At 72.2% G+C, this 41,682-nt stretch carries 34 protein-coding genes; 15 read left to right on the top strand and 19 right to left on the bottom strand.

Annotated features, from left to right (window positions below):
• Nucleotides 1-107 precede the first annotated feature (107 nt).
• From ACWDX6_RS27315 to ACWDX6_RS27235, 17 genes are all read right to left on the bottom strand, one after another.
• Nucleotides 108-323 carry a hypothetical protein gene (locus ACWDX6_RS27315; protein ID WP_451487545.1) on the bottom strand — a complete coding sequence of 72 codons (216 nt, stop codon included), beginning with the start codon at nt 321-323 and terminating at the stop codon, nt 108-110.
• A complete protein-coding gene (locus tag ACWDX6_RS27310) occupies nt 323-1,630 on the bottom strand; it encodes a cation:proton antiporter (RefSeq protein WP_451487544.1) in 1,308 nt (435 codons plus the stop codon). Before ACWDX6_RS27310 ends, ACWDX6_RS27315 begins: the two co-directional genes overlap by 1 nt.
• Nucleotides 1,631-1,660: 30 nt before the next feature.
• Complete coding sequence (gntD, locus tag ACWDX6_RS27305; protein WP_451487543.1) at nt 1,661-2,683, bottom strand: guanitoxin biosynthesis L-enduracididine beta-hydroxylase GntD; 1,023 nt, start codon at nt 2,681-2,683, stop codon at nt 1,661-1,663.
• Between the two features lie 82 nt (nt 2,684-2,765).
• Nucleotides 2,766-2,948 (bottom strand): hypothetical protein, encoded by a 183-nt coding sequence (locus ACWDX6_RS27300; protein WP_451487542.1) that lies wholly within the window; start codon nt 2,946-2,948, stop codon nt 2,766-2,768.
• Nucleotides 2,949-3,160: 212 nt separating this feature from the next.
• Nucleotides 3,161-4,273, bottom strand: a complete 1,113-nt coding sequence (rsgA, locus tag ACWDX6_RS27295; protein WP_451487541.1) for a ribosome small subunit-dependent GTPase A — start codon at nt 4,271-4,273, stop codon at nt 3,161-3,163.
• Nucleotides 4,270-5,031, bottom strand: coding sequence for a 4'-phosphopantetheinyl transferase family protein (locus tag ACWDX6_RS27290; RefSeq protein ID WP_451487540.1), 762 nt, complete (start codon nt 5,029-5,031; stop codon nt 4,270-4,272). Before ACWDX6_RS27290 ends, rsgA begins: the two co-directional genes overlap by 4 nt.
• On the bottom strand, nt 5,031-5,669 hold the full coding sequence (locus ACWDX6_RS27285) for a hypothetical protein (RefSeq protein ID WP_451487539.1): 639 nt from the start codon (nt 5,667-5,669) through the stop codon (nt 5,031-5,033). Before ACWDX6_RS27285 ends, ACWDX6_RS27290 begins: the two co-directional genes overlap by 1 nt.
• Nucleotides 5,670-5,676: 7 nt before the next feature.
• On the bottom strand, nt 5,677-6,936 hold the full coding sequence (locus ACWDX6_RS27280) for an MFS transporter (RefSeq protein ID WP_451487538.1): 1,260 nt from the start codon (nt 6,934-6,936) through the stop codon (nt 5,677-5,679).
• On the bottom strand, nt 6,933-15,200 hold the full coding sequence (locus ACWDX6_RS27275) for an amino acid adenylation domain-containing protein (protein ID WP_451487537.1): 8,268 nt from the start codon (nt 15,198-15,200) through the stop codon (nt 6,933-6,935). Before ACWDX6_RS27275 ends, ACWDX6_RS27280 begins: the two co-directional genes overlap by 4 nt.
• Nucleotides 15,197-15,421: an MbtH family protein gene (locus tag ACWDX6_RS27270; RefSeq protein ID WP_451487536.1), complete on the bottom strand. Its 225-nt coding sequence runs from the start codon at nt 15,419-15,421 to the stop codon at nt 15,197-15,199. Before ACWDX6_RS27270 ends, ACWDX6_RS27275 begins: the two co-directional genes overlap by 4 nt.
• A 5-nt stretch (nt 15,422-15,426) precedes the next feature.
• Nucleotides 15,427-16,506: a thioesterase domain-containing protein gene (locus ACWDX6_RS27265; protein WP_451487535.1), complete on the bottom strand. Its 1,080-nt coding sequence runs from the start codon at nt 16,504-16,506 to the stop codon at nt 15,427-15,429.
• A gap of 54 nt (nt 16,507-16,560) precedes the next feature.
• Nucleotides 16,561-17,319, bottom strand: a complete 759-nt coding sequence (locus ACWDX6_RS27260; protein WP_451487534.1) for an SDR family oxidoreductase — start codon at nt 17,317-17,319, stop codon at nt 16,561-16,563.
• On the bottom strand, nt 17,316-18,485 hold the full coding sequence (locus tag ACWDX6_RS27255) for an alpha/beta fold hydrolase (RefSeq protein WP_451487533.1): 1,170 nt from the start codon (nt 18,483-18,485) through the stop codon (nt 17,316-17,318). Before ACWDX6_RS27255 ends, ACWDX6_RS27260 begins: the two co-directional genes overlap by 4 nt.
• A gap of 1 nt (nt 18,486) precedes the next feature.
• Nucleotides 18,487-19,428, bottom strand: coding sequence for a chlorinating enzyme (locus ACWDX6_RS27250; protein ID WP_451487532.1), 942 nt, complete (start codon nt 19,426-19,428; stop codon nt 18,487-18,489).
• Nucleotides 19,429-19,439: 11 nt separating this feature from the next.
• Nucleotides 19,440-21,290 (bottom strand): amino acid adenylation domain-containing protein, encoded by a 1,851-nt coding sequence (locus ACWDX6_RS27245; RefSeq protein ID WP_451487531.1) that lies wholly within the window; start codon nt 21,288-21,290, stop codon nt 19,440-19,442.
• Between the two features lie 274 nt (nt 21,291-21,564).
• A complete protein-coding gene (locus tag ACWDX6_RS27240; RefSeq protein WP_451487530.1) occupies nt 21,565-21,894 on the bottom strand; it encodes a hypothetical protein in 330 nt (109 codons plus the stop codon).
• Between the two features lie 120 nt (nt 21,895-22,014).
• Nucleotides 22,015-23,052 carry a helix-turn-helix transcriptional regulator gene (locus ACWDX6_RS27235; protein WP_451487529.1) on the bottom strand — a complete coding sequence of 346 codons (1,038 nt, stop codon included), beginning with the start codon at nt 23,050-23,052 and terminating at the stop codon, nt 22,015-22,017.
• A gap of 566 nt (nt 23,053-23,618) precedes the next feature.
• Between ACWDX6_RS27235 and ACWDX6_RS27230 the strand changes: the two genes are divergently transcribed.
• The 15 genes from ACWDX6_RS27230 (at nt 23,619) to ACWDX6_RS27160 (ending at nt 40,005) form a co-directional block, all read left to right on the top strand.
• The gene (locus tag ACWDX6_RS27230; protein ID WP_451487528.1) at nt 23,619-24,689 is read left to right on the top strand and encodes a lytic transglycosylase domain-containing protein; all 1,071 of its coding nucleotides are present in this window, start codon (nt 23,619-23,621) and stop codon (nt 24,687-24,689) included.
• A 100-nt stretch (nt 24,690-24,789) separates the two neighbouring features.
• The gene (locus tag ACWDX6_RS27225) at nt 24,790-25,845 is read left to right on the top strand and encodes a sigma-70 family RNA polymerase sigma factor (protein ID WP_451487527.1); all 1,056 of its coding nucleotides are present in this window, start codon (nt 24,790-24,792) and stop codon (nt 25,843-25,845) included.
• 85 nt (nt 25,846-25,930) lie between these two features.
• On the top strand, nt 25,931-26,881 hold the full coding sequence (locus ACWDX6_RS27220; protein WP_451487526.1) for an ABC transporter ATP-binding protein: 951 nt from the start codon (nt 25,931-25,933) through the stop codon (nt 26,879-26,881).
• The gene (locus tag ACWDX6_RS27215; RefSeq protein ID WP_356888410.1) at nt 26,878-27,648 is read left to right on the top strand and encodes an MlaE family ABC transporter permease; all 771 of its coding nucleotides are present in this window, start codon (nt 26,878-26,880) and stop codon (nt 27,646-27,648) included. Before ACWDX6_RS27220 ends, ACWDX6_RS27215 begins: the two co-directional genes overlap by 4 nt.
• Nucleotides 27,649-27,650: 2 nt before the next feature.
• Nucleotides 27,651-28,484 (top strand): MlaE family ABC transporter permease, encoded by an 834-nt coding sequence (locus tag ACWDX6_RS27210; RefSeq protein ID WP_451487525.1) that lies wholly within the window; start codon nt 27,651-27,653, stop codon nt 28,482-28,484.
• Nucleotides 28,485-28,488: 4 nt separating this feature from the next.
• Nucleotides 28,489-29,733: an MCE family protein gene (locus ACWDX6_RS27205; RefSeq protein ID WP_451487524.1), complete on the top strand. Its 1,245-nt coding sequence runs from the start codon at nt 28,489-28,491 to the stop codon at nt 29,731-29,733.
• Entirely contained in the window at nt 29,730-30,770 is a 1,041-nt protein-coding gene (locus ACWDX6_RS27200) for an MCE family protein (RefSeq protein ID WP_451487523.1), read from the top strand. The genes ACWDX6_RS27205 and ACWDX6_RS27200 overlap by 4 nt, the downstream gene beginning before the upstream one ends.
• Entirely contained in the window at nt 30,767-31,750 is a 984-nt protein-coding gene (locus ACWDX6_RS27195) for an MCE family protein (RefSeq protein WP_451487522.1), read from the top strand. The genes ACWDX6_RS27200 and ACWDX6_RS27195 overlap by 4 nt, the downstream gene beginning before the upstream one ends.
• Before the next feature lie 11 nt (nt 31,751-31,761).
• Nucleotides 31,762-32,934, top strand: a complete 1,173-nt coding sequence (locus ACWDX6_RS27190) for an MCE family protein (RefSeq protein ID WP_451487547.1) — start codon at nt 31,762-31,764, stop codon at nt 32,932-32,934.
• On the top strand, nt 32,931-34,247 hold the full coding sequence (locus tag ACWDX6_RS27185) for an MCE family protein (RefSeq protein ID WP_451487521.1): 1,317 nt from the start codon (nt 32,931-32,933) through the stop codon (nt 34,245-34,247). The genes ACWDX6_RS27190 and ACWDX6_RS27185 overlap by 4 nt, the downstream gene beginning before the upstream one ends.
• Nucleotides 34,244-35,512 carry an MCE family protein gene (locus ACWDX6_RS27180; RefSeq protein WP_451487520.1) on the top strand — a complete coding sequence of 423 codons (1,269 nt, stop codon included), beginning with the start codon at nt 34,244-34,246 and terminating at the stop codon, nt 35,510-35,512. Before ACWDX6_RS27185 ends, ACWDX6_RS27180 begins: the two co-directional genes overlap by 4 nt.
• Complete coding sequence (locus ACWDX6_RS27175) at nt 35,509-36,030, top strand: hypothetical protein (RefSeq protein ID WP_451487519.1); 522 nt, start codon at nt 35,509-35,511, stop codon at nt 36,028-36,030. Before ACWDX6_RS27180 ends, ACWDX6_RS27175 begins: the two co-directional genes overlap by 4 nt.
• Nucleotides 36,031-36,076: 46 nt before the next feature.
• Nucleotides 36,077-36,838 (top strand): hypothetical protein, encoded by a 762-nt coding sequence (locus ACWDX6_RS27170; protein WP_451487518.1) that lies wholly within the window; start codon nt 36,077-36,079, stop codon nt 36,836-36,838.
• Between the two features lie 164 nt (nt 36,839-37,002).
• On the top strand, nt 37,003-37,851 hold the full coding sequence (locus ACWDX6_RS27165) for an AfsR/SARP family transcriptional regulator (RefSeq protein ID WP_451487517.1): 849 nt from the start codon (nt 37,003-37,005) through the stop codon (nt 37,849-37,851).
• A gap of 180 nt (nt 37,852-38,031) precedes the next feature.
• Nucleotides 38,032-40,005: a helix-turn-helix domain-containing protein gene (locus ACWDX6_RS27160; protein ID WP_451487516.1), complete on the top strand. Its 1,974-nt coding sequence runs from the start codon at nt 38,032-38,034 to the stop codon at nt 40,003-40,005.
• Here the strand turns inward: ACWDX6_RS27160 and ACWDX6_RS27155 are convergent.
• Nucleotides 39,966-41,159, bottom strand: coding sequence for an IS701 family transposase (locus ACWDX6_RS27155; protein ID WP_451487546.1), 1,194 nt, complete (start codon nt 41,157-41,159; stop codon nt 39,966-39,968). The genes ACWDX6_RS27160 and ACWDX6_RS27155 overlap by 40 nt on opposite strands.
• 181 nt (nt 41,160-41,340) lie before the next feature.
• Nucleotides 41,341-41,682: chorismate synthase (locus tag ACWDX6_RS27150; RefSeq protein ID WP_451487515.1), on the bottom strand; the 342-nt coding region annotated here is incomplete at its 5' end.

Here is a 41,682-nt window from a genome sequence, read left to right as displayed (position 1 = left end):
AGTTGGCGACCGACGACAACGCGGCGTGGGGGCCCCTCCCGTGCCCGAAGGGCTACGGGGGAGCGGTGCCAGGGCACGCGAGCCCGGCATGATCCAAACGAAAGACCCTAGAGCGACGCCCTGGCGATGCGGGTGACCCAGCGGGCCAGCACCTCCTGCGCGTCGCCGGTCCCGAGTTCGTCGAGGAAGCGCAGGATCTGGGCGTCGCCGCGTACGACGGCGACGATCCGGCAGGCCCGGGTGATCACGACGGTGCCGTTGGCGCGGTGCTCGTAGCCGAAGTGCCGGGAGCGGGGCCGGGTCTGGGAGACGGACGTGTGCATCAGTTGACTCCGATCGCTTGCTTACGGCTGCCGGTCGTCGGTTCCGGCGGCTCCGGCACCGTCAGGGGCGCCGCGTCCCCCACGCCGAGCAGGCGCAGCAGGGGTCCGGCCATCGCGGTCGTGACCAGCGCCATGAGCACCATCATGGTGAACAGGTCCGGTCCGATCAGGCCGAGTTCGCGGCCGATGCCGAGGATCACGATCTCGGTGAGCCCCCGGGTGTTCATGAGCGTCCCGAACGCCCCCGCGTCGCGCCAGCTCATCCCCGACAGACGGGCCGGGATCGCCGCGCCGGCGAACTTGCCGACCACCGCCGCCGCCAGGACGACCAGCAGGGTCAGGAGACCGGACGCGCCCAGTCCGCCGATGTCGACGGAGAGGCCGGTGATGACGAAGAAGACCGGGAGCAGCAGGGAGGAGGTCTTCTCCAGCGGGGCGGCCAGCTGCTGGTGCAGGCGCGGCTCGGTCGTACGCGGCATGACGAGGCCGAAGGCGAAGGCCCCGAAGATGGCGTGGATGCCGATCCAGGAGGTGGCGTACGAGGAGAGCAGCACACCGGCCACGATCAGGACGAGCCGTACGCCCGTCCCCTGCGGTCCGCCGGCGGCCGAGCGCAGCGCACGGTGCAGCAGCGGCCGTACGACGAGGAGCATCACCGCGGCGTAGACGGCGGTCAGGGCGATCACGGTGAAGAAGCCCCCGGTGCCGCCGGAGCCCGCCAGGGCGACCACCAGGACCAGGACGCACCAGGCGACGACGTCGCCGGCGGCCGCGCAGGCCATCGCCATCGCGCCGATGCGGGTGTGGCCGAGCCGGCGGTCCCGGATGATGCGGGCGAGCACCGGGAACGCGGTGATCGAGAAGGCGGTCGCCATGTAGAGGACGAACATGTCGGCGCCGACGCCGTCGGGGGCCATGGAGCCGTACAACAGTGCCGCCGCGCCCGCGCCCACCACGAACGGCACGGCCATCGCCAGGAACGCCGTCGATCCGACGGATCCGGTCCGGCCGCGCAGCCGGCCGAGGTCCAGCTCCCAGCCGGCCAGGAACATGAAGAGCGCCAGGCCCACCTGGGCGAGCGCCGACAGGGCGGGCCTCGCCTCGGGTGGGAAGATCAGCGCGGGCAGATCGCCGGGCAGCAGCCCGAGCAGGCTGGGCCCGAGCATCAGCCCGGCCGCGATCTCCGCGACGACGGGCGGCTGGTGGAGCCGCCGGCCGAGTGCGACCATCGCGGCTCCCACGACCAGCACGATCGCGACGTCCGCCAGGACGATCGCGTCCAGCGGAACACTTGACGACGCTGCCATCGCGTCTTCCCTCCCCTCGAGCGACAGGTGCTAGATCAGGACGCGGCCGGCGGCCGTGTCGCGGGTCTCGCGTGACTTGCGCAGGTCGCGGGTGATGATCGCCTTCTGCAGCCAGCGGTCGGTGCCGTCGTACCGGGCGGTGAACGCCTTGCGGCCGTGGACGGCGAGGTAGTTGTCGACGACGAGCAGGGAGCCGGCCTCGACGACGATGTCGCGGGTCACCGCCTCCAGTTCCCGCACCAGCTCCTTGAGCGCCTGCTCGGCGGCGGCGTCGCCGTCGACACAGCGCATGAAGAAGGGGTCGATCCGCAGGTACGGCGAGTCGGAGGCGCCGAAGAGGACGGCCACCGGTTCGGGGGTCTCGCGCATGGCCCGCATGCGCAGCAGGCCGGGGTGGTCGGGCTGCTGGGCGGCCAGCTGCCGCAGGTGTTCGTCGTCGGGAAGAATGTAGAACCGCGGTTCGGAAAGGATCTTGCGGGTCTCGTCGCCGAGATCGACATCGCGTATGGAGGCGACGGTCGTCGGAACGCGATCGTGGTTTCGGATTCCGAACAGGGCCAGATAATCGCAGCGATAGGGGTGGAAGCCGTCCTCGGTGTGCCATTCGAGCAGGACGTCACTGCCGTGACCGCTCTGCTCGTTCTCCTCGCCGGCGATCGGAAGCACGTTCTGGATCATTCTTCCGGATTGCAGCGTGGGCCAGCTGAACACTTCCCCGAGGCATGTGCCGATCAGGGAGAGGAACACCTCCTCGCGCCGGGTCCGCCCTGAGGCGGCCGCTTCCGCCCAGTTCCGCGGGGTGGGGCCGACCGCCGTGTCGTCGACGGTGAACCCCTGGATCTTGAAAGCCGCGGCCGGGTCCTCGCGCCGGAAGTCCGCCAGGAACCTGCGCAGTCCGAGGGGAAGCCGTGCGGCGAGCTCCCACGCCCGGTCGTGGAAGAGCGGGTCGCCCGGGTCGCCGTCGCCCTCCTTCAACTCGGTGATCAAAGCGTCGAGTTGAGTGACTTCGTCGGTGGACAAGTCGTAGTGGAGCACGCCTTGGTCAATGGTCACGGAATTCGCCCTCTCTGGCGTGGGTGGTGTCGGAGCCGCGGGCCGGGGGGTGGTTCCCCCACGCCCGGGGGCGTCGGGGAGGTCAGTCCCAGCCCCAGCTGTCGCCGGCGTCGCCGTTCGTACCGGTGGCGGCGGTGGTGGTGCCGGCCTGCGCCGCGGAGGTCACCGGGTGGGAGTCGACCGCCTGCGCGGTGGCCGCCCCCAGGACCGTGGTCGTCACAGCCGCAGCGCACGAGATCAGGTAGACGAAAGCCTTGCGTCGCATTTTCCCCGTCCGATTCCTTCGAAGTGGCGAGAGGAAATTCCTCTTCCCCCGGGCGGGCCGGTGAGCTCGCCATTTTCGTGGCTCTCATTCACCGGCCGCCGCTGAGTAATTTGCCAGGGGCCGAACGGGCCCTACAAGGATTTCCACTGGCACCAAGGTGCAGTGGCTGCAAGTGGCCACGGGCCGCTTGCGCGGTGGTGACCGGGCCACCGTCAGAACGCCTTGCGGTGTTTCCCGCCCCGCTTGCGCTCGTACATCTCCCGGCCCGCCGCCTCCCGGCGGCGCCATTCACGGGCCAGTTCGGCCCGCAGCCGGGCGTCGGTGCGCGAGGCGATCCAGGCGCTCTCCCGCAGCAGCTTGCGGTAGCTCTCGAACCGCCGGTGCGACAGCGTGCCGTCCTCGACCGCGGCGAGCACGGCGCAGTCGGGCTCGGCGTGGTGCTCGCAGTCGTGGAAACGGCAGTGCGCGGCCAGCTCCTCGATCTCCGCGAAGACCTGGGAGAGCCCTTCGTTGGCCTCCCACAGGCCCACGCCGCGCAGCCCGGGGGTGTCGATGAGGACCCCGCCGCGGGGCAGGGCCAGCAGTTCGCGGGCGGTGGTGGTGTGCCGGCCCTTGCCGTCGCTGCCCCGGACCGGGCCCGAGGCCTGCTCCTCCTCCCCCAGCAGCGCGTTGACCAGCGTGGACTTGCCGACGCCGGACTGCCCGAGCAGGGCGGAGGTGCGGCCGGCCAGCTCGTCGGCGAGGGCGTCGAGGCCTTCGCCGCTGACCGAGCTGACGGGGAAGACGCCGGCGCCCGGGCCCGCGCGCTCCACGTCGGAGACGAGATGGGTGATGTCGGGGACCAGGTCCGTCTTGGTCAGGGCGACCACCGGCTGGGCGCCGCTGGACCAGGCCAGGGAGAGGAACCGCTCCAGGCGGCCGAGGTCCAGTTCGACGGCGAGCGAGACCGCGATCACGGCGAGGTCGATGTTGGCGGCGAGGACCTGGCCCTCGGAGCGGGCGGAGGAGGTCGAGCGGGTGAAACGGGTACGGCGGGGCAGCAGCGCCCGTACGACGGGACCGGTCGGCGGTGCCGTGTCGACGGCGGCCCAGTCACCCGTACAGACGCCGGTCACGGGGTCGGTGTCGGCGCGCAGCGTACGGACCCCGGTGGCGGCTCGGGTGCCGGTGGTGCCGTCGGTGGCGGCGACGAGTTCGCAGCGGCCGCGGTCGACCCGCACCACCCGGCCGGGCACGAGGCCCGCTTCGGCGTACGGGGCGAACGCGTCCGCCCAGTCGGTGTCCCACCCGTAGGCGGTGAGCGGTGAAGTGGCTGCGCTTGTCACGGAGTTCCCCTCGATCGGGCCAGCGGCTGTCCGGCCCTGATCCGCCGGGCAGCCCCCAGGTCGGGGCCATTGTCGGCGCCGGAGGCGGCGCCTGGGACGCGGCTCACCGTCGTCGCGGTGAGCAGCAGCCCGCCCCTGACCAGAAACCGCCCTTCGAATCCGCGCAGTCCCACGCCGTCGACCAGCGGCCCGTCCACGAGGAGCCGGGCCGTGAACGTGGCCGTGCGCGGCTGGAAGGTGACGGTGGCCTCCGTGAAGTCGAGCCAGCGCCCGGTCAGCGGCGACCAGGCCTTGTAGACGCTCTCCTTGGCGCTGAACAGCGCGCGGTCCCAGTGGACTTCGGGCCGCAGCGCCGCCAGCTCGGCCAGGTGGGCGCGTTCTTCGGCGCCCGTGACCATGTGCAGGACCCCGGTGTGGTCGAGCGGGTCGTGCGGTTCGGCGTCGAAGCCCAGCGCCGCGACGTCCTCGGCGCGCGCCACGGCGGCGGCGCGGTAGCCGACGCAGTGCGTGATGCTGCCGACGATCCCGGCCGGCCAGACGGGGGCGCGGGAGCTGTCGTACGGGATGGCCACCCGCGGCTCCCCGAGCCGGCCGAGGGCCCGGCGGGCGCACGCCCGCGCCGTGGTGAACTCCCGGCGCCGCGCGGGCACGGCGTGGGCCAGCAGATGCTCCTCCCCCGGGAAGGGGACGGGCTCCCCGGCCGGGTCGCCGAACGCCTCCGCGGTGGCGACCGGCCGGGGCAGCAGCTCCTCGATCACTAGCCGGCCCTCTTCACCGGGACCGCCTCGTCGGCTCCGGCCTCCCACCACGCGATGTGCCGGTCGATCGGCGAGATCGGCATGACGGACTTGAACATGTCGTTCTCGACGTTGGCGAGCCGGGCGTCGTACGGCCTGCCCACCGTCGTGAACGCCTGGTGGATGCGGTCCCTGCGCTTGTCGATGGCGGGCGCGTGCCGCTCGAAGGTGGAGGCCGGCTGGAGCAGGAAGTACGTGTGCGGGCTGCCGTGGTTGAAGCGCGGCGAGTGCTCGGGGTAGCAGGGTGCGAAGGAGACGACGAAGAAGCGCTCGCCCTCGATCATGGCGTACCAGGTCTCGTCGGGATCCGGGGAGTCCTGGAGGTAGACGCTCGGGTACATCGCGCAGAGCGTCTCGAAGAACCGCTTGGTCAGCCGGGTCAGTGAGTCCAGGGTGGCGCCCAGGGCGGTGTCCTCGAAGGTGATCACCATGCCGTCGAGCTCCTCGGCCCGGGCGGTGCGGAAGAAGTCGGCGAGGGCGGTGCGGTGGGTGGGCAGCTCGCGCTCCACGTCGCCGGTGGCGATGGTGAGGGGCGGGCCCATCTTCGACGGCCTCGCGAACGGGCACAGGGTGTTCTTGACGATCTGGTCGAAGCTCATGGTCACCTCACGGGTTCACTTTCTGGGCGTCGGAGTCGACGGGGGCGGCGGCCGGGGGCACGGGGGCCCGGCAGCCGAGGACGTAGAACCACCAGCCGGCGACGACGAGGGCGACGAGCGCGGCGAACATCGCGGTGGGCGAGGCGTGCACCAGCAGGAAGCCGCAGATGATGGGGCCGATCGCCACGCCGATGTGGACGAGGTTCTGGGCGCCGAAGTAGCTGCCGCGCAGGTTGTCCGGGGCGATCGCGTCGATGAACATGTACTCGGCCGGCACGACGATCACCTCGCCGATGGTGAAGACGACGATCGCGGCGACGATGATCCAGGCGTTGGTCGACAGGGCCATGCCGATCAGGCCGAGCACGAACGCGCCGGTGCCCCAGGTCAGCCAGCGCAGCAGCGTCTTCTCCTTCAGTTTGCTGCCGATCACGTACTGGGTGGAGATGACGACGATCGCGTTGGCGGCCGAGATGTAGGCGACCAGTTGGTAGGCGGTGTCGCGGGACTCGACCAGGACCAGGTACTGGGACATGTACGTCAGCAGCGGGCCGTAGACGACGATGCTGAGGATGCCGCCCAGGGTGAAGAGCCCGAGCCGGCGGTCGGCCCGCATCACCCGCAGGACCTCGCGGAAGTTCATCGACTCGTCGTCGGCCGCGGCGGTCTCGTCCTGGGGGGCGGTGGTGCCGGTGAACAGCTTGCGGTAGATCACCAGCGGCAGCAGGGCGGCGAAGATGACACCGGAGGCGAGCAGGAACGGCCCGCCCGTCCCCGCCTGCACCGTCCACACGCCGAGGAACGGGCCGACGGCGGCGCCGATGTTCTGCAGCGAGTAGCGCAGCGAGAAGACCTTCGCCCGGTTCTCCGAGGGCAGCAGGTCGGCGAGGAGCGCGTTGGCGGTGACGCTCATCGACGAGGAGGCGGTGTTGGCGACGAGCAGGATGCCGACGACCAGGAACGGGGAGCCGACCATCGGCAGCGCGGCGTAGAGGACGGTGAGGATGATGTCCAGGACGATCATGAAGTGGACCTTCACGAACCGGTCGGCGAGATAGCCGCCGTAGACGCTCACCAGGGTGCCGACGAGCAGGCACACGCCGAGGACGTAGCCGATGGTGGCGCCGTTCATGCCCAGCGCGTCGTGCAGGTAGATCGGCAGGTAGGCCAGGATGCCGAAGAAGCTGATCGAGCGCGCCATCGCGCAGAGCAGCAGGATGCGTACGGCGACGGGCAGTTCGCGGACGAGCGTCAGGAGGTCCTTCATGCCCTGCCCTCCGCCGCGATCGCTTCGATGATGTCGATGAGGGATTCCTTGAGGGTGTCGATCCGCCGGTGGTCGAACAGATCGGGGTGGTGGCCGAAGAGGATCTCCAGCCGTTCTCCGGGGATGACCGTGACGCCGAGCGGATAGTGGGAGACGCCCTTGGCGCCCTGGGTCCGCTCGGTGACGCGCGGCCCGTCGGGGCCGGCGGACGGATCGGTCTGGTCAGGGTAGTTCTGGAAGACGTAGTACGAGTCGAACAGCTCGCCCGCGCCCACGAGCCGCTGGATCTCGGTCAGGCCGAGATGGCGGTGCGGGAACACGTCCAGCTGGGCGGACTGCACGCGGCCGAGGGTCGCGCCGAGCGGCTCGCCGGGCTCCGTGCGCACCCGCAGGGGGACGGTGTTGATGAGGAGGCCGACGACGGACTCGATGCCGTCGATCTCGGCGGGCCGTTCCGAGACGGTGGTGCCGAAGACGACGTCCGTGCTGCCGGTGAGCCTGCCGAGCTGGAGGCCCCAGGCGGCCTGCATGGCGGTGTTCAGGGTGATGCCGAGGCGGGCGCACGCCCGCTCCAGGTCCCGGGTGAGCTCCGCGGGCAGGACGGTGGAGGTGGTGGCGGGCAGGACGTGGGAGGCGAGGGAGGGGTGTCCCACCCGGGTGGGTGCCTCGACGCCGGCGAGGTACTCCCGCCACGCCTCGACCGCGCCCTCCCGGTCCTGCCGCGCCAGCCAGTCCAGGTAGTCCCGGAAGGGGGTGACCGGCGGGAGCGCGGCGCCCGCGTACAGGTCGAACAGGTCCTGCCAGACGACCTGCATGGACCAGCCGTCGAGGAGGATGTGGTGGTCCGCCACGAGGAGCTGGTGCCGGGTGCCGGAGAACCGCAGCAGGGAGAAGCGGAGCATCGGGCCGTGCGCCAGGTCGAAGCGGAGGGCCGCGTCCTCGGCGGCGATCCGGTCGGCCGCCGCGTCCTGCTCGGCGGGGGCGAGGCCGGTCAGGTCGTGGACCCGCCACGGCACCTCGACGGAGTCCCGCACCACCTGGACCGGGGTCTCCAGGCCGCGGACCGCGAAGCTCGCCCGCAGGTTGTCGTGGCGCATGAGGAGCCCGTGCGCGGCCCGCCGCAGCCGGTCGGCGTCCAGCGGTCCCTCCAGGTCGAACAGGGTCTGTCCCTGGTAGGGATCGTCGTCCTGCTCCGGGTCGGCGGCGCCGGCGTGCAGCAGCAGGCCCTGCTGGAGCGGGGCGAGCGGCAGCACGTCCCGCAGGCCCGGGTAGGTGCGCTCCAGTTCGGTGAGGGTGGACTGCTTGAGGGGGAGCAGGCTCACGTCGGAGGGGGTGAGCCCGCCGAGCCCGGGGTGGGCGGTGAGCCCGGCCAGCGCGGTCAGGAGCTCGGTCCACCGGTCGGCGAGCGCGGTGACGTCCGGCTCGGTGAAGAGCGCCGTGTCCCACCGCCAGACGGTGTCGGCCCCGCCGTCGTCCCGCGGCCGTACGTCGACCAGCAGCGGGTACGGTCCGGGGTCGCCCGCGACGTCGTGGCGGAAGCAGACCCGGGAGGGGGCGAACGCCGCGAGCTGCTCGCGTACCTCCGCGCTCCCGCGCCACAGTTCGGCGTAGCCTCGGCCGTCGTCCGGCAGCGACCGGATCTGCTCCTTGACCCGCTTCAGGGCGCGGGCCAGGCCGCGCGGGTCCGACAGGCTCCGGTCGAGGTGGGCCAGGCCGGGGGTGAGCCGGACCGGGACCGCTTCCGGGACCGCCGCCGTCGCCAGGTCGACGCGGAGCGCGGACTGGGCGGCGGGGACGCGCCGTCCGCGCCACTCGATGAGGGCGGGGGCGAGCGCGGCGAGCGCGATGTGCGCGGGGTCCGCGTGGAACATCCGGGGCAGGGCGGTCAGCAGCGCCTCGGCGAGGCCACCGGTCAGTGTCCGGTGGAACTCGGCCCGCTCACCGCCCGGTTCGCCGTAGGAGGGGTCGGGCGTCTCCAGCGTCTTCAGCCAGTACGGCAGCTCGCCCGCCGCCACGGCCGCGGGGTCGGCCGTCTCGGCCTGCTGGGCGGCGCGGGCGATCAGCGCCTCGACGGTCTGGTACTGGAACACGTCCCGGGGGGTGATCACGAACCCCTCGGCGCGGGCGCGGCTGACCAGTTGGATGGAGCGGATGGAGTCGCCGCCGAGGTCGAAGAACTGGTCGTCGACGCCCACGGTGTCCAGGCCGAGCACCTCGGCGAAGAGCCGGGCGAGGGTGATCTCCCGCTCGGTGCGCGGCGGCCGTACGGCACGGGCGGTGAAGTCCGGGGCCGGCAGCCTGCGGGTGTCGAGCTTGCCGTTGGGGGTGAGCGGCAGCTTGTCGAGCAGGACGACGGCCGCGGGCACCATGTGCTCGGGCAGCTGCCTGGCCGCCTGGCGGCGGACCTCCACGGCCAGTTTCCGGCCGTGGTCCTCGGCGCGCGGGTCGTTGCCGTGCTCGTACAGGGACTGGCCGGGGGCCGCCTTGTGGACGAACAAATCGGTGAGCAGCGGGCGCTGGGCCGCCGCGTCGAGCAGGACCGCGTCGAAGCGGTCGCCCTCCGAGGCGTCGGTCCAGGTCAGTGCGGCGCGGTAGCCGAGCTCCTCGGCCAGCGCGTGCACCGCCTCGGGGTCGGTGCCGGGGCGCTGCCGGGTGTCGAGCCGGAGGTCCCGCAGCCGGGCGGCCGATTCCGTACGGAGCAGATGCGCGGCCTCGACCTCGGCGGCGACCCGGTGGTTGGGGATGCCGGTGACGCGGAGCGTCGCGGGTCGGGTGGCGGCGAGGTGCTCGCGGACGGCGTCCAGACCGGTGGCGTCCTGCCAGACGATCTCGGCCGCGTCCCGTACGGAGAACGGCTCGGCGCCCCGCTTGTGCAGGACGACCTCGTAGCGGAAGTCGGTCAGTTCGTTGCGGTGGTGGCCGCGCTTGAGCTGGATGTCGACGCCCGCCACGTCCACGATCTCCTCGCCGACGCGGCTGAAGAAGGCGGGGTCGAGGAGGAGTTCGCTCTCCAGCTCCACGGTGTGGGCGATCAGGTCCCGTACGGCCGTGACCGGCTCGTCCGCGTGGGCGCCGCCGTGCAGGGCGGTCGCGGTGAGGAAGGGGTGCAGGAGCCGCAGATGGCGGATGTCGCCGAGGAAGACCCGGCCGCCGGGCTCCAGGAGCTCCATGGCCTGCCGCAGGACGTCGATCAGATAGTGGACGCTGGGGAAGTACTGGGCGACCGAGTTGATGACGACGGTGTCGAAGCGGCGGCCGGCCAGGTCACCGATCTCGTGGGCGGCGAGGCTGCGCAGCAGGACCCGGTCGCGCAGCTCCTCGGACGCCTCCACCCGGGAGCCGAGCGTCTGGATGAGGGAGGGCGAGAAGTCGACGCCCGCGTACGTCTCGACGTGCGGGGCCACCTGCCACAGGATGAGGCCGGAGCCGACGCCGACCTCCAGGACGTTGCGCGGCCCCAGGTCGAGGATGCGCGCGACGGTGGCGGCCTGCCACTCGCGCATCTCCTCCAGCGGGATCGGCCGGTTGTCGTAGCTGCTGTTCCAGCCGGTGAAGTCCTGCTCGACGCCCAGGTCCTCCTGCTCGCTGTAACCCTCCTCGTGGATCTCCTGCCACTTGTCGACGTGCGCGATGTCGTCGGCGAGGTCGCGTGCGGCCGCGTCGGCGGCCCTGGGGACGACGTAGCCGATGAGCTGCTGGTGTCCGGGGGTGTCCTCCCGGACGACGACGGCGGACTGGGCGACGCCCTCGTGGGTGTCGAGGACCGCCTCGATCTCGCCGAGCTCGATCCGCATGCCGCGGATCTTGACCTGGTCGTCGGCGCGGCCGACGAAGTCCACCACGCCCTCACCGGAGGGGAGCGTGCGCCACTTCGCCAGGTCGCCGGTGCGGTACATCCGCGAGCCGGGCGGACCGTACGGGCAGGCGACGAACCGTTCGGCGGTGAGGCCCGGCCGGTTGAGGTAGCCGCGCGCCAGGCCGTGGCCCGCGATGTACAGCTCGCCGGTGACGCCGGGGGCGACCGGCCGCAGCGCGGCGTCCAGGACGTAGACGCGGGTGTTGGGCAGCGGGCGGCCCACGGGCACCGAGCCGGCCTCGAACTCCGGGCCGGCGCTGCCGCACTCCCAGTACAGGGTGTCGACGGTCGCCTCGGTCGGACCGTACGCGTTGATCATCGTCCGGCCGCGCGACCAGGTCGCGGCGAGCCCCGGCGGGCACGCCTCTCCGGCGACCATCAGATGCGGTACGTCCGCGAGGGCGTCCTCGGCCATGGAGCCGAGGATCGTCGGCGAGAAGGTGATGTGGGTCGGCCGGAAGCGGGCGGTCAGGGCGCGCTGGCGGTCGGGGGAGAGCAGCTCCTCGGGGGAGGTGAGGATGACGGCCGCGCCCGACAGCAGGGTGCAGCACATCTCGCAGAACGTCGGGTCGAAGTTGATCGAGGAGAACTGCAGGAAGCGGGAGTTCTCGTCGAGTCCGAACCGGTCGATGTAGCCGCGGGCCAGGTTGGGGATGCCGCGGTGGGTGACGGCGACGCCCTTGGGCCGGCCGGTGGAGCCGGAGGTGTAGATGACGTACGCCAGGTCCTCCGGCCGCAGCGGGGCCCGCCGGTCGGCGTCGGTGGGGGCGTGGCCGGGCATGCCGGCCAGCTCGGCGCGCGCCTCGGGGTCGCCGAGGTCGAGCCGGAGCACGTCCCGCGCCTCGGCGGGCAGCTTGGCGAGGACGTCGGCGGTGGTGAGGAGCGCCTTGGGGCGGGTGTCCTCGACCATGAAGGCGAGCCGGTCGGGCGGGTAGTCCGGGTCGAGCGGCAGATAGACGCCGCCGGCCTTGAGGATGCCGAGCAGGCAGCCGAGCAGGTCGGGCGAGCGGCGCAGGGAGAGGCCGACGACGTCGTCGCGGCCGACCCCGCGGGCGATCAGCCAGTGGGCGACCTGGTTGGCGCGCCGGTCGAGCTCGGCGTAGCTGAGTTCGGTGTCCTCGTGGACGAGGGCGAGCGCGTCCGGGGTGCGGGCGGCCTGGGCCTCGAAGAGCGCGGGGAAGGTGTCGTCGGGCAGGTCGAGCGCGGTCGCGTTCCAGGTGTCGAGGAGCGCGGTGCGCTCGCTCTCGTCGAGGAGGTCGATGGTCTCCAGGCGGCGGGTGGGGTCGGTGACGACGGCGTCGAGGACGCGCAGCAGGTAGCCGGCGAACCGTTCGACGGTCTCCCGGTCGAAGAGGTCGGTGGCGTACTCGATCTCGCCGCGCAGGCCGCCCGGCCGGCCGTCGGCGTCGAAGCGCTCGGTCAGCTCGATCGTCAGGTCGAACTTCGAGGTCTGCGTGGGCACGGTCTCGTGGACGGCGGTGAGCCCGTCGAGCCGCCATTCGGGCTCGACGTTGTTCTGGAGCACCAGCATCACCTGGAAGAGCGGGTGGTGGCTGGTGGTGCGGGCCGGGTTGAGCACCTCGACGAGGTACTCGAACGGCAGGTCCTGGTGTTCGTAGGCGGCGAGGTTGGACTCCGCGACGCGGGCGAGGAGTTCGGTGAAGGCGGGGTCGCCGGAGGTGTCGGTGCGCAGCACGAGCGTGTTGACGAAGAAGCCGACGAGCTCGTCGAGGGCGCTGTCGGCGCGGCCGGCGAGCGGGGAGCCGAGCGGGATGTCGGTGCCGGCGCCGAGCTTGGTCAGCAGGGTCGCGGCGGCGGCCTGCAGGACCATGAAGAGGCTGGCCCGCTCCCGCTGGGCGAGGCTCTGCAGCTTCTCGGTGAGAGCGGCGTCGACGTCGAAGCGGACGACGTCGCCCCGGAAGGTGGCGAGGGCCGGGCGCGGCCGGTCGGTGGGCAGGTCGAGCAGTTCGGGGGCGCCCGCGAGCCGTTCGCGCCAGTAGGCGAGCCGGCGGGACATGGTGGAGTCCGGGTCGTCCGTGGAGCCGAGCAGCTCGCGCTGCCACAGGGTGTAGTCGACGTACTGCACGCCGAGCGCGGGGGCCTGCGGCTCCGTGCCGGAGCGGTGGGCGGTGTAGGCGTCGCACAGGTCCTTCACCAGCGGGGCGAGGGACCAGCCGTCGCTGGCGATGTGGTGGATGCACAGCAGCAGGACGTGGTCGTGCGGTCCGGTGCGGAACAGGTCGACGCGGACCGGGATCTCGGCGGCCAGGTCGAAGAGGTGCCCGGCGGCCCGGTCGACCGCGCCGCGCAGGTCGTCCTCGGCGACGTCGTGGAGGGTGACGTCGACCCGGGCCTCGGCGGCGGGCACGACGATCTGCTCGGCGCCGTCCGGGCCCTCGGCGAAGTACGTCCGCAGGCTCTCGTGCCGTACGAGGAGGTGGTCGACGGCCGCCCGCAGCGCGTCGAGGTCGAGCTCGCCGGTCAGGCGGACGGCGATGGGCAGGTTGTAGGTGGTGCTCGGGCCCTCCAGGCGGTGCAGGAACCACAGCCGCTGCTGGGCGTACGACACCGGGACGCGCTCCCCGCGCTCCCTGGGGCGGGGAGCGGGGCGGGCGGGGGTGCCCGCGTCGAGGTGCGGCGCGAGGGCGGCGGGGGTGCGGTCCTCGAAGACGGCGCGCAGGGGGAGTTCGACGGAGAGGGCGGCGCGGACGCGGGCGACGAGCCGGGTGGCGAGCAGGGAGTTGCCGCCGAGGTCGAAGAAGCTGTCGTCGGCGCCGACGCGGTCGACCCGCAGGACCTCGCGGAAGAGGCCGGCGAGGGCGCGTTCGCCGGCGCCGGTGGGCTCGCGGTAGGCGGTGGAGCGCGTGAACTCCAGGGCGGGCAGGGCCTTGCGGTCGACCTTGCCGGCCGGGGTGAGCGGGAAGCGGTCGAGGACGGCGATCCCGGCGGGGACCATGTGCGCGGGCAGCCAGGCGGTGAGCGCGGCGCGCAGCGCGGCCGGCTCGGGGGTGTGGCCGGGCGCGGGCACGACATAGCCGGCGAGGTGGCGGCCGCCGGGGGCGTCGGGGGTGTCCTCGCGGACGACGACCCGGGCCTGGGCGACCTCGGGCAGTCGGCGCAGGGCCTCCTCGATCTCGCCGATCTCGATGCGGTAGCCGTGGATCTTGACCTGCTCGTCGACGCGGCCAAGGAAGTCGAGCGTGCCGTCGGCGCGGCGGCGTACGACGTCTCCGGTGCGGTACATGCGGGCGCCGGGCGGGCCGGAGGGGCAGGCGACGAACCGCTCGGCGGTGAGCGCGGCCCGGCCGTGGTAGCCGCGGGCCAGGCCGTCGCCGGAGAGGTACAGCTCGCCGGGTTCGCCGTCGGCGACGGGCGCGAGGCGCTCGTCGAGGAGGTGGACGCCGGTGTTCCACATCGGGGCGCCGATGGTGACCGGCTCGCCGGCGCGCACGGGGGCCACCAGCGACCAGATGGTCGTCTCGGTGGGCCCGTAGAGGTTCCACACCTCGGCGTGGCCGGCGGCGGCCAGGAAGTCGGCCAGGTCCTGCGGCAGCGCCTCGCCGCCGCAGAGCAGCCGGGTCCCGGCGGGCATCTCGGCCGGGGTCCAGCCGGCCTCGCGCAGCAGCTGCCACAGGGCGGGGGTGCCCTGGACCAGGGTGGGGCGGGCCTCGGCGAGGTGGCGGCGCAGCGCGGCGCCGTCGACGGTGGTCTCGCGCGGGACGAGATGGAGCGTGGCTCCGTTGACCAGCGGGAGGTACAGCTCCAGGCCGGCGATGTCGAAGGAGACCGGGGTGGTGGACAGCACCACGTCGCCGGGGTGGACGCGGTACCGCGCGGACATGAAGGCGAGGAAGTTGGCGAGGGAGCGGTGGGTGACGACCACACCCTTGGGGCGGCCCGTGGAGCCGGAGGTGTAGATGGTGTACGCGCCCTGGCCGGGGCCCGTGAAGCGGCCGGCCGGGTTCCCGGCGGGCTCGACGGCCTCCTCACCGGCGTACAGGAGGGCGGTCGCGGGGTCGACGGGCCCGAGGCCCGGCTCGACCTCCGGGGTCGTGATCAGGGCGCGCGGGCGGGCGTCGGCCGTCATGTAGGCGAGGCGCTCGCTCGGATAGCCCGGGTCGAGCGGAAGGTACGCCGCACCGGCCTTGAGCGTGCCGAGGAGGGCGGCGACCAGCTCGGGCGAGGAGGGCAGGGCGACGGCGACGATGTCCTCGGGGCCGATGCCCCGATCGATCAGCCGGTGCGCGATCCGGTTGGCCTGCTCGTTCAGCTCCGCGTACGACAGGGACCGCGTGCCGCAGCGCACGGCGACCGCGTCGGGAGCCCGCCCGGCCCGTTCCTCGAACCGGGCGACGAGACCGGACGTCCAGGCGCCGGTGTCCACCGCGTTCTCCGTCCGCGCCGTCATGACCTGCCGTCCCGTCCCTGGGAACCGGCGGGGACGAGCGCCGTCCAGTGCTCCTCGACGTACCCGAGGCAGGCCGCGCGTACGTCCGGACCGAAGGCGGTCTCCCAGCCGTCGGGCACGGCCACGAAGTCGGGCCACAGGGAGTGCTCGCCCGCGGCGTTGGTCAGGACGCGGTACACGCCCGACTCGCTCTCGAACGGATTGGTGCTTGACTGGTCCATGTCGCTCATTCCTCGCCCACGAAGTCGTCGATGCGCGCGGCGATCTGCGCCGCTTCGATCACACAGAGCCGCAGTCCGTACGCGTCCGAGTCCATGACGTGGGCGGTGAGTTCGCCGCGCACGATCTCCTGCCAGTCGGGGAGCGTCGGGTTGTCCTTGGCGAGCAGCAGCAGCACGTCGAGCTCGGCCGGCTCCGGGCGGTAGGTCTCCAGGGCCCGGGAGGTGGTCAAGAACGCCCGGTAGAGCCGCTCCATGAACTGTGTGCCGCCGTCCTTCGCGGCGGTCTCGGCGCCGAAGAGCGCCGTCGACACCTCCAGGAAGACGTCCTCGCGGGTGGCGTCGGCCGGCGCCAGCGGCGGGTGGTCCACCTGCGGGGCGACCATCCGCAGGACGTCGTCGCGGTATCCGACGAGCCTCTCCCCCTCCGGGATGTCGTCCTCGCCGGTCACCGAGCCGTCGAGGTAGCCGTCGAGGATGACGAGCTTGCGCACCCCGAGGCCGCGCTCCTCGGCGATCCGCGCGATCTCGTACGCGATGACGCCACCCGCGCAGGCACCGGCGAGGTGGAACTCGTCCTCGCCGAACTCGTCCTCCAGCAGGTCCGCGTACGTCTCCGCGAGCGCCGTCATCTCGTCCGGCACGTCCAGGGCGCTGATGTGCGGCGACTGGAGGCCGTAGCAGCCGCGGTCGCCGCCGAGCGCCCGCACGATCCGGGCGTAGCCGTCGACCAGGCCCAGGCCGGGGTGGATGAGCACGAGCGGGGTGCGGGAGCCCTGGTTGCTCAGGCGGATGATCGCCCGCTCGGTGTTCGCGGCCTGGGAGAGCGCCTTGTTGGCGCTCAGGGCGCGGACGGTCCGGTAGCGCAGCAGATCGCCCATGTTGAGCGACCAGCCCAGGCGCTGGTTGATCTGCTCGATCGTGACCAGGGCGAGCAGGGAGTCGCCCCCGGTGGTGAAGAAGTCGTCGTCGAGGCCGACCGAAGGGCGGTCGAGCGTGGTCTTCCAGATCTCGACGAGGGCCTGCTCCACCAGGCTCTGCCCCGGCGTGACCTCGCACTCCTCGGGCGCTATCGGCCGAGTACTCACAACGGAACTCTCTTTCTGGCGGGAGGGTTGAGGGGGCCTGCCGGCGGACAGGACCTAGGACCAGCCGCCCGTGAAGTGGATGACGTCGCCGGTGAGGAAGTCGGCGGACCCGCTGCCGAGGAAGACGACCAGGTCGCCGATCTCCTCGGCCGTGCCGAGCCGGCCGGCCGGCAGGAGGTCGCGGAGCCGGGCCCGGCCCTCGTCCGTCTCCCACACCTCCGGCGGGTAGTAGGTCTCGCTCTGGAGGAAGTTGGGGGCGACGGCGTGCACGGTGACGCCGTGCGGGGCGAGTTCGCGGGCCGCGGCCCGCGCGTAGGCGGAGGCACCGGCGCGCAGCGAGCTGTACGCCGAGAACCCCGTCTCCGGCCGGACCGGGGCCGCGGAGGTCATCAGCACGATGTGACCGCTCCCGCGGCGCTTCATGTGCGCGGCGGCCTTGGCGAGGACCGCCGCCGGGGTCACGAGCAGGGCCTCCGCCGCCCGCCGCAGCTCCGCCGGGTCGGCCTGCTCCACCGGCAGGTAGCGGGCCGGGTAGACGTCGTTGCTGACGACCAGGTCGAGCCGGCCATACCGCTTGACGGCCTGCCCGACCGCGCCGGTCGCGGTCCTGGCCGGGCAGGCCACCGCGCCGTCCCGGCCGTCCTCGAACGCGGTCCGCGCGGCCTCGTCGAGAAAGGACTCGTCGTGGCAGAGCACGGTGTAGCCGGCCTTGCGCAGGGCCTCGACGGAGCCGGGCCCGGCGTAGCGCGTCGCGTGGGTGACCACCGCGACGCGCTCCGCCGTGTCCGGGCGCGTGGTCGCTTCCGCGCTCACGCGCCACCGCCGATGAACTCCCGGAGCATCGCGTAGATCTCCTGGTCCGGGATCAGGATGTCGTGATGGGTGCCGGACTCCCGTTCCGCGACCGTCACCTCGCCCGGTACGAGCCCGCCGAAGTGGTGCGCCGTCTCGGGGTGGGTCATCCGGTCCGTACGGCTGGTGGCGATGAGCACCCGCTGCCGCAGGCGGCGGGCCGCCTGGTTCGCGTCGTACGCCATGAGCGCGTAGTTCTGCTTGGCGTACCGGTGGAACAGCTCCTCGTCGCCGTACGGGTAGAGGATGAACGGCGCGAGCCTCGGTTCTACGCCGAACAGCATGTTCGGGTCGAGGAAGAGGTTCAGCGTCTCGCGGGCCCGGCCGGGGCCGGACGCGGCCCCGGCGAGCACGCTCTGGAACTGCTTCTGGAACGGGGTGCGCATGACCCCCTCGCCGAAGTTCAGGTCCGGGTGGAGCACGGTCAGCGTCTCCACCCGGTCGCCGAACTCGGCGGCCGCGGCGAGCGCCACGGGGGCGCCGCCGCAGATCCCGATCAGATGCGCCCGGGTCAGGCCGTACGCGGTGAGGAGGGCGCCGACGAGGTCGATCTCCTCGGCGAAGTCCCCCTCCGGGGTGTCCAGGGAGCGCCACTCGCCGAACAGGTAGGGGTTCTCGTAGGTGATCACGAGCCGGTCCGCCGACAGCTCCTCCAGCCAGGGCCGGAACAGTGTGGCCGGCACCCCGGACGGCAGGATCAGGACGATCGCCTCCGCACCGGCCGGCCCCGCCGAGAAGGAGTCGAAGGCGGGCACGCCCTCGGCCTCGATCCGGCGGCGGCCGGGGAGGGCGGCGAGCCCGGCGAGGCCCGCCGCGCCGCCGGCCGGGTCCCCCGAGCGGTCGGCGACCGGCTGCCAGCCGCCCAGTTCCAGGTCGCAGAAGTTGCTCAGCGCCACTTCCAGGCTGGAGGGCTGCTCCGGGGCCGGCCAGACGAACCGGGGCACCGTCAGGCCGTACGAGGCGCCGATGCCGGCCAGGACCTCGTTGCACCGTTCGACGTCCTCCGGGGCGAAGCCCTCGCCGTCCCGGCCCGCGGCCGGGAACACGCGCAGCGTCTCGCGGGCCGATCCCAGCAGGGGCTGGCAGAGCTCCAGCACATCGACCACGCTCAGGGTCTTCGTGGTCATCTCAGAACTTTTTCCCGCGCGTGGTCTCGGTGACCATGCGGTTGGACGGGTTGTTGTTGGTGCCGCTGACCAGGACGCTGCCGTAGCGCTCCAGGCTGATGCGGCCGCCGTACTCCTCGATGTGGTCGCTGCCGGGGTAGACGGAGACCGAGGAGGGGACGTAGCGGGAGGCGAAGCCCATGCGCATCTCGTCGGTCAGGCCGTCGTGCGGGTGGGAGGCGTGCATCAGCGTGGACCAGAAGATGATGAACTGGCCCGGCTCCATGATCTGCGAGACGGCGGAGTCCTCGTCCGGCTTCCAGTCCGGGTCGACCTGGAGCTGGCGGTAGTCGTAGCCGAAGAAGCCGCGGCGGACACCGTCCTTGTCGACCCCGTTGATCGAGTTGGGGTCGTAGTGCATCCGCTTGGTCTCGTCGTAGTTCATCTGCTGGTGCGTACCGGGGATGAACTGCAGGCAGCCGTTCTCCACCTTCGCCTCGGTGAAGGCGGACCAGACGGTGATCGTGCCGCCGAACTCGGCGTTGTCCGGCCACAGGATCTGCGGGGTGCCCGACGCGTTGGCGAAGGTGTCCGCCTGGTGCCAGTCGGTGCCCTCGTCGCCGGGGTGCTTGGGGAAGAACTCCGTACGCCAGCAGATGACGTCCGGGCCGAGGATGGAGGCAACCCGGTCGACGATCTCCCGCTTGCCGACGTGCGCGGCGAGGAAGTCGTTGTCGAGGTGGCGGTCGTAGTTGGAGATGTTGGTGGCGCCGGACAGCTCGTCGTCCGGGTAGACGGCGTGGCTGCGGTCGAGCATCCGCAGCCGGGTCTTGCGCCAGATCTCGCGCATCTCGTCGGGCTGGTAGAGCGTGAAGGGGCCGATGAACCCCTGCCGGTGGAAGGTGGCGAGCTCTTCCTCGGAGAGGGCGAACGACTGCTGTGCCTGCTGGGCTTCCGTGGTCATGTCCTGCGCTCCTAGCGGGAGGTGGCGGCGAGCTGGTTCTTGACGGCGGCGGCGAGGGCGGCGATGTTCGCGCCTTCGGCGAGCGTGCCGACGTTGAGGCTGAGACCGAATCGGTCGTTGACGACGCTGAGCATGTGGATCAGCGAGAACGACGTGCCGCCGAGGTCGAAGAACTCGTCGGTGTCCTTGATGCCGTCGGTGCCGAGCACCTCCGACCAGATCGCGCGCAGCTTGTCCTCGACGGAGGCCCCCTCGGTCTCGCCCTGCGACGCCTCGGCGAGCTTCAGCTCCAGCCGCTTGCGCAGCACGCCCTCGTCGAGCTTCCCGTTGACCGTGACCGGGAGTTCGTCGAGCGGGAGGTAGGCCGAGGGCGCCATGTAGGCGGGCAGCGCGGCGGCGACGGCGTCCTTGAGCTCGGCGACCAGCCGCTCCGGCGCCGCCGTGGTCACGGGGTACGCGACCAGGCGCGGGTCGCCCTCGCCGAAGTCGGCGGCGATGACGACGACGTCCCGGACGGCGGGGTGCCGGCTGAGGACGGCCTCGATCTCACCGGGCTCGACGCGGTAGCCGCGGACCTTCAGCTGGCGGTCGGCGCGGCCGGTGTAGGCGAACGTGCCGGGGGCGGTCTGGACGCCGCGGTCGCCGGAGTCGTACCAGCGCAGGGTGGTCCCCTCGGCGTCGGTGCGCTCGACGAACCGCTGGGCGGTGAGCTCGGGGTGGTTCAGATAGCCGCGGGCGACACCGGCGCCGGCGACGTGGATGACGCCCTCCTCGCCGAGCGGCAGGGAGCGCCCCTGCTCGTCGAGGATGTCGACGCGCAGGTCGGCGATGGGCTCGCCGATCGGGCTGGGGCCCTCACCGGCCAGGTCGGCGGCGGCGATCCGCTTCCACGTGACGTGCACGGTGGTCTCGGTGATGCCGTACATGTTGATCAGCGCGGGCGCGTCGAAGCCGTGCCGGTCGGTCCACGGCGTCAGGGCGCGGTAGTCCAGCCGCTCACCGCCGAAGACGACGTACCGCAGGCTGAGCGCCGCGGTGGCCGGGTCGGCGGCGTGGGCGTCGAGGTCCGCGTTGACGAGGTTGCGGAAGGCCGACGGCGTCTGGTTGAGCACCGTCACCCGCTCGCGGCGCAGCAGCGCGTGGAACGCCCCCGGGTCGCGGGCGGTGTCGTGGTCGACGACGACCAGGCGGCCGCCGTGCAGCAGCGCGCCCCAGATCTCCCAGACGGAGAAGTCGAAGGCCGCGGAGTGGAAGGCGGTCCAGACGTCGTTCTCGTCGAAGCCGAAGACCGGCGCGGTGGCGGTGAAGAGCCGGACCGCGTTGCGGTGCTCGATCATGACGCCCTTGGGCTCACCGGTGGAGCCCGAGGTGAAGATCGTGTACGCGAGGCTCGACGGGTCCGCGGCCTGGTGGCCGTCCGGGATGCCGGCGTCGACACCGTCGCCGTCGGGCAGCCCGTCCACGAGGACGACGCGCTGTCCGGTCACCAGACCGGCCGTCGCGCCGCTCGCGACGACGACACCGGCGTCGCACGCGGCGAGGACGAAGTCACGGCGGTCGGCGGGGTAGGCGGGGTCGACCGGGACGTATCCGGCGCCGGCCTTGAGGATGCCGAGCAGACCGACGACGAGGTCGGTTCCGCGCTCCACGCAGAGCCCGACCCTCCGGTCCCGCCCGGCGCCGGCCGCCCGCAGCGCACGGGCCAGCCGATCGGCGCGGGCGTCGAGCTCGCCGTAGGTCAGCCGGGTCCGGCCATCGGTGACGGCCACGGATTCCGGGAATCGCGCGGCGATCCGCTCGAAGTTTTCGTGCAGGGTGAGCGAATCATCGAGCGATTCGCTGGAAATCGCACCAGGATTCATAGACGTGGAGCCTTTCCCAGTCATGGAGCAGGGGTTTCAGGGATTCGCGGGATTCGCGGGATTCGCATGCTTCTCGGAATTCGTGGCACTCTCGGCGGCACCTTCCGCCGTCCGCCTTCATGAATGTGTCAGCCGCTCCAGGGGCCCTTCAAGGGAATCTCCTGGCACCAAGGTGCAGTGGCTGCAAGTGGCCAGCGCCGGGGAGTGGGGCGTCGACGACGGCGGCCGCGAGGGGCCGGGGTCGGGGCGCACCGGCGGCCGTGGAGGGCCTTCCTCAGGGCACCACGGCGTCCACGACGCACACGATCCCGTGGCAGAGCCCGAGGTCCCGGCCCTCCTGGGGCACCCTCAGCTCGACCCGTACCCGCTCGACCGGAGGCCGCAACAGGAACTGGACGGCCGCGAGGACGCTCGTGCCGGCCTCGGGCGCGGAGGCGGCGGAGACGAAGACGACGGAACGCCGGTCGGTCTCGGGCGGCTTGGGCAGATAGACGTGCTCCACCTGGCAGCTGGATACCTGGGGGACCACTCTGGCCAGATCATCGGGATCGATGCGCGCGACCCCGAATTCATCGGGTGGGACATCGAGATGGATGGCGTACATGGCAGAGAGAATCCCAGCCGTCCGGCGGGGTTCGTCGGCACACTCAGGGCAGGTTGATGCCATGGCAGGAAAGGGCCCGCCGGTATTCGGCGAGCCCTTGGCGGGATCGTGCGACGAACGTCAGAGCCAGCCGGCCCGCTCCGCGAGCACACCGGCCTCGAACCGGCTGCGCGCGCCGAGGCGGGCCGAGATGGCCGACATCATCCGGCGGGCGGTACGCAGGGAGAGACCCAGCTTCTTGGCTGCCACCTCGTCGGTGTGCCCCTTCTGCAACAGCCGGAGCAACTCGATCTCCTGCTCGGAGGGCGCGTCGACGGCCGGCCGGGAGTCGCCGTGCAGCGGGGTGGCGCGCTCCCAGACCATCTCGAACAGCGCGAGGAGCGCGGTCACCACACCGGGGGCGCGCAGGATCACCGCACCGGCGCGGGTGTCGTCGGGGCTGACCGGCAGCAGCGCCACCGACCGGTCGGCGAGGAGCATGCGCAGCGGCAGCGAGGGCATCGTGCGTATCTCGCCGCCGAGTTCGGAGAGCCAGCGGGCGTACTCGGTGGTGGCCCGGCAGTTGCGCACGCTGTCGAGATAGATGGTCCGCAGCTTCACCCCGGCGGACAGGCTCTGCTCGTCGAGCGGGCGGCTGGCCTCCAGCGCCTCGGGGCTCTGGGCGCCGCCGGGCATGAAGGCGAGGATCTCGGAGCCGGCGTGCCGGGCGAGTTCGGACAGCCGGGCCCGCACCTCGTTGACGCCTTCGAGCTGTTCGAGGCCGACGTTGCCGTGCCGGGCGCGCTGCGAGGCGTACATCGCGGTGAGTTCGGCGGTGGCCGCCCGTATCGTCGCCAACTCCAGCTGCTGGGAATGAATTTCGGTTTCCCGGCGGTGAATGTACGCGGCGAGACCGACTTCGGGACTGATCGGGGCGACATCCGTCGCGTCCTTTGTCGGATAGAGCATCGAGAGCTCGGCCAGCCGGTCCAGGCACACCCGGACCGCGGCTTCTTCGACGTCCAGCTCCTTGGCGATCTCCGCGAGTCCCCAGCCGGGTTCGGTGATCACCAGGCGGTAGACGTCGACGCAGATCTCGTCCTGTCCGATCAGCGCCGCGAGCGACGAGAGATCCGTGCCCGCGCGCGTCTCGCGGCACGGATCGGCGAAGCCCCCCATGTAACCCATCCTCACCCAATGGATCGATCCTCGGCCGAATCCTTTGCCCGCCCCGTAGTATTCAGCGCCGGATGGTCGATTCCGGTACGGAGTTCAGGGCGCCCTTTCGGGTGATTGACGTTACAGGACGGGAGCTGAAAAGGGGACCGTGCCGAATCGTGGTTTCAAACGGCCGGGACAGGGGAAACCCGGGCGGAATGATGAAGGCCGAACAAACTGGTCGGGAACGGCATAGGGCGCCGCGACCGCGCGGTTCCCGCGATCACCGCATCGCCGTGCCCACGTCCCCGAGAGTTTCGTCGACGGCCCCTTCGACGGCCCCTTCCGCGCCCCCTTCGAGCGCGTCCGGGTCTCCCCCACCGAGGACGCGCCCCGACCGGTGTTCCGGGCCGGTGTCCTGATCCGGGTCTTCCACGAGGTCCGGGCGCCTGCCGTCGCCGGTGCGGCGAGACGGCCGAAAAACAGCCGGGACTCCGCGACGGACGCGCCCCGTCCCCCCGTAGAGCGGGTGACGGATGCCGCGCCGGTCCTCGGTGCGGCGGTGGGAGCCGGGAGGGGTCCGGGGCATGGCGAGACGGGTCGCAGGACGGATACGCAGGGGTGTCGCGGGGACGGCGGCCGCGGCGGTGGCCGTGGCGGTGCTGACCGCCTCGCAGCCACCGAGCCCCGTGGCACAGGAGGTCACCGGACAGCCGGACGCCGCCCCTCCGGGGGATGCGTACTACTACACCGCGCTGCCGCCGCTGTCGGTGCGCGGCGCCCTGCCGCCTCGGCGTCCGGCCCCGGCCGTCGCCGTCGAGACGGGTGGCGGTGCCGTTCCGGCCACCGTCCTCGACGCGTACCGGAGGGCGGAGGCGGCCGTCGCGCGGAGCACCCCGCGCTGCGCCCTGCGCTGGCAGCTGCTCGCCGCGATCGGCCAGGTGGAGTCCGCCCAGGCGCGGGGCGGCAGGGTGGACCAGAGCGGTACCACCTACGCGCCCATCCGCGGCCCGCGGCTCGACGGCGACGGGTTCGCCACCATCCACGACACCGACGACGGCGCGTACGACGGCGACACCTCGTACGACCGGGCGGTCGGCCCCATGCAGTTCATCCCCTCCACCTGGGCCCGGTGGGGCGCCGACGGGAACGGCGACGGCGGCGCCGACCCCCACAACGTCTACGACGCGGCCCTCGCGGCCGGCCGCTACCTCTGCGCGGGCGGACGCGTCCTCTCCGATCCGGACGACCTCGACCGCGCCGTCCTCTCCTACAACCGGTCGCGGGAGTACCTCCGCACCGTCCGGTCCTGGTACGCGTACTTCCTGGACGGCCACGTCCCGGACGGATCGGGCTGGGGCGGCCGGTACGGGGACGGCCCGGGTGAAGCCGGCGACGCGGGCCCGGTGGAGGCGGCCCCGTCCGGCGCCGCGCCCGGCCGGCCGGTCGGCTCGCGTCCGCGTACCGGTACCTCGCCCTCCGTCGCACCCGCCCCTCCGGCCACCGCCAAGCCCAAGCCCGCGCCCACGCCCAGCCGTTCACCCGAGCCCTCACCGACCCCCTCGTTCACGCCCCCACCTGCGGTCACCACCCCCGGCACCGGTGTCGGGCTGCCGGACGGCCCCGTCCTCCCGGCCCCCGGACCACTCACCCCGTAACGGTGCGGACTCACTCCGGCTCCACCCCTCCACAACTCCGGATACCGGGCGGTAATGTCGCCGCCGCCCTGCAGTCCGGTGTGAGCGTGAAGGGGCCCTCATGGCGACGGACCTACATCCTGGGTGGCAGCACCTGTGGAGCCATCGCGAGCAGCTGCTCAAGGTGGCGCGCCGGAGATCCTTGAGCACCGAGGACGCCGAGGACGCCGTCCAGGAGGCGATGCTGCGCGCCGCGGAGAACCCGCACCTCGACCTCGACGACCCTCGGCTGGGGGCGTGGCTGACGACGGTGACCATGCGCCTGTGCGTCGACCGGTACCGGCAGGTCAACCGCGAGGCCGAGGTGCGGCGGATCCCGAGGCTCGTCGCCCCCGGCCCGGTCCCCGTCGACGAGGCGGTGTGCGACCGGGCGGAGGCGAAGTGGCTGGCCTTCCGGAGCCGGGAGCTGCCCGCCCGCCAGGCCGAGGCGCTCCGCCTGAAAGCCCAGGACCGGGATGTCGGTCAGGTCGCCCAGGAGATGGGGCTCAGCTACGAGGCGGTCGAGTCGCTGCTCGCCAGGGCCCGGCGCACGCTGCGCAACTCGCTGGCGGGCACGCTGGCGCTCGCCCTGTGGCTGTGCGGGCGCGGCCGGACCCAGGCGGGCGGGAACGCCCAGATGGCGGTCGCGGCCTCCACGGCGGCGACGCTCGCCGTGGTGGGTCTGACCCTGCCCTTCACCTACGAGTACGAGCCGGACCGCTCGGGGCCCCCTCCGCGAGGGGTCACGTCGGTGGCGGTGGACCCGGTGGAGGCCGAAAGGGCCGAGGAGACGGCGGGCCGGGCCGGCGCTGCCCCGTCCGCGTCCCCCTCGCCCGGCCGTCCGGCGCCGGCGAGCGCGAAGCCGTCGCCCTCCGGCCTCGCCTCGGTGCTGCCTGAGGTGTTCGCCACCGAGGTGCCGGTGCCGCGGGTCCCCGTCCCCGACCTGCCCGTGCCGGCGGTCCCGGCGGTCCCGGCTCCCCAGGTGCCCCAGGTGCCGCAGGTCGAGGCGCCCGACCTGCCCGACGTGCCCGTGGTCGAGGCGCCCGAAGTGCCCGACGTGCCCCGTGTGCCCCTGTCCGACGCTCTCTCGGTCGTGACCGGCCGCCCCTCGGGCGACGGTCCGGTTTCCGCCCCGTAAAAAATCTTCGCCTTTCCGCGACGGACGCGCCGCCCCTCCCCGTAGAGCAGGTGTCGGAGCTGCTCCCCGCTGAAGGGTGAACCGGATGGGTGTCGAGATCTGTGTGGAAGGGTTGACCAAATCCTTCGGCCACCAGGTCATCTGGCAGGACGTCTCGCTGACGCTGCCCGCCGGCGAGGTGTCCGTCATGCTCGGCCCCTCGGGCACGGGCAAGTCGGTGTTCCTCAAAACGCTCGTCGGCCTGCTGAAGCCGGACCGGGGATCGATCACGATCGCGGGCCAGGACATCACGCGGCTGCGCGAGCGCGACCTCTACGAGGTGCGCAAGCTCTTCGGCGTGCTGTTCCAGGACGGCGCCCTGTTCGGGTCGATGAACCTGTACGACAACATCGCCTTCCCGCTGCGCGAGCACACCCGTAAGCCGGAGGGCGAGGTCCGCCGGATCGTCCTCGAGAAGATGGACATGGTCGGTCTGATCGGGGCCGAGGAGAAGCTGCCCGGCGAGATATCCGGCGGCATGCGCAAACGGGCCGGTCTCGCCCGGGCGCTGGTGCTCGACCCGGAGATCATCCTCTTCGACGAGCCCGACTCGGGACTCGACCCGGTGCGGGTGGCCTATCTCAACCAGCTCATCGTGGATCTGAACGCGCAGATCGACGCGACCTTCCTGATCGTCACTCACGACATCGCCTCCGCCCGGCAGGTCCCGGACAACATCGGGCTGCTCTTCCGGCGCGAACTCGTGATGTTCGGCCCTCGCGAAGAGCTGCTCGCCAGCGACGAGCCGGTCGTACGGCAGTTCCTCAACGGCCGCATGCAGGGGCCGATCGGCATGGCGGAGGAGAAGGACGCCGCCCAGGTCGAGCAGGAGCTGGCCCAGCTCGACGCCGGGGACCACCGCGGCCCCGCGGGCGGCAAGGGAGCGTCCGGAGCGGGCATCACCCCCCGCCTGCTGCCCAGCCCCGGAGTCACCCGGCCGCCCCGGTGGCAGGCGATCGCCGCACGCGAGGACAGGCGGGAGGTGGCGGACGCGTGAGCCTGTCACCGACCGGGGCGCTCCGGCACACCGGAAGCCTCTTCGCCATGGCCCTGGACGTCCTGCGGACGCTTCCGCGACGCCCCTTCCAGGTGCGGGAGTTCATCCAGCAGGCGTGGTTCGTCGCCAGCGTCACCATCCTGCCCACCGCCCTGGTCTCCATCCCCTTCGGAGCCGTCATCGCGCTCCAGATCGGCAGCCTGACCCGGCAGCTCGGCGCCCAGTCGTTCGCCGGCGCCGCCTCCGTGCTCGCCGTGCTGCGGGAGGCGTCCCCCATCGTCACGGCCCTGCTCATCGCGGGCGCCGGAGGCACCGCGATCTGCGCGGACCTCGGGGCGCGCAAGATCCGCGAGGAGATCGACGCCATGCAGGTGCTCGGGATCGACCCGATCCACCGGCTCGTCGTGCCCCGGGTACTTGCCACGATGCTCGTGGCGGTGCTGCTCAACGGTCTTGTCTCGGTGGTCGGGGTGGCGGGCGGCTACTTCTTCAACGTCGTCCTGCAGAACGGCACACCCGGCGCGTACCTCGCCTCCTTCACCACGCTCGCCCAGCTGTCCGACCTGTGGGCGGCCGAACTGAAGGCGCTGGTCTTCGGCGCGATCGCCGCGATCGTCGCCTCGTACAAGGGGCTCACCGCGAAGGGCGGCCCCAAGGGAGTCGGCGACGCCGTGAACCAGTCCGTGGTCATCACCTTCATGTTGCTCTTCGTGACCAACTTCGTGCTGACGGCGGTCTACTTCCAACTCGTTCCGCAGAGGGGTTAGCGATGGCTCTGCCGAACCGGCTCAACCCACTCGGCGGCGCCGGGCGGCTCCTGGAGGAGCTCGGCCGCCAGATGTCGTTCTACGGGCGCTCCCTCGCCTGGACCGGTCGCACCCTGCGCCGCTACAAGAAGGAGGTGCTGCGCCTGCTGGCCGAGGTGAGCTTCGGCCGCGGCGCGCTGGCCGTCGTCGGCGGCACCGTCGGCGTCATCGCCTTCCTCTCCTTCTTCACCGGCACCGAGGTCGGACTCCAGGGGTACGCCGCGCTCAACCAGCTCGGCACGTCCAACTTCGTGGCGTTCCTGTCCGCCTACTTCAACACCCGCGAGATCGCCCCGCTGGTGGCCGGGCTCGCCCTGTCCGCCACGGTCGGCGCGGGCTTCACCGCCCAGCTCGGCGCGATGCGGATCAGCGAGGAGACAGACGCCCTCGAGGTGATGGGCGTCCCGTCGCTGCCCTTCCTGGTCACCACCCGGATGATCGCCGGCTTCGTCGCGGTCGTCCCGCTGTACGTGGTCGGGCTGCTCTCCTCCTACTTCGCCGCCCGGACCATCACCACCGGCTACTACGGGCAGTCCGCCGGCACCTACGACCACTACTTCCAGCAGTACCTGCCCCCCGTCGACGTGCTGTGGTCCTTCGGCAAGGTGATCGTCTTCGCCGTCGTGATCATCCTGGTCCACTGCTACTACGGCTACCACGCGAGCGGCGGCCCCGCCGGAGTCGGTGTCGCGGTCGGCCGCGGGGTGCGGACCTCCATCGTCGCCATCAACATCCTCGACTTCTTCCTCAGCCTGGCGATCTGGGGCGCGAACACGACCGTACGGATAGCGGGGTAAGGCCATGCGTCCACCGACTCTGTCCCCGACCGCCCGGCTGCGGGTGTACGGCATCGTCTTCCTCGCCGTGATCGCGCTCCTGCTGTCGCTGACCGTCGCCGTCTACCAGCAGGTGTTCACCCCGGTCGTCCGGGTCACCCTGGAGGCCGACACCCTGGGCAACCAGCTGGAGCCGCGCGCGGACGTCAAACTGCGCGGCCTGCTGGTCGGCGAGGTCCGCGAGGTCCGGGCCGACGGCGAGAAGGCGGTGCTCTCCCTCGCCCTCAAGCCGGAGCACGTCACCCTCATCCCCGCCGACGTCCACGCCCGGCTGCTGCCCAAGACCCTCTTCGGCGAGAAGTACGTCGAGCTGGTCCCGCCGCGCGCCCCGTCGTCACGGCACATCGCCGCCGGTGACGTCATCACCCAGGACCGCACCACCGTCGGCATCGAGCTCCAGCGGCTGATGAACGACCTGCTGCCGCTGCTGCGCACGGTGCAGCCGGCCAAGCTGAACGCCACCCTGTCCGCGTTCGCCACCGCGCTCGAAGGACGCGGCGACCGGATCGGCGACAACCTCGTACGCGTGGAGGAGTACCTCCGCCGGCTCAATCCGCACATGCCGTCCCTGCGGGAGGACATCTCCCGGTTCGCCGACGTGGCCGAGGTGTACGCCGACGCCGCACCCGACCTGATGCGGATCCTGGACAACACCCTCACCACCAGCCGGACCCTGGTCGAGAAGGAGGCCCGGCTCGCGTCGGCCCTGACCTGGACCGCCACCGCCGCGGGCACCACGGAGGGATTCCTCGACGACAACGCCGACCGGCTGATCACCCTGGGCCGGGTCTCCCGTCCCACGCTCGCCCTGTTCGCCCGCTACTCCCCCGAGTACCCCTGTCTGCTCTCCGGCCTGGTCCGGCAGGAGGCGGCCGCCGAAGAGACCTTCAGGGGCGGGCAGATGCGCATCACCCTCGAGTTCGTACGCCCACGGCCCCCCTACCACCCCGGCGAGGAACCGCGCTATGCCGACCGCTCCGGCCCCGACTGCAGAGACCTGCCCCACCCGCGCGTACCCGCGCCGCACCCCAAGCTCGACGACGGCACATCGCCCGCGTCCGGGGAGACCCTCTCCGGCACGGCGGCCGAACAGCGCGCCGTCGCCACGCTCGTGGCCCCGGTCATGGGCGTGCCGGCCGCCGACGTCCCCGCGGTCGCGACGCTGCTCTTCGGACCGATGGCACGGGGAACGGCGGTGAGCGTCGCATGAGCGCGAGGACGAGCGCACGCGCGACGGCGCCCCAGCTGGTCAAGTTCAGCCTCTTCACCGTGGTGACCGTGCTGGCCACGGCGGTGCTCGCCGCCACCATCGTCAACGTCTCCTTCACACCCCAGGACACGTACACGGCGGTGTTCAGCGACGTCACCAGCCTGGAGGAGGGCGACGACATCCGGGTCGCGGGAGTGCGCGTCGGCGAGGTCGAGTCCATCCGCATCACCGAGCGGACGCTGGCCGAGGTCACCTTCAGCGTCTCCCGCGACCGGCCGCTGCTCACCAGCACCGGCGCCGTCATCCGCTACCGGTCCCTGGTCGGACAGCGGTACATCGCGCTGACGGAAGGCGCGGGGAACGGGACGCGGCTGCCCCCCGGCGGACGGATCCCGCTCTCCCGCACCGAGCCGGCGCTCGACCTCAACGCGCTGCTGAACGGCTTCAAGCCGCTGTTCGCCGCATTGAGCCCGAAGGACGTGAACCAGCTGGCCACCGAGATCATCAAGACCCTGCAGGGCGAGGGCGGCACGGTGAACAGCCTGCTCGCGCACACCGCCTCGCTCACCACGACCCTCGCCGACCGCGACAAGCTGATCGGTTCGGTGATCACCAATCTCAACACCGTGCTGGCGACCGTGAACAAGCGCAGCACCCGCTTCTCCGATCTCCTCGCGCAGCTGCAACGGGTGATCTCGGGGCTCTCGGCCGACCGCAAGCCCATCGGTGACTCGCTGGCGGGGATCAACGGCCTCGCGGAGGCCACGTCCGGCCTGCTCAAGGACGCCCGGCCGCCGCTGAAGGCCGACATCGCCGAGCTGTCGAAGCTCACCGGAACGCTGAAGGACAACGAGAAGACCGTGGAAGGCGTCCTGCGGCGACTGCCGAACAAACTGAACAAGCTGACCGGCACCGCGTCCTACGGCTCCTGGTTCAACTTCTACCTGTGCGACTTCGACGGCCGGATCGTGCTGCCGAAGACGGGCGAGGTCATCACACCCGAACTCCATGTCGCGCGGGCGAGGTGCGCCGGATGATCCCCTTCCGCGAACGCAATCCCGTGGTCATCGGCGCCGTCGGCCTCACCATGGTCGTCGCGCTGATCGCCACGGCGTTCAACGCCGACAGCCTGCCGCTGATCGGGAACGGCGAGGAGTACAGCGCGGCGCTCTCCGAGTCGGGCGGTCTCAAGTCCGGCGACGAGGTCCGTATCGCCGGGGTGAAGGTCGGCAAGGTGGACGACGTCGACCTCGACGGCGACCACGTCAAGGTGACCTTCCGGATCAAGGGGGACCCGGAACTCGGCAAGGAGACCGGCGCGGCCGTCCGGATCAAGACGATCCTGGGCGCGAAGTACCTGGCGCTTGAGCCGAAGGGCCCCGGCCGGCTGGAGCCGGGCAGCGAGATCCCGCTGAGCCGCACCGTGGCGGCGTACGACGTGGTGGAGGCGTTCAGCGATCTGACCACGACCACCGAGCAGATCGACACGGAGCGGCTGGCCACCGCCCTGGACACCATCTCCACCACCTTCGAGGACTCGCCCCCCGAGGTCCGGGCCTCCATCCAGGGCCTGTCGAGGATCTCCACGACCGTGGCCTCCCGCGACAAGGCGCTGCGTGAACTCCTCGACCACGCCAACGGCGTCACCGGTGTGCTCGCCGAGCGGACGGGCGAGTTCACCACGCTGGTCAAGGACGGCGACAAGCTGTTCAAGGAGATCACCCGGCGGCGTGACGTCATCCGGGCGCTGCTCAAGAGCTCGGTCGCCCTGGGCATCCAGCTCTCCGGACTCGTACGGGACAACCGCGAGGAGATCGGGCCCGCCCTCAGCAACCTGAACGCGGTGGTCCGACTGCTGGAACGCAACCAGGCGAGCCTGGACCGCAGCGTCAAGCTGATGGCGCCCTTCGCCCGGGTCTTCACCAACACCCTCGGGAACGGCCGCTGGTTCGACAGCTACATCCAGAACCTGGTCGCGCCGGTCCCGGTGACTCCTCGCACGGGAGGCTCACGATGAAGCGGATCGCGATGAAGCGGCTCACGACGAAGGGGCTCACGACGAACCGGCGGGTCGTCCGCCGGCTGGCACTGCTCACCGCGCTGGCGGCCGTCGCCACCACGCTCGCCGTCGTGTACTGGCCGCAGTCGCCCACCGTCCGGGTCACCGCGTACTTCCCGCGCACGGTCGGCGTCTACCCCGGCTCCGACGTCCGTGTCCTCGGCGTCCGGATCGGCCAGGTCACCAGGATCACGCCGCAGGGCGACCGGGTGCGCGTGGAGCTGGAGTACGAAGGCGAACGCAAGGTCCCGGCGGACGCCAAGGCCGCCATCATCAACTCCTCGGTGGTCAGCGACCGTTACCTCCAGCTGCTGCCCGTCTACCGCGGCGGTCCCGCGCTGCGCGACGGCGACGTCATCCCCGAGCACCGGACGGCGGTACCGGTCGAACTGGACCGCGTCTTCGACAGCCTCCGTACCACCGCGGACGCACTGGGCCCGCGCGGTGCCAACAAGGACGGGTCGCTGTCCCGGCTCCTCGCCGTCGGAGCGGACAACCTCCAGGGCCAGGGCGCTCAGCTGCACCGGACGGTGGAGAACCTCTCGCAGGCCGTCACCACCCTGTCCGACGGCCGGCAGGACCTGTTCGGGACCGTACGGAACCTCCAGGTGTTCACGGCCGCGCTGGCGGCGGACGACGCGAGCGTCCGGGCGTTCAACGACAGCCTGGCCGCCGTGGCCGGGCAACTGGCCGGCGAACGCAAGGACCTCGCGGCGGCGATCAAGCACCTGGCCGTCGCACTGGCCGATGTGGCCGACTTCGTGAAGAAGAACAAGAAGGCGCTGACCGCCGACGTGAAGGGGCTCGCCAAGGTGACGAAGGTACTGGTCACCCAGCGCGCCGCGCTGGAGGAACTGCTCGAGGTCGCCCCCGCCGGGCTCTCCAACCTGCAGAACGCCTACAACCCGGGGTCCGGCACCCTCGACACCCGCAACAACCCCGACCACCCCCAGGATCCGGCCTCCCTGCTCTGCTCCATTCTCCGGACGACGGGCGAGAAGGCCGACTGCGGGGACCTGAAGAAGCTGTTCGACTCCCTGCCGGAGCTGCCCGCCGCGGGCGCGGTCCCCGCGGGCGCCGCCGCCTCGGGCACGGGCTCGGTCGACAGGACGCTCGGCGGAATCCTGGAGGCCCGTGCATGAGCACGCACACGACGCGTCGGGCGGTCGTCTGGGCGGCCGCCGGTTCGCTGCTGCTGACCGGCTGTTCCTTCAACGGGCTGTACGACGTGCAGCTGCCCGGCGGGGCCGCCGCCGACGGCGACGCCTACCGGGTCACGGTCGAGTTCAGGGATGTCCTCGATCTCGTGCCCCAGTCCACGGTGAAGGTGAACAACGTCACCGTCGGAGCCGTCGAGAAGATCGAACTCGTCGGCTGGCACGCCCGGGTGCGGCTGCGCGTCTCCGACTCGGTCGAACTGCCCGGGAACGCCGTCGCCGAGTTGCGGCAGACGAGCATGCTCGGCGAGAAGTACGTCGCCCTGTCGGCACCGGCGGACGGCGCGCCCGTGGGCCGGCTCACCGACGGCGCGAAGATCCCGCTCTCCCGCAGCGGCCGCAACCCCGAGATCGAAGAGGTGCTGTCGGCGCTCTCCGCCCTGCTCAACGGCGGCGGTGTGGCCCAGCTCAAGACGATCTCCATGGAGCTGAACAAGGCCCTGGAGGGCCGCGAGAACCGGGTCAAGTCGCTGCTCACCGAGTTGGACACCTTCATCGGCGGTCTCGACAAGCAGCGCGCCGACATCGTCCGCGCGCTGGCGGGCCTCGACAAGCTGGCCACGACGCTCGCCAAGGAGAAGGCCACGATCGACCGGGCCCTCACGACCGTGCCGCCCGCGCTGAAGGTCCTGGCCGACCAGCGCACGAAGCTGACCGCGATGCTCACCTCCCTGTCGGAGCTGGGCAGGACCGGCACGCGCGTGATCAACGCGTCGCGCGACGACGTGCTCGCCAACCTGCGGAGCCTGCGGCCGATCCTGGAGCAGCTGAACAAGGCCGGCGCCGATCTGCCCAACTCCCTGGAGCTGCTGACCACCTACCCGTTCCCGCGCAACGCCGTGGACGCCATCAAGGGCGACTACGTCAACCTCAAGGTCACCGCCGACCTCGATCTGCGCGGTATGTACGGCAACCTCACGGACGATCCCGCCGAGCCGCCGAAGCCCGGAGCTCCCCAGGTGCCCGGCGCGCCCACGCTCCCGGGCACCCCCGGCCTGCCCGGCACCCCCGAACTGCCGGGCACGCCCGGTCTGCCGACGACACCCGTCCCCTCGCCGACGGTCCCTCCGAACGGGCCGGGGGGCGGGACGGGCGACGGCGGCGTGCTCTGCCCGCCGGTGTGCACCGGCAGCCACGCCTCGTACGGCGGGAGCCACACCTCGCACGGCGGCGGGGACGACCGGCGCGGCGTGAACCTGCCGCTCGCGGAACTGATGCTGAAGGGGATGCGGCTGTGATCACCCGTACGGTCAAGGCCCAACTGATCGCCTTCTCGCTGGTCACCGCTGTCGGGGTCTCCTACGTCGGCGCCGAGTACACCGGTCTCGCCGACAGCCTCCTGGACCGCGGCTACACCGTACGGGCGGACCTCGCCGACTCCGGCGGGATCTACTCGGGCGCCGAGGTCACCTACCGCGGGGTCCCCGTGGGCCGGGTGGGCGATCTGCGGCTGGGGGGCTCCGACGGCGTCTCGGTCGCCCTCCACATCGAGGACGGCACCCGCATCCCGGCCGACGCCCTGGCGGTGGTGGCGAACCGTTCCGCCGTGGGCGAGCAGTACGTGGACCTGCAGCCGCGCGCCGACCGCGGGCCCTACCTCCGGGACGGCGGCGCCATAGCCCGCCGGAACACCCGGGTGCCGGTGCCCACCACCGATCTGATCCTCAGCCTGGACCGGCTCGTGAACTCCGTGGACAAGAAGGACCTGCGGGTCACGGTCGACGAGCTCGGCGAGGCGTTCGCCGGCACGGGCCCGCATCTGACCCGGCTGGTGGACTCGGGCAACGCCCTGGTGGAGTCGGCTTCGGACTCGCTCCCCCAGACGATCCGGCTGATCGAGGACTCGCGGACGGTCCTGAGGACGCAGGCCGACAAGGGCTCGGCCATCGCGTCGTTCTCCCGCGACCTGGCGGATCTGACCGCCCAGTTGAAGGCCTCCGACGGCGATCTGCGGGCCCTCATCGACCACGGCACACCCGCCGCGCAGGAGCTGGACTCGCTGCTGAAGGCCAACCAGACGCACCTGCCCGTCCTCCTCGGAAACCTGATCAGCGGTGGTCAGATCACCGTCGCCCGGCTGCCCGGTGTGGAGCAGATGCTGGTGACCTTCCCGGTCGTGGTCGCCGGCAGCTACACCGTGATTCCCGGTGACGGCACCACCCACTTCGGGATGGTGGTCAACGCCGACGACCCGCCGGCCTGCCGGCAGGGCTACGACACCCGGCGCCGCGACCCCGCCGACACCAGCGACCGCCCGGCGAACACCCGGGCCCGCTGCACCGCCCCGCGCGGCAGTGAGACCTCCGTCCGCGGCGCCCAGAACGCACCGGGCGCGCAGGGGCGGCCGGCCGGCCGGGGATCGCACGTCACGGCCTACGACCCCGACACCGGAGCCGCGTACGGCCCGGACGGAACGCCCGTCGAGATCGGCTCGACGGGCGGAGCACGGAACGCGTTCGGAAAGGACTCATGGCAATGGCTGCTCGTGGGACCCATGGCATGACCCGCGTCCTCCTGAGGAGCGTGGCGGTGTGGGCGGCGCGTCACGGAAGGGCGCTCACCGCCGGCCTCGCCGTCGCGGCCACCGTCCTGACGGCCACGTCCCTGTGGCTGGGCCACCAGCTGTACGAACGCCGGGAGACGGAGCGGCGGCACCAGGACATCCTGGCCGCGGCCCGCCAGTCGGCGCTCAACTTCACCTCGCTCGACTACCGGCACTACGCCCGTGACAGCCAGAACGTGCTGAACGGCGCGACCGGGGAGTTCAAGAAGCAGTTCGCGGCGCAGACCGCGGAGCTGACGAAGCTCGTCGCCGCCAACAAGTCGGTCTCCGAGGGGCAGGTGCTCGACGCGGGCATCGCCCGGGCGGACGAACGCACCGCCCGCGTCCTGGTGGTGACCGACAGCAAGGTGAGCAACGTGTCCGCCCCGGAGGGCACCGCCCGCAACTACCGGCTTCAGCTGGACCTGGTGTTCGAGGGTGGCCGGTGGCTGACCTCCAACGTCGAGTTCGTCGGCTGAACCCGCCCCACCCGTACCACCCGTACCACCCGTAAGGAGAAACGTCGTGGCGAACCAGCCCGTCCGAGTCGCGGCGGCCGCCCGCGCCGCCGCCAAGCGCGCCGAGAAGGCCCGCCGCGCCGAGTCGCCCGAAGCCGTCGCGTCCCCCACGCCGCCGGTTCCGGTGTCCGACGCGGAGGAGACCGAGAGGCCGGAGGCCGTCGAGGACCCCGAGCCGGACGAGCGCGCGGAGGCCGTCGAGGACCCCGGGACGGACGAGCGCGCGGAGGCCGTCGAGGTCGGCGGTGGCACCCCGTCACGCCGACGGCGCGGCCGCCTCGTCGCGATCCTCGCGCTCCTCGTCGTCGTGGGCCTGACCGCGACCACCCTCCTCGGCCTGCGGTACCGGGAGGCGGTCCGGACGGATCAGGCCCGTACGAGCGCGGCCGCGGCGGCGCGCACAGCGGCCCCCGTGATCCTGTCGTACGACTACCGCCACCTGGACCGCGACTTCGCCGCGGCGCGCGGCCATCTCACCGGTTCGTTCCTCGACGAGTACGAGAAGACGACCACGGCCGTGGTCGCGCCGACGGCCAAGAAGTACCAGGGCGTGGTCAAGGCGAGCGTGGCCGGGCCGCCGGGCGACGGCGCGGCACCGGCCGTTTCGGTGGTCTCCGCGTCGCCGGACGAGGCCGTCGTCCTGCTCTTCATGAACCAGGTCACCGACAGCACCCAGGTCTCCGGCCCCCGCGTCGACCTCAACCGCGTCCGGATGACCCTGGCCCGCACGCCCCAGGGCTGGAAGGTGAGCGCCGTCGACGCCCTGTGATGTCGCCGGCACGGCGACAGACGTTTCCACTCCGTCAAGTTCTGCTTCCCCCTAGAGACAAAATAATGACCACTATTTATTATTCAGTGGGGAGAGGGGATAAGTGTCGGTAGCGCTTGCGCCCGGCGCGGTCCCCCGTCATGTGCCATACGGAGGGGGACAGTATGGATCTGAAGGTGCTGGGCGTGTTCGCCGTCAAGGAGGGCGGGACGCCCATCGTGCCCGTCGCGGCTCCGGCCAGACGGATGCTCGCCCTGCTCACGGCGTTCGCGAACCAGGTCGTTCCGACGGCCGTCGTGGTGCAGGAGCTCTGGCCCGACGGCCCGCCGGCCCACGCGCTGGACATGGTCGAGACCTATGTCCGGCAACTGCGCGAACTCATCGACACCGCGCTGCGCGCCGGTCGCGAGGAGCCGGGCACCGACTCCCGTCCGGTGGCCCGGTCCGCCCGGGACGTCCTGGTCTCGCTGCCCGGCGGCTTTCGGCTCGACACCGGCGGGGGCAGCTCCGACGTCTGCGCTTTCCACCGCGCGGTGGGCGCCGGTTACCGGGCCATGGAGCTGGAGGACCTGGAGACGGCGGCCGAACGGCTGGGGCAGGCCCTGGCGCTGTGGACCGCCGACGCGTACACCGAGGTCGCGGCCGGACCGCAGCTCCGGGCCCACATCACGCGCCTGGAGCAGTCCCGCGTCCAGGCGCTCGACCAGTGGATCGAGGCACAGCTCAGGCTCGGCCGCCGCCGCGAGCTGTACGCCGGGCTGCCCGGGTTCCTCGCCAGGTTCAGCGGTCCGCAGCCCGCGTACGAGAGGCTGTTGGCGGAGCTGGAACACGGCCCGGACCCTGTTCACGTACTCGAGGACTGCAAGAGGCTGCTCCGGGGCACCCGGCAGCGCCGGGAACCCGCGGTCGGCCGCGTCAGGACCCTTCTGCGCACCGCCCGTCCGGTCGGCATCGAGCGGCCGCGGCCGGCCAGGACCGCCCTCGCGATCGGCGGCGTCGGCGTCGGCGGCTGAGCCGGGCCGGGCGGCTGAGCCGGGCCCGGCGGGGTGTGTCCGGCACACCACACCCTCGCCGCGGGTGGTGCCCCGCCCACCGGCTCCGGGCATAACCGCAGGTCACCGGTTGACTGGTGGATCACGGGCGAACTAGCTTCCGCTGAGGGGTAGACAGACTTTCGACGGGGGCCTGCGCAGATGACGGATGCCGAGACCAGAGACGCCGACCTGATGCTCGTCCTGGAGCTTCTCGCCGAACAGGCGCCACCCGAACGGTTCGACGAGTTGTTACAGCGTGCGCGGCGCGACGGCGCTGCGGAGCCGGACGTGGCCCGCCTGGAGCAGGCCGTGCATCTGGCCCGGCACGTGTACGACTGGCAGGGCCGGCGGCGCCGGCGCGAGGACGGCCTGGCCGACCTGGTCGACACCGCCCGCGACCTGACGTCCCCTCATGACCTCGAAGCACTGCTGCGCGTGGTCACCAGGCGGGTCAAGCGGCTGCTCAACTTCGACATGACATCGGTCGCCCTCCTCGACCCGGAGGGCGGCCTTCGCGTGCGGGCCGCGGACGGCTCGACCACCGCGCTCGTCGCCGGCCAGGAGGTCCCCGCCGGGCACGGCCTCGGACACCAGAGCCTGGAGGTCCGGGCACCGCTGTGGACGGCGGACTACCTCAACGACGACAGCCTCACCCACAACGCCAGCGTCGACGAGGTGGTCCGGGCCGAAGGGCTGCACGCGATCATGGCCGTGCCGATGTGCCGGGGGGACGAGGCCGTCGGCGTCCTCTACGGATCGGCCCGCACGGTCCGCCACTTCAGCCCCGACGAGATCGGGCTGGTCTGCTCGCTGGCGGCGCTCGCCGCCGTCGCCATCGAGCGGGCCGAACGCCTCGAACAAGCCTGGGGCGAGGTCGGCCAGCTCGAACTGGACAGCTTCCGCACGCGCACCAGCCTGGTGCGGTTGCAGCAGCTCAACGAGGCGCACAGCCGCGCCCTCGGCATGCTGCTCGCCGGTGCCGATCTGACCACCGTGGCGGCGGCGGCCGGCAGCGCGCTGGACGCGGCGCTGCAACTGCGCGACCCGGGCGGCCGGGTCCTCGCCGCCAGCGGCGACCTCGGTGACCAGGACGAGGCCGCCCTGGCGGAGGCGGTGCTGGACGCCCACGCCCATCTGCGCCCCGTCGTCACCGCCCAGGGCACCTGGGTCACCCCGGTGGTCGCCGGCGCGGAGGATCTGGGCGCGCTGCTGCTGCGGCCGACGACGGCTCTGGTGGGCGAGGACGAGGGCCTGTTGCAGCTGACGGCACAGACCTTCGCGATCCAGCTGCTGCTGCGGCGGAGCACCGACGTGGCCGAAGGACCCGTACGCGACGACCTGTTCGAGGAGCTCCTCGCGGCCGATCCGCGGATCGGCCGCCAGACGCACCATCTCACCCACCGGGCCGGCAGCCTCGGCATCGACCTGGAGGCGCCGCACGTCCTGGTCGTGGCCCATCCCGAGGGGGGCGAGCAGGGCCGTGCGGTGGTGTGGGCCTCCTCCTACGCGCACCGACTGTCCGGGCTCAAGACGGTGCACAGCGGCCGCATCCTGCTGCTCCTGCCGGGCACGGACGCCTCGGCCGCCGCCCGCGCCGTCGCCGACGAACTGACGCCGGTGCTCGGCCATCCGGTGTCCGTGGGCGCGGCGGGGCCGGGCCGGGCCGCGGCCGCGATCGCCCCCCTGTACCGGGAGGCGATGCGCTGCCTGGACGCGCTGACCGCGCTGGGCGGCGCGGGCGGCGCCGCCGCCGCGAAGGACCTGGGCTTCCTCGGCCTCCTGCTGTCCGACAGCCATGACGTGGAGGGTTACGTCCGGTCCGCGATCGGTCCCGTCCTCGACTACGACCGGGACCGGCTCACGGACCTCACCGACACCCTGGAGGCGTACTTCGCGTCCGGGGGCAGTCCGCGCGGCGCCGCCGCCGTACTCGACGTCCACCCCAACACCGTCTCCCGTCGGCTGGACCGGATCGGCGACCTCCTGGGCGACGAGTGGCAGCAGCCGGCCAGGACCCTGGAGGTGCAGCTGGCGCTGCGGCTGCACCGCTCCCGGGAGGCCCTGCGCGGGCAGCGCCGGTCCGGGCCGGGCCCTCAGGCCGAGGCGAGTTCGAGCGGCCGGCCCGTGGCGTAGCCGTCCGCGGCCCGGGACAGCACGACCGCCGCGTGCGCCACGGAGGCGAGCGTGGTGTGCCGGTGCCAGCCGCGGAAGGACCGGCCGACGTAGTCCCGCAGTCCCGCCTCCTCGCCGACGTGCGCGAAGTCGGCGTCGACCCTGCGGGTCAGCCGGGTGAGGCGCAGCAGCGGTCCCGCGGCCGGGTGCGCCATGCCGGTGAGCCAGAGGGCGGAGGGCGGGCGGCTCGGGTCGTCCCACTCCCCGAGCAGGGCGAGCCGTCGTCGCGGGCCGGCGGACGGTTCGGGGAACTCCACGGGGACCAGAGCGGCGAGGGAGACCCGCGAGGCGTGCCCGGCGGCCGGGTCCCGCCAGCGCACGGGGGCGCGCGTCCCCTTGACCGACTCGACGATCCGCTGGGCCGACAGGGAGCCGCGCCGGAATCCGGGCATGGCGCGGTCCGCGACGGACAGCCGGCAGGAGCCGCTGATCCGGGCGAGGAAGGGGACGTTCGCCGCGGCGAGCCGGGCCACCGACGCGGTGGCGTCGCCGCACCGCAGATCGATCAGGACCGGCCGCCGGGGGGCGCCCCAGCGCCGTACGGTCTCCAGCGCGGCCGCCACGGCGCACTCCTGCGGGCTCTCCGCCTCGGCTCCGTGCGGAACCTCCGCACGGTCACGGCGCTCCCGGTCGTTGACCCACTGCTCGGACAGGTGCAGGCGCCAGTCGACGGGTGCGCTCAGCTCCGGCGAGGCGAGCCAAACGCCGGACGCCTGCTGGCCGCGGAACATGTGGCCCAGGTTGGGGGCGAACCGCCGGTCCACGCCGACCGAGTGCTCGCCCGCCTTCGGTATCTCCATCTGGCGTACGACCCAGGCCTGGGGAGCGGCCGTCCGCTCCAGGTGGGAGGCGAGGGCGAGGCGGAGCGGCCGCCAGTCCCAGGTGGAGCTGGCGATGAAGTGGTGCAGGCTCTGTTCCGTGGCCGGACCGCCCAGCTGGAGGGCGATGTTGCGGACGGATTTGCGTCCTCGGGCGGTGAGCAGTCCGTGCAGGTACCGCTCTGCCTTGAGCCGCTGGTCCTTCCTTCGGAACGAGGAGAACAAGGTGTCGCGGAGTTCGGCGAGGACGTGGTCGGACGCGGCGCTGCCGGTGGGGATTCCGACCTGGTGGGGCACGGTCAGGCGGTGGGCGAGGTCTCCGTTGCCAGTTGTGTTCACGACACTCCAGTCGTGGTGGGGGCGACTACGGTCACCCCTCACCCTGGCGTCGCGGACGGGGGAGGACGAGGTGCTCAGGCCACCCACTTGTGACCATCCGTGCACCCTTGGCCACAGGTTGGTCGTGGGCTCGGTCCGGTCAGCGGATCTGGAGGTGGTCGAGGTACGACCGGACGTTGCGGCGGGTCTCCGGGACGCTGTCGCCACCGAACTTCTCCACCACCGCGTCCGCCAGGACCAGCGCGACCATCGCCTCCGCGACGATCCCGGCAGCCGGGACCGCGCACACGTCGGAGCGCTGGTGGTGCGCCTGGGCGGCCTCACCCGTGACGACATCGACGGTGGCCAGGGCGCGCGGAACGGTCGCGATCGGCTTCATCGCCGCACGCACCCGCAGCAGCTCACCGGTGGTCAGACCACCCTCCGTACCACCCGAGCGGCCCGACGTGCGCTTGATGCCCTCGGGCGTCGAGACGATCTC

It is taken from the genome of Streptomyces sp. NPDC003027, from assembly GCF_053591435.1.
The sequence above is the reverse complement of the archived record's forward strand: the minus strand, read 5'-3'. Positions and strand labels throughout refer to the sequence as shown.

What these genes read in the sequence shown, in the direction of transcription:
- ACWDX6_RS27315 (WP_451487545.1), bottom strand. Translation starts at nt 323, where the DNA reads ATGCACACGTCCGTCTCCCAGACCCGGCCCCGCTCCCGGCACTTCGGC.
- ACWDX6_RS27310 (WP_451487544.1), bottom strand. Translation starts at nt 1,630, where the DNA reads ATGGCAGCGTCGTCAAGTGTTCCGCTGGACGCGATCGTCCTGGCGGAC.
- ACWDX6_RS27300 (WP_451487542.1), bottom strand. Translation starts at nt 2,948, where the DNA reads ATGCGACGCAAGGCTTTCGTCTACCTGATCTCGTGCGCTGCGGCTGTG.
- ACWDX6_RS27285 (WP_451487539.1), bottom strand. Translation starts at nt 5,669, where the DNA reads ATGAGCTTCGACCAGATCGTCAAGAACACCCTGTGCCCGTTCGCGAGG.
- ACWDX6_RS27280 (WP_451487538.1), bottom strand. Translation starts at nt 6,936, where the DNA reads ATGAAGGACCTCCTGACGCTCGTCCGCGAACTGCCCGTCGCCGTACGC.
- ACWDX6_RS27275 (WP_451487537.1), bottom strand. Translation starts at nt 15,200, where the DNA reads ATGACGGCGCGGACGGAGAACGCGGTGGACACCGGCGCCTGGACGTCC.
- ACWDX6_RS27270 (WP_451487536.1), bottom strand. Translation starts at nt 15,421, where the DNA reads ATGGACCAGTCAAGCACCAATCCGTTCGAGAGCGAGTCGGGCGTGTAC.
- ACWDX6_RS27255 (WP_451487533.1), bottom strand. Translation starts at nt 18,485, where the DNA reads ATGACCACGAAGACCCTGAGCGTGGTCGATGTGCTGGAGCTCTGCCAG.
- ACWDX6_RS27250 (WP_451487532.1), bottom strand. Translation starts at nt 19,428, where the DNA reads ATGACCACGGAAGCCCAGCAGGCACAGCAGTCGTTCGCCCTCTCCGAG.
- ACWDX6_RS27245 (WP_451487531.1), bottom strand. Translation starts at nt 21,290, where the DNA reads ATGAATCCTGGTGCGATTTCCAGCGAATCGCTCGATGATTCGCTCACC.
- ACWDX6_RS27240 (WP_451487530.1), bottom strand. Translation starts at nt 21,894, where the DNA reads ATGTACGCCATCCATCTCGATGTCCCACCCGATGAATTCGGGGTCGCG.
- ACWDX6_RS27235 (WP_451487529.1), bottom strand. Translation starts at nt 23,052, where the DNA reads ATGGGGGGCTTCGCCGATCCGTGCCGCGAGACGCGCGCGGGCACGGAT.
- ACWDX6_RS27230 (WP_451487528.1), top strand. Translation starts at nt 23,619, where the DNA reads ATGGCGAGACGGGTCGCAGGACGGATACGCAGGGGTGTCGCGGGGACG.
- ACWDX6_RS27225 (WP_451487527.1), top strand. Translation starts at nt 24,790, where the DNA reads ATGGCGACGGACCTACATCCTGGGTGGCAGCACCTGTGGAGCCATCGC.
- ACWDX6_RS27220 (WP_451487526.1), top strand. Translation starts at nt 25,931, where the DNA reads ATGGGTGTCGAGATCTGTGTGGAAGGGTTGACCAAATCCTTCGGCCAC.
- ACWDX6_RS27210 (WP_451487525.1), top strand. Translation starts at nt 27,651, where the DNA reads ATGGCTCTGCCGAACCGGCTCAACCCACTCGGCGGCGCCGGGCGGCTC.
- ACWDX6_RS27205 (WP_451487524.1), top strand. Translation starts at nt 28,489, where the DNA reads ATGCGTCCACCGACTCTGTCCCCGACCGCCCGGCTGCGGGTGTACGGC.
- ACWDX6_RS27200 (WP_451487523.1), top strand. Translation starts at nt 29,730, where the DNA reads ATGAGCGCGAGGACGAGCGCACGCGCGACGGCGCCCCAGCTGGTCAAG.
- ACWDX6_RS27195 (WP_451487522.1), top strand. Translation starts at nt 30,767, where the DNA reads ATGATCCCCTTCCGCGAACGCAATCCCGTGGTCATCGGCGCCGTCGGC.
- ACWDX6_RS27190 (WP_451487547.1), top strand. Translation starts at nt 31,762, where the DNA reads ATGAAGCGGCTCACGACGAAGGGGCTCACGACGAACCGGCGGGTCGTC.
- ACWDX6_RS27185 (WP_451487521.1), top strand. Translation starts at nt 32,931, where the DNA reads ATGAGCACGCACACGACGCGTCGGGCGGTCGTCTGGGCGGCCGCCGGT.
- ACWDX6_RS27175 (WP_451487519.1), top strand. Translation starts at nt 35,509, where the DNA reads ATGACCCGCGTCCTCCTGAGGAGCGTGGCGGTGTGGGCGGCGCGTCAC.
- ACWDX6_RS27165 (WP_451487517.1), top strand. Translation starts at nt 37,003, where the DNA reads ATGGATCTGAAGGTGCTGGGCGTGTTCGCCGTCAAGGAGGGCGGGACG.
- ACWDX6_RS27160 (WP_451487516.1), top strand. Translation starts at nt 38,032, where the DNA reads ATGACGGATGCCGAGACCAGAGACGCCGACCTGATGCTCGTCCTGGAG.